Source organism: Pseudopedobacter beijingensis (assembly GCF_042678145.1).
GTDB lineage: Bacteria > Bacteroidota > Bacteroidia > Sphingobacteriales > Sphingobacteriaceae > Pseudopedobacter > Pseudopedobacter beijingensis.
Genome location: NZ_JBHUDG010000047.1, coordinates 1 through 57,671 on the forward strand (window position 1 = coordinate 1; position 57,671 = coordinate 57,671).

Consider the following 57,671-nt stretch of genomic DNA (forward strand, 5'->3'; position numbering starts at 1 on the left):
CTTCAAAATCTTGATGATCTGTGTTTCGCTAAACTTACTTTTTTTCATTACCCTAAATTATAAAACTACATTAATAATCGTAGCTGTTTTAAGGGAAGATTACAGTATAATCCACAACCCCTGGAAATGTAAACGGACGATAATTGGTTTCCGACCCGTTATCACTAATTTCAACAGTACTATTTCTAGCAACCGGCGATAATTCCAGATCGGTAAGAATTGCATTTAATGGAACTGTATTTGAAACAGTAATAGTAATACTCACATTGTTATTATAATTTGGAAAAACACGGCGTAACGGTGCTATGCCCTCCATAACTTCAGGGAAACTAATGGAGTATAAGTCAGCTTTTGTGTACTTATAATCAAGTACTCTTACAACCGAATAAACAGCTGTTTTTCCACTTTGCGCCTTTACCGTAAAATCTACCCTATCTTCGGTAAAATCCACATAATCTAAATTACCGGGACTTACTGTTGTCCATGGAGACAAGGCAATAGAAGGCTTAAGGTTTGTGAGGATAGCATCTGACGGGAGATGAACGGTGATTACCTTGTTTGTCTGATCTATTACCCCTTCATGTTTCGTAAATATATTGTTAAGATTATTGTGATAAGGCTCAAAACTAAATGCTGTGATAGCTCTTAAGTTCGATTTAGGATAGTCGTCGATATCTTTTGTACAGCTACCCGATAAAATCAGACCTGCAAAACAAAATGAAAGAAAGATGATTCTCATAATTTATTCAGATTTAAGATTTATAATTTGGTCAAAAATGGATTAAAACCTTTGAGTAAACTTGCTCATTTAAGCAAAAAAGCTGCTCTTTTATGTAAAAAAGAGCACATTGGACTTGTTTAAAGAACTTATCCTACCATTATTTTTTCTACAGCGACCTGATTATCCGCATATACTACCTTCACCAGGTAAAGGCCTTTCATCAAGTCTCCTAAAAAAAATGTAACATCACCCTGTCCCGGTTTTAATTTGACAGAACGAAGCTCTTTACCTTCTAAAGTTAGAAGCGATAAAGACTGGGCATCGTAAACATAAACATGTAGATAGTCTTTAACAGGATTAGGACTCATTGTTATTTTTTTAGTCGATTTCATACCAATCGACATTACATCGCTATAGGCAATTTCCCCGCTTTTACCTACCTGTTTCAAACGATAATAAAGTATCCCTATAATGGAAGAATTCAGGTTATCAATAAAATAATAGTTATGTTGCTCTGGGGTATTAAAAGCTTTAACCTCTCCAACAGCAATAAAATCTTTACCATTGGTACTACATTCTATTACATAACCAGAGGTGTTATTTTCGTTTACTGTTATCCAATTATGCTTTACATTTCCATTTTCTAAACGAACCTGATAGTTTAACAATTCTAAGGGTAGGGTCGTATTACTGACCAATATAATATCTTCGGACATACCCATTCTGTCAGCAGTATTTATACGAATATCTGTATCGCTACCATTTACCAATATGCTTACCCTACCTGATTCTGAAACGACGTGATAGTTTCCCTTTATTTTTAATCTTATCTCGGATTGTTTCCATGTAGGGTCAGAAGCCGATAGGTACACTGTATCCTGTGTTCTCTGCAACATGACTGATGCTGGATGATCACTTTTTACAATATCTATCTCGCCCGATTCCCAAAAATTCACACCTATTACATTTAATTTTCGCTCTAAAACTGCCTGTATTTTATCTGTATTACTTAAGATCTGAATATCCGGATTTACTGAATAGTCAGATGTTCCCTGTTTCGTTTCACCCGGAAGAAGTACGTAGGCATATTTGCCTGATGAAGGACTAACACCATGATTTATATACAACTGAGTAAAACCATTATTATCACGATATGCATTTACTGCTGTCTGTTCTGGAAAATAGTAACCAGATGTCCCCTCAAGATATATCCATGATGGATTGTCCAATGTTCCTGTCCAGCCTTTTGTTGCTGGCTTGGAAACATTATCTACAATTAGTGCCTGTAAACTCTGTCTGTTCTCTATAATTGTTTCTACATTTCTTGCTTCTGTAAGTTTTATCCCGGCTCCCAAGGCTACAATCTCATTATCAAACATGAACCATGATTTTTTTGCTTCCAGGGAACTAACCTCTCCAACCAAATGCATACCTGCTGTGCCATAAAGCTTACGAAGGCTCACCCCTCCAGCCCAGTCTTTTGCATTTGTAGGTATCCCGAAAAGACCATAATTATTTACTGTTGCTTGTCTCTCTATAACATCAACCGTTGTACCAGGTAAGCGCTTGGTATCTACATTAGAAAAATAATTGACGTATTGGCTACGGTCACTGTTATACAAATAAGTCATCCCGTCTCCCAAATACCAACCTTTGGTATTTTCATTATTTATTGATTCAAATTTACCTATACGGGATGAAGACATCGATATTCCAAAACGAAATCCTGGTCGATGATGAATAATACGGTCACCTGCTGTTAATACAAGGTTAAATGAAGAAGAGGTTGCATTATTCAGAGAAGCATCATTTAATAATTCATCCAACCGGGGTTTATCTATAACAGGATCAATTCCATTATAAATATCAGTATAGTAACTATTATGTGTAAACATACGTTTACATACTTCTCGAATTTCTTTCTTATCATTGGCATTATCTAAAATTGCTGTCGTTTCTGCAATATCTAAGGCTACACGGCGGGCGAGTTCAAATGGATTTTTGGTAACCCCTCTTCCCATAAACATCCTCATCATTTCACCATCATAAAATGCCGGAAAATAGGCTTTTTTGATCCAGGTTAACAAACTTGCTTTTATTTCTCCGGACAATCCGATTCCTGTTCCTTCTAAAACCGCTATCATTAAGGAAGATGTCCCAATTATTTCTGACCCGTAAGTTCCTATATATGGCAAAGCAATATGTTGGATAAAAGTTCCGTCTTCATATAATCCTTCTTTATCCAAAACAGAATAATTGTGATAATCTCCCTGATCTTTCCACAATTTCTCAAAGGCTATTTGGGCAGATTTTCTTTGAATTAGTGTTGTATTATCTACAAAAGCCCTTACCAGGTTATCCAAAGCAAGACGTATATCCTGCATATTGTTAGACAATACCCCACAATAAAACAGACTTTTACATATAGACGCCTGATTGGCATAAGTTAGATTACCACTAACTGTAAAATTACGTACATGAGCGGTAACAGCGACAGTATAATTTTGTTTTACTGCACTCGGCAGTTCGTCATACAATATCGAGATAATTCTGGCATAGTTATCGGGAATTCCTATACGCCATTCCCAAAAATTACCTATACGCTGAGTATTCTGGTTAAATGCATAACTATGCATAAAGTTTAATCCCATGATGATATCTGACAACAACTGCTGATTTTTATACAACGATGAAGATTTGTACGCATAAGCCTGAGCCATAATCAATAACCGCCAATAGGATCCGTTCACATGTTTAGGTGCTGTTGCTGCATTATCTTTCAATCCATTATAATTGCTCCACAAATAGCTGACAGGAGATTTCTCCATATTATTCCAATAAGTATTAGCATTAGTGGCTATACTGTTTATCTTCGCTTTTACTTTAACATCATTTACATCATAATCTGCTCCCAGCACAATTTTATCGTGGAAATTCTTTCTCATTAAATTGAACAATGCTTCCTCTTCTATTGTATTGATACTTTTCACGGACAATTCACCTCTGGCACTTGAATAAAGAACCGATGATAGCAGCAATACCAACGTAACTATTATCTGGATATATACAGTTCTTTTTTGAACATTTTTGAACACATTATTCATAAATTCTTTTTAAATTTTGTCTTTGCCTTTCTTGAAAAATCCCGGCTAACATTTAACAAGTTTTTGATAAAAAACACACAAAGATCAGGAAACTCCATTCCCTAAACTTATGTGTGTTTCTTTTATTATTTTGAAGCTAATAGGTTTATTCAATTACAATTTTCTCAGCAATAACCTTATTCTCTATATCAGTTACTTTTACAAGATAAAGTCCCTTCACCAGATTACCAAAATGAACAAGTTCACCATCTTGATCCGGATTCAACTTTGTTGAAAAAACTTCAACTCCGTTTACAGATATTATAGAAAGTGATTTCGCTCCAGGTACAAAAACACGTAGATAATCTTTAGCAGGATTAGGCGAAATAACTATTTTATTACCTAAGCCTACTTTAACTGGTACTACCTTACTATAATTACTTTTATCATCAATATCTACCTGTTTTAAACGGTAATATAGCGTTGATATTGAAAGTAAATCAGCAGATAATTGATCTGTAAAATAATAATCATGCTGCCCTGCTGTATTTTTAGAATCAACCCTGCCCACCGCTGTAAAATCTATACCATTGATACTGCGTTCTATCATAAAATGAGAAGTATTTACTTCGCTTGCTGTTGTCCAATGATTTTTTATCGAAGTATTTTCTAATCTGGCATCATAACCTATTAAAGTAAGCGGTAGAGGCAACTCTTGTCCGTACGCACTTATTGCAATTCTAGTTATAGATGGATATTCACCACTTTTATATTCTAATTTTAATCTTTGAGGCCCTTGTTTATCAAGTACAAAATCAACTACCTGTATGCCATTTCCTGCTGGAATAGCAAAATATTTTAAATCTCCCCACGTATTGGTACTTGTATTGTAAGAATACAATAAAACATTTCTTTCTGTAGCGCCTGAGCCTAACCATCCTTCAATTCTAATTTTACCTACACCATCTTTTAAGGTCGGAAAATAAATAGTAGCTGCTCTTGTATTATTTTTACCATCAATATCGGGATTGCTGTTATAAAGTACACTGATAGATTTACTTTCTCCCGGAGGAGTTCTTTTACTAAAGGTATAGCGAACCAAACCTAAACAATCATATTGTCTCAGGTTATTATCTACAATTGGATTAGGAAAATCATCTGTACTTACAGTGGCTTGCGTAAAATTAACGTTAACTGATGTAAATGGTAGTCCTGAATAAATGCCATCAGCAGCATAATCTGTTGTTTGGGCAAGCACATTTAATGAAGTAAATAAAACAAATGATAATAGTAATGTTTTCATTTTCATAATCAATAATTTAAGGTTATTACTTTGTGAATTGGTTTAAACAAAACTATATTCTTAGTTTTTAGATTTTATGCTCTAATTGGCAAATTGTTTGCTCACGACAGGAAAACCAAAACCGTTGAGAATGATTTTGTTTTTTGAACAGGGTAATTAATGAGAAGTACCATTTCTATTCTAAAAAAACAGAATATTCCTTTTAGCTCTTTATTCTATCTTGATATTATTTTGGAATAAAAACAGAGGTTAATCTAGAGTACATTCAAATGTTTTTTTTCCCTTGACACAAATTAGAGACTTAAAATTATCTCTATAAAATAACATTGTATATTATCTACAGATATATTAATCAGCTGTCTTTGTAGTTTTCTGATAAAAGTATATATGTCTCCCCTCAAATATATCTTCCTTGATCTAAAGGGTAATCAACATACAGTATTAAAAGGTATTAATCTACTTTTACAACAGGAGTGCAAATGTTTACTGTCGAATAAAACTTTCAAAAGCCAGTTTAGGGCTGTAGGTAATATCAATTTCCCCTGTTTAGACTGTTTAGATAACTAAATTAGTTGCTTAGTCCAGAGCTTTTGAAACTGATTCAAATTTTTCACATCCTATCCAAAACATGTCCAAAAACAGAAAAAGCCACTGATAATCAGTGGCTTTTAGTCGGGGTGGCAGGATTCGAACCTACGACCTCCACATCCCAAATGTGGCGCGATACCGGGCTACGCTACACCCCGATTAGGTATCACCTTTTTACTTTAAAGGACTAATCCCTTTTGAGTGGCACAAAGGTAAAATTTAGAAATACACTCTGCAACTATTTTTTAATATTTATTTCAAAAAACAGTTAACCAACTAGCTATCAGCATTATTTTTTTTAGTAGCAAAGGGCATTAAAAGTAAATAAGCACCTTTTTTATCCTTGAATAGGATATAAAGATGCTTATTCTTATCAGCTAAACAAGGGAAAAACTAGTCTTTTTTAGCCGCTGTCTTTTTTGCTGCCGGTTTCTTGGTCGTTTTAGCCTTTTTTTCAGTAGACTCTTCTTTAACAGACTCTTCTACTAATTCTACCTTTGTTTCTTCTGCTTGAGTTTCTGTAGCAGGTTCTTCTTCATCAAACAATGGTAGTTCTTTTATAATAGAAAACCAATTGACAATTTTTTTGATATCGGATGTATATACTCTTTCTTGGTCATGATCCGGAACCACATCCGCAAAAAAAGCTCTCAATACCTTGGCGTCTTCTTTAGAAGAAGGAATTGTTTTTGAATAAACCTTCATCGCTTCAAAAATATCCTTTAACCTTCTGTCTTCATCATCACAGTAAATGGTGATATCTTCCAAAGAAGCTAGTTTAGAAGTAGATAAGTTAACTACTAACTTAAGTTTTTGCGCATCAAGTCCTTCTAAAATAAAACCAGACTTATTTTGTCCTACTAATTTGAACAAACCTGGCTTTCCCGAAACGGCTACTAGTCCCGTAATATTCATAAATCTTAAATATTAATCTTCAATAATTTCAATAGTAATGATCTTATCTCCTTGTCTGATATCATCTACCACATCTACGTTTTCTATAACTTTACCAAAGCAGGTATGGTTACGGTCTAAATGTGCTGTATTGTTACGACTGTGACAAATGAAAAACTGAGACCCTCCTGTATTTCTACCTGCATGTGCCATAGACAACACTCCTCTATCATGATATTGATTTTCTCCTGTCAATTCACAATCGATATTGTAACCTGGACCACCTGTACCTGCTCTAAATGAAGTTGCCTCATTTTTCGAAAACGGACATCCTCCCTGAACAACGAAATCAGGAATTACTCTGTGGAATGTTATACCATCATAAAACCCTTCTTTAGCTAATTTAATAAAGTTAGCTACCGTGTTTGGCGCATCATTGTCATAGAAAGATACTGTCATATCTCCCTTTTCAGTCTTAATTATTGCTTTACTCATCTCTTTCAATTTTTAAGGATGCTAAAATAACAAAATTTTTCAGGCCATATTAGCGTTTTGATTCAATATCCTTATTTTTAGACTGATGAAAAAGTTATTTCTATTCGTAATACTGTGTTTTTTGGCTTCTAAAGGCTTTACAAGCTCTTTATTGATACCTATGGACGATCAGCAAAAGAATCATCTTAAAGCTTATGGTTTAGCTTATTGGACTTTAAAAAAGAATCTGGAAATTACCTGGCTACTTAATTATAGAGGAGGAAGTTTTTTATCTCCTTACCACCCGGAGATTGAGAAAGAACTAAAAATAAGGGGTATTAGCTATGATGTGATTGCTGATGCTAGAGCCTCTGCTATATTAACAGAAATTGCTAACCCGGAAGCTAATATGGAAATGGTTAAACTGGAAAAGGCTCCTAAAGTAGCCGTATATTCTCCTAAAAGCAAACTTCCCTGGGATGATGCTGTAACTCTTGTGCTAACTTATGCTGAAATACCTTATGATGTGGTTTACGATGAGGAGATTCTTGATGGAAAGCTTAGCAATTATGACTGGCTGCATTTACATCATGAAGATTTCACAGGGCAATACGGGAAATTCTGGGCTAATTTTGCCAGTGCTGCCTGGTACAAACAAGATGTACAACAGCAGGAAGAAAGGGCTAAAAAATTGGGCTTTAAAAAGGTTTCTCAGATGAAGCTGGCTGTAGCAAATACGATTAAGAATTTCTGTATTGGGGGCGGTTTTTTATTTGCGATGTGTTCCGGAACTGACACTTTTGATATTGCACTTTCGGCTGAAGGTGTTGATATATGTGAATATATGTTTGATGGAGACCCTGCAGATCCTCATGCTCAAAGTAAACTCGATTTTTCTAAAACATTTGCCTTTCAGAATTTTAAACTGGAAACTAATCCGGCGATATATGAATTTTCTAATATAGATGCCACAGATTTCAGAAAGGTAGAACGTACCAGAGACTTCTTTACCTTGTTTGATTTTTCTGCTAAATGGGATATCATTCCCACTATACTTACACAAAACCATGAAAAAGTAATTAAAGGTTTTATGGGACAAACTACTGCTTTTAGAAAAGAGGTTATCAAACCAGAGGTTACTGTAATGGGAGAATTAAAATCAGCTAATGAGGCTCGTTATATACATGGAGAGGTAGGAAAAGGTCAATGGACTTTCTATGGCGGACATGACCCAGAAGACTATCAGCATTTGGTTGGCGACCCACCTACTGATTTAAATTTATTTCCTAATTCTCCGGGCTACAGGCTCATATTGAATAATATTTTATTTCCTGCTGCCAAGAAGAAGAAACAGAAAACTTAACTTTTTATTTCTTCTCCGTATGCTTTATAATTGATAGTCTTTTTTATGAATGACTTTATGATGTATTTATTTCCAGTTCAAATCTCCACCGGAAATAATATAAAAGAAAAATATTATAGCTCCATAAAGAAGGAAAGCTAAAATGATACAACCAAAGATACCGGTAGCAATAATTACAAAAAACCTGGTTATTCCTGAATATTTGTTAGCTTTTTCTAAATTTTTATGCTTATTTTCTCGAATAGTTATTAAAGAAAACAGCAAAGCAAGAAGACTAAAAACATTCCAGGGAAAGCCAAATAGAACAAGAATTAAGGAGTGAATAAACCAGGTTTCTGCTGATTTCCGCCAATATCTTTCATACTGTCTGTTTCCTACTTCTACACTCATATTTCCACGTTTGATTGTGCTTTAAATATAATTGTTTTTGGTGTAGGATTTATAAAATAGAGGATAATAGACTGAAACAACTCTGTTTTAAAAATTTGTATACACAACTGAAATAAGTATAAAATATTACCCAAGTTAATGTTTAAAGAGATATTTTTTTTTGATTGCCCTGCAATAACATTTATATTTTTATACTTACAAGGCCGAAACAAATTAATTCAGGAAGTATTATTCGATAAAAACAGGGCTGTATCATAAATAAAAAATTTGTCATCATTTCGATACTTCGACCAGCTCGTTAAGCAATCTCATCTCTAAATACTCTCGAAAGAGATTCTTTACGAAAGCATTCGGTCCCGGAATGACCACTAACTCCTGATACAGCCCTATAGTTTTTCATTAAGCGGCTTAAGTAATTGCCGCCCGTTTTCTATCAATTCATTTGAAATATAATAGGAATCACATAAGAGACTCTCACTTTTCTTCCATTCATTACACCAGCTTTCCACAATGGTGATTTTTTGATTACTCTAATGGCTTCTTCATCACATCCGCCACCTATCCCTTTAATTACCTTTATATCGGTAACCGAACCATCTTTTTCTACTACAAAAGATACGGTTACTCTTCCCTGTATACCTTCTTCTTTTGCAACAGCCGGATAGTTTAGATTTTTCCTCAGGAATTTTGCCCAGGCATCCATACCTCCAGGAAATGCAGGCATCTCTTCTACTACAGCCATATTATACGTAGCATTATCACTCCCCTCTCCTTTACCTCCTGAATTTGCTGTAGTCGAATTTATAACTCCAGGAGTTAAATTGCCAGACTCTGGTTTTGTTCCTGCTATATTTTCAGGACCTATAATATGAGTTTGCAGAGTAGCTACATCAGGAGCATCAATCCCTTTGATATCTTCTACAGGACGCATTTCCTGATATTTAACCTGTGCAACATTCACTTGAGTTACTGTATTCTCTGATAAATCTTTGGCGGGATGATCCTGTGCAACTATTAAAGGTTTCTCCTTTTGATTGAAATCTTCCAGTTTTACCACTCGCTTATCATCATATTGTCGATCAGGCAAGGAAGTTGGAATCACGGAGACTTCTTTGTCTCGATTTAGATAATAAACAGTAGAGCCTATAAACAGACTAAATACCCCAAAAGAAATCAGCAGGGCTTTAAACAGATAACTATCCGCATCTCTTCTTATCACAAACGCTCCATAGGATTTATTTCTGTCCTGGAAAACTAGGTCGAGCCACTCTCCCCCGTTTAAATTGAATTTAGAGAATAACATATCGAAAAGAATTTGATTAACATTAATTTAAGAAGAATAAGTCTAAATAAAAAACATTTTCTCATTTTTTAACGACACAAAAAAAGAGGGCTCTAAATAGATTCCCTCTTCTCTAATTAAATAAGTGGTGGTATAAATTTAAAGATAACTGTAAGATTCATCTGCTAATGTACATGGCTATTACAAAACCAGCAGATTTATCCTTTTATTTTTATCTTTCTACTGTACTACGGATTCGTGTTTTTTAATTCTATTATTTCGAACTATCCCTTCCAAATAATAATAATCAGCATAATTAATTGGCACATCTATTTCACTATTTTTTGGCCAATGTCCGGTACTATGGTCCAGTATAAATCCTTTATTGGTTCCCTCAGCAGATTTATATTTAGTAGCCATAGCATGTGTCATTTCTCTGGCTTTTTTAAGATAATCTTCTTTTTTGCTATATGTACTTAGTTCATATAAAGCTGATGATATTACCGCAGCAGCAGACACATCTCTGGGTTCATTCGGAATCTTTGGTGCATCAAAATCCCAGTAAGGAATTAAATCTTTGGGCATATTCTTATTGTTGAATATAAATTTTGCTACATTTTCTGCTTGTGCCAGATAGGCTGGATTTTTGGTATAACGATAGCACATAGTATATCCATAGATAGCCCAACCTTGCCCTCTAGCCCATGCAGAATCATCTGAATATCCCTGATGGGTATTTCTTTTCTCTACCGCACCGGTTTTTGGATTGTAACCAATCACATGCCAGGTACTGTAATCTGGTCTAAAATGATTTTTCATTGTAGTATTGGCGTGAGTTACCGCAATATTGTAATAGGTAGAGTCGCCGGTAAGACGGGTTGCTTCAAACAACAATTCTAAATTCAACATGTTATCTATAATTACCGGAAAATCCCATTTATCACTGTTATGGTCCCATGAACGAATAGCGCCAACTTTAGGATTAAAACGTGTGATCAATGTTTTTGCTGATTGTATAATAACTTCTTTATAATCTTGTCTACCTGTTAAACGATAGCCATTACCAAAGCTACAATAGATTTTAAATCCCATATCATGGGTATTACCATTGTATTTTTCTTTTTCGATTTTAGCTGTAAACTTTTCTGCCTCTGCTTTTCTTTTTTCGTCTTTGGTTAGCTCATAAAGGTACCAAAGGTTACCGGGAAAGAAACCGCTTGTCCAATCTTTGGAAGGGACTAAAACCAATTGCCCATGCTCTACCGTCCTTGGAGATACTAAAACACCTTTCTTATTATCCACTTTAGGAATTTCCTGCAATAATAAGTCTGTCTGAAATTGTGCCTGCTTTACTATTTTTTGTGTTTGGATAGACGTGGAACAAGACGTTAATACCACACCAGTCAGCAACGTAAGCGTTATTTTATTATTTATAATCATCTTCTTATTTTTTCTACAACCAAATTAAAGGATATTTTATGGGCATATTACGCACTACTTCTTCTACTGTGAGTTGATGTTTTAGCTTTGCCCATGTGGCTAACCAATCTTTTTTATTATAAGCCTCTGCTCCAAATAATAAAAAAGGATGTGCTACAGGCCATTCATCCCAATACATTACATCCGGTTTTAAAGGCCATGTTGCTTTGTCTTTTATATAGGGATAAATAAAACTGATTCCATTTTCTATAGACAGCCCTTTGCTTGTTTTATAAGTCCACAAATTATCATTTTTACTCGACAAAATTTGAACTAAAGCTGTCATGGCGTCCATATTAAACAAGGAGTAACCATAAGGTTTGGTACGACGCATTTCTTGTGGAAAGCTTCCGTCTTCTGCCATTTGATTGGGTAACAACACTTCTTTATATCGTTTTGAAGAGAATGCGGTTAACTCTTTATTGCCTGTTAATTTTGAAAAAGAAGCTATTTGCATTACAAAACAGGTTCCATGGTTATTGGTGGCATTCATTTCTGCATTGCCATAAGGATGCGTCATTAACCAATCCAAATAGGATGCAAACCACTTTTTAATATCTGCAACTAATTGAGGATTTAATTGTGCCGACAGAATATATACACTTTGCGCCACTTCTATTAAATGAATAGTATCTATGATACCAATTCCTCTTCCTGTAAACCTTCCTTTTATAGCTTGTGCATATAGTAAATTAGGATTCATTTTAGTTTCCTTAGCTACGAACCAGGCTTTCAGATGTATCTCCATTTTGTTGAGATACTGTTTATCTCCTGTTATTTTGTATGCTGATGCCAAAACTCCAACTATTCTGCTAAACCTGATCATTGCCAGACGGTGAGCTACAAAATTATCCGGATTGGTCATTCCATCTTTCTGAATATATGGACCATCTGGATTCTCTGGGTCTGGCCACCAGTAATCTCCTTCGGAGTAAAAATCATGCTTTCCCCCTGCACTTCGTTTGCTATGTTCTGCAGTAACCGTAACAGGTTCTTGTTGCATAGCCCAGGCCGCTTCCTTTAAAACATCTGATTTTAATACTTTTACAGCTTCTTTATAGAACTTACCCTGTGCACCTACTTTTACAGAAAAAAGCAATATGGTAAAAACCAGTATATATGATATCTTGAAATAATTTTTCATCAGTTACAATTTATAATTCTATAAACACTGTAGATATTCCTTCTGATTTTGCAGAAACCACGCTTTTTCCTGTATTTTTTATTACTCGTATAATAGCTCTTCCATTATACATTTGCAGGTAGTTAGAACCGGTTGATGTTCCCTGATTATCAATCAATTTGCCATCTCCTACTAATTCAAAACTCACGTAGTTTGCTGCTTCCAGGCATTGTACTCCTTTATCATCAAACAACTTAACTTCTAGTGTTGCTATACCATTTTCATCGGCTATCTTATGAATTTCCATTTTTGCTGGTTTACCCCATTTTGCTGTTTGATATTGTTGCACAATCTCATCTGTTAATATTGTTTTTCCTTTTTTGGCAACCACTTTTATCGTATTATTACCTTCTTGATAAACAACATTCCATCTTAACCCTGCCGCAGGGAAATTCTGACTATCTCTTTTCTTTACGCCCATGCTCTTACCATTAAAAAACAGTTCTGCCTCGTCGCAATTAGAGTATACTTTAACTACCTTTTTTTCTCCCGCGTCGCCCCATCTAACTGGCCAGTTATGTCCAGATATACGCAACATTGGGGTTGTTATCCAATAGGATTGAAACACATAATAAGCTTCTTTTTTAGTAAAATCACGTTCTACAACTCCTTTTTGATTCATGTATGGAACAGGATTTTCTGGTCTTACCGGAGTCGAAAAATCTTTAAATGGCCAATAAGCAGCTCCTGTTAACCATGGCATATTTTCCTGCTCTTTCAGGTGCCAGTCTATTAGATTACAGATATAACTTTCGCTCCAATCGCCATCTTTAGAAAAACGGGCATCGCCGCCATAAAAAGTAGCATCACCAGCTCTTTCATCAGCTTCACCTCCTATTTTTAACCTGTTTATTATTTTCTCTGGTTCTTCGGCATTTCTTCTGGCATGGCTATCTCCACCCCATTCCACATGCAGAAAATGGTTTACTCTTTCCATTTCCTTTTTTGAAACGTCTTTATACTCCTGATAAATACCTCTGTACCATCCTGCCCAAATAGAAGGCGAATAAACATCTACAATATCTTTACAAAAATCGCATCTTCTGATGGCCGTTTTTCTGGTATTGTCTAATTGATGACTTAAATTATTCAGTTCTTTCATGAAAGTTCTGATAGCTTCTTTATCAAAGGTTGTAAAGTCTCCTGGCCAATCATTTTCGTTACCTAATCCCCAAATAATTACTGATGGATGGTTATAGTGCTGCTCTATCATGTTTTTCAGCATTCTTCTAGCCTGTTTTTTATAGACTTCGCCACCTAATCCGCCACGGCACCATGGAATTTCTTCCCACACCAATATACCTAATCTATCACATTCTTCCAGTACAATTCTAGATTGCTGATAATGGCCTAACCTGATGAAATTTACGCCCATATCTTTCATCATCTGTATTTCGGTTTTGATCATTTCTTCAGTCATTGCTGCCGCTACACCCGCATGATCTTCATGTCTGTGTGTACCTCTCAATAATAAACGTTTACCGTTTAACAGAAATGGTCCGTTTTTAACGAATTCAAAATGCCTGAAACCTACTTTTTCTATATGTTTATAGCTTTGTCCATTAGCTTTAACTTCCAGTTCTACAGTATATAATTGTGGTTTTTCTGGTGACCAAAGCTGTGGTTTATTTAATTTGGCAGTCCACAAAAGCTCATCAGTTTCTTTAAGTTCGGTTTGTTTTTTGGCATTAAAAACTACTTTCCCTTGCGAATCTTTTACCTGTACGTTTACATCGGCACTGGTTAACTTTCCCGGATTGTAAAAACGCCCTGTAATTTTTAGATTACCTTGTTTACCCTGGGCATCTACTTCGGCTAAGGCAAAAAGTTTGTCTACTGAAACTTCTGGTGTATAAACCAAATTAAGATAACGATATAACCCACCATATACATTAAAATCTGATAAATCAGATGGAATCATTTCCAAATCTCTTGAGTTATCGCACCTTATAGAAATAGGTATAGCACCTTTAAACTGAGTATTGAATACTTTTTCTTGTTTAAATTTATTTACAGCATCAGTAATATCAACGGTGAATTCATCGTAACCACCAACATGTTCTCCTACTTTGGTATTATATACATACACCGACGTTTTTTGCCCAGCGCCTTCAAAGTTCAGCAAGATTCTGCCTTTAGGATATGGATTGTCTAATTTAAGGTTTGTTCTGTACCAACCTGGGCCTTCGTAGTAGTTTACTTTTGGATCTACAGCATCCATTTCATTAAAACAATGTGGCAACACTACTTTTGACCATAAGGGTACGCTTTCTGAGGATCCTGGCTTTGATTCTCTAACAGCTTCCCAAACACCTCCCAAATCTCCTTTCAGGTATTCCCAATTTTGGGTTAGTCTTTTGGTTTGCTGGGCTGTTGCTATTTTTACAGTCAGTAAAAATGCAGCCAATAATACTAATCTGGCTCTTAACAAATAAATCTTAAAAGGGCTTTTCATGTAATGTAAATTAATTAGGATTATAACAAAGACAAACCTAATTTAATGCTTCTGTTTTAAAGGGTATTTTTTTAACAAAAATGGGTAAATATCTTAAAAATCACCCGGACAGATGTGCTTAAAACCCGTCTTTAGTCAATATAGTGAGTAAATAATGAGGATACCTTCTATAAATATATAACCATATTTTAGAACATATTAATCTGAGATTCAATTATTATTCCGTGGTTTACATAGTTCTAAATGAGGTTATTTAGCCGTTCCTCTTTGCAAAGAAGCTACCGAATTAGGTAATTTCTCTTCTATGATTTATTAATCTTAAATTACTCCTTTTATCCTCTATTTACTCTCCTTTCTGTATTGGACAAATACAAAAATCAGGAGTGTCATCATGAGTCCGCAAAGCAATAAAAAAACCAACCATCAACAACATAACAATAAAACTTAGCTTACTCAACATATTATAATTACTTTTAGGCTTCGATTGAACATAGATATGAAAAAAATCTTACTTTTTCTTTTAATGGCATTTTATGCTATTTCAACCTATTCACAAGCTACTATTTTTGTGCAAACTCCCATCACCTCAACGGCGATTTCTGATCTTAGAGCCCCTAATGGCACTACGGCGCATACCACTTTTAGGGCAGCGTTTATCATTCCGGCAAGTGAACTTAACGGCCTCATTAATTCAAGCACTATCCTCAAAAGAATGGGTTTTGTTTATACTTCTGGTGTGAACTCAGCAGCAGGTGGTAACCTTAAAATCTATTTACAAAACACTAGTGACGCAACTTATTCAAAATCGACGACTTGGACAGCTGCTATTACAGACATGGCACAAGTTTATGATGGCAATTATAGCCTCCCTGTAACAACAACTACAGCAACTACCGATATTCCGCTAAGTACTAGCTTTACCTATACAGGAGGTGGTTTATACGTTGCCTATGATTACCTTGGAACTCAGTTTGCGACGACTGCCGCGGTGTATAGATCTGATAATTCTATACCAGGATCTCTTTTCAATGGGCAAAGTAACACTACCAGCCCTCCCGCTATCTTTACCGCCAGCAGTGCTTTTAGACCTTCCCTTTTATTTGGCTTTGATAACCCCTATCAAAATGACCTTACAGTTAGCGCACTGGATATTTACGGTACCATCAGCAAGTTTACTCCCAATACAGTTACCGCTACCGTTCAAAATAAAGGTTCCCAAAATGCCAGTAATGTTCAGGTAAGCCTCAATATCACAGGAGCCAATAGTACCAGCCAAACTTTTACGATACCTAGTTTAAACGCTGGCGCAAGCACCCAGGTAGTTTTTAATACGGTTAACACCAATGTTGGTGCACAAACTGTGGGCGTAAGTGTGCCAAACGACCAAAACAACACCAATAATTCCCTACAGAGAACACAAACAGCAGGTTGTGGGGACCTGGCATTCTATAATACTACGGATGCGCCTTATGATGGCATTGGTTTCAATACTGGTTCAGTGCTACTAGCCGTAAAGTACCTATCGCCAGCTGTTAGTGTTAACGTTAGCGCCGTTGAAGTACATATTGCTCCTGCGACGACCAGTGTGGATAAGCAGGTAGGCGGCGTTCTTTTAGATGAAAATGGAGTGATATTAGCAGAATCTGAATTAAAGACCATTACCAATGCCATGCTCAACAGTAAAGTAGTTTTTAATTTTACAAGCCCGATTAATATTCCTGCTAATACCAATTATTATGTGGCGCTAAAACAAACCGCAGGCACACCTGGCTATTTTCCGGTGGGCACCTTTAGTCCTGCTAATATTCCAGCTGGCCGTGTATATTCTTTTGCTATCACCGGCGGCACACCAACAGAATATACCAATTTAGGAACTTTAATGATAGGCAGTAAATTAAGCCCCTCAGCAACAATTACTAGTTCCACTACAGGCGTAATCAACTCGGGCACCAGTGTAACTTTCACTGCCAGCCCTAATTTTAGCCAATATATCTTTAAAGTAAATGGAGGTACCGTTCAAACAGGTGCGGGTAATAGCTATACCTATACGCCTGTAAATAATGATGTGATAAGTGTAGAAGCTTCCTTAAATGGCTGCAACGCTCCTGCAGCTAACATTACCATGCAGGTCGATCATAGCCTACCCATCCGTTCATATAGTTTTACGGCTCAAAAAGAGCAACAAGCGGTGAAGATAAATTGGCAAACATTAACGGAAACGAACAATAAGGAGTTTATCGTGGGCCGTTCAACTGATGGCGTCAATTATACCGAAATTGCAAAAGTACCAGGTGCTGTTAATAGCCTTAGCCATAAATATTATCAGGTGTTAGATGCAACTCCTTATCCCGGCGTTAACTATTATAAATTGGAACAATTAGACCTCGACGGACAACGAAATGAAGTTGGTATAAAAATTTTATATTTTAAACTTGATGATCGATTTAGTCTTTATCCAAACCCTGTAAAAGACATCCTTAACATCAATTTAACTAACAATACTTTTAATCAATTACAACTGGTTAGTATCAATGGAAATGTATTATATGAAGCTTCCCTAAGTCCCCAAAACCAAATCCACCAAATTAACATGAAAAACTACTCATCAGGAATTTATATTATTTACCTGAAAGGAGATCAAGAAGTAATCCAACATAAGGTGATTAAAGATTAAATAGTAGTGGGTAAGAGAAAACTTACCCACTACTATTTATTTGGGATATACAATTACTTTATTATTTAAATCTAAAACAGCAAGTAGCTATACTTTCTATTAAAAGCATTAAACTAGTTAAATATATTATATTCCAACCTCATCAATATATTCTGAAGGAGTTTTTCCGAACTGTTTTTTAAATTCTTTAGAAAAATATTTAGGATCTGTAAAACCAACAATATAAGCTACCTCAGAAATTGTACCCGCTTTCTGATCCAGTAACTGAACGGCTCTTTTTAGACGAAAAGACTTGATAAAGTTATTCACCGTCAATCCAGTTACGGCTTTAATTTTTTTATAAAAAACAGGGGTACTCATTCCTATCTCATAGGCAAATTCATTGACACCAAAATCAGGATTATTGATATTTTCTTCCAATACTTTCAATACTTTCTCTATAAAGTGTCCATCCGGGTGTTCTATTACTGGAGTATTAGGTTCTAAACTTAATTTTTGGGTAAATTTTTCGCGCAGGCTATGTTGAAGATTTATCAGGTTAGCCAGACTATACAACAGTTTATCTATGGTAAATGGTTTTGCCATATACAAATCGGCCCCGGTTTTTAACCCTTCCAGCTCATCTGCTTCTCCTGACCTGGCAGTTAACAAAATCACTGGGATATGATTGGTCCTATCATCAGATTTAATTGTCCTGCAAAAATCAATACCATTCATTACAGGCATCATCACATCTGAAATAATAATATCAGGTATAATATCCAAAGCCAGTTCCAATCCCTGCGCTCCATTTTCTGCTGTCCTGACCTGATATTTGTTTTTCAGAGTACTTATTATAAAATCTCTTACTTCTCTATTATCTTCTACTACCAGAATATATGGCAAATGTTTCCCAACTGGTATTTCTGCTTTTGTATTTTCTGTACCTTGCGGTATTTCTATTTCCAAATTCGGTTGAGTTACAGCTATATATTCTTCCGTTTTAACAACCTGGAAATCTGCAAAATGTGTACTTCCCTTTTTAAGAGATAATTTAAACACTGTTAATGTAGTACTATCTTCTACTTCTAAATCTCCATCATGCAACCTGACAATACTTTTGGATAAAGCCAGACCTATTCCTGTCCCCGCATTGCGCTGTTCTGATTCTTCCTGATAAAAGTCTGCAAAAATCTTGGCTCTATTTTCTGGAGCAATTCCTTTTCCGCTATCCTTTATACGGATATATAGCTTTTCATTATCTTCTGCTATAGAAATTATAATTTTCCCTTCGTAAGGGACAAATTTAAAAGCATTAGATAACAGGTTATAAATCACCTTCTCCATCTGGCTTCTATCTATAAAAACTATGATTTCGGCTTTTGGAGATTCAAAGATATAATCCAATGCTTTTTCAGAAGCTTCGTAACTATATGCCTGATAAATTTGGTGTACAAACTCTACAATGTTTACCGGCTGAACTCTTAAATCCATTTTACCGGCTTCTACTTTACTGAAATCCAATAATTCATTAATCAATTTTGTCAAACGTTTAACATGTTTATGGATTCCCAAAAGCTGGTAGTTGAGATAATTATTCTCTTGATTTTCGGTTATTAATTTTTGTAAAGGTCCAGATATCAGCGTTAAAGGCGTTCTTATTTCATGCGATACATTTCTAAAAAAGGCTATTTTAAGTTGGTGGATTTCATGTTCTTTATGCAATAGCTGTCTTATGATAAAGTATCTTATGGAAACAAACGCGATAGCAAACAAAACTGCTATATAAATCAGATACGCCCACCAGCTTTTCCAAAAAGGGGGATATATCTTAATTTTCAGTACGTTCTCGTTACTCCATACACCATCATTGTTAGCTCCTTTAAATAATAGAGTATAATCACCATCCGAAAGGTTATTGAATGATATAGTTGGTTTTTCCAGATAATTCCATTGTTTATCTATTCCATCGAGTTTATAAGCATATTTATTTTTTGAGGAGGTAATATAATCCAGTACAGCGAAATCGACACTAAACACCTTTTCGTTGTAAGGGATTCCTATTTTTTTCACAAAACCTATAGACTCGTTTAAAATATTGGTTGCATCATTAACCAAAACCTCTCTATCTCCGGATAATTTCAGTTTGGTAAGCACCACTTTAGGTTTCTCCATGTTCTTCCGGATAAGTTGAGGCCAAAAACTTATCATTCCATTATAACCTCCAAAGAAGAGCTCTCCTTTACTATCTTTGAAAAACGAGTTATGATTAAATACGTTTCCGGGAAAACCGTCTTCTTTATTATATATTGCAAAGCCTCCTGGCGTTAACTTAGCTATCCCTTTAGCAGTACTTACCCAAATATTTTGCTGATCGTCTTCTAATATGCCTACAATATTATTGGTAGGCAACCCCTGATTTTCTGTATATAATCTGGCTACATTTTCTTGTTTTTTAAACAAGATAAGTCCCGTACCGGTTGCTATCCAATAACGTCCCTGGCTATCTTGTAGCATAGAATTTACACCTAAAAACCACGCCGGGTTTTCTTTTAATGTGATGTTAACGAAATGCGTTTGCTGTGGTTCTTTAAAAAACAGACCATCGTCCATAGCAACCCAAATTGTCCCTGTATTATCTTCATATAAATAATTGACAAATTTTGAGGTAATACTACGAATGGGAATAAATGTATTGTTTAATTTATCGAACTGAAAAAGCCCTCGGTTTCTGCTCCCCAGCCAAATCCTATTTTCTCTATCTGCCAGCAATGCGGTTAACCTATTGGTATTTAAGGCACTACTTTTGTTGTAATTTTTAAAGCTACCTGTTCTTGGATTATAGATATCCAATCCACCTTCAAAAGCAGCTATCCACAGTTCTCCATTTTTATCCAGTACCAAAGATTTGATTAAGTTGGAACTTAAAGAATTTGGTGCTCCTGGTTTATTTTTGAGTGCTTCAAATTTACCTGTTTGCCTGTTGTAATAATTAACACCATCTCCTTCTGTACCAATCCAAAGATTATGCTTGTCATCTTCTACAATGGCACTCACGACATTGCCGCTTAACGAGTTTTTATAGGAGAAATGCTGATAGGAACTAAAAGGAACTCTATATGCTGGAATTACATTGACTCCACCATAATACGTTCCCACCCACATGGTCCCTATTTTGTCTTCATATATATCATAAACCGAGTTTTGCCCCAAAGTAAAGGAATCTTCCGGTTCATTCACAAATCTATTTTCTACCTTGTTATCAATCGGGTTATAAACTGTGATACCGTTTAAAGTTCCTATCCATAATTTTCCTTTACGATCTATCTTTAACTTTCTGACATCGTCATTATTGAGGATATTACTATTAGAGGTATTGAAGCGTGTAAACTTTCCCGTTCTTTTATCCAGACGGTTTAATCCTTTATATCTTAAACCTATCCAGATATTTTTATGTTTATCTTCTGTAATAGAACTAACATCATTTCCTGCTAGACTGTTAATATTGTCCTTTTCATAAGCAAAATTTTTAAAGGTATAGCTTTTGCTGGCAGTTTGCAGCATTTTGCTTAAACCGGCATTGGTACCAACCCAATAAGCTTGATCTTCGTCCTGATAAATTGCTTTTATAAAAGCACTGGGTAGCCCTTGTGTTTTATCTGTTGCGGAATAAAAGCGTTGAAAGCTTTCATCAGCAGACATCTTATTGAGGCCTTTTTCTGTTCCTACCCAAATATTCCCCTGCTTATCCTGATAAAGACACCGAATAACATTATTGGATAAAGACTTGGGGTCTTTAGGGTTATTCAGAAATCTTTTAAAAGTATTATTTTGGGCAATATATTTATTGAGGCCATGCTGTGTTCCTACCCAAAGGGTACCTTCCTTATCTACCAGCAAAGCGTTTATATTTACATTACTGCTTAAAGAAGTGGTATCTTTAGGCTTGTTTTTATAAACTTCTATACGTCTTGCATCGTATCGGTTTAATCCATCTTTGGTACCAAACCACATAAACCCTGTACTATCTCTGGCTATGGAAAAAACAGCACTTTGAGAGAGCCCTTGCTCTACCGTAATATGTTGAAACTTATTATTGTTTTGTGCATTTAAAGGCAATATATATACTGTAATAAGCAACAATAATATAAATGGTCTCTGTAGTAAGAATGGTTTAAAACAAACAGGCATTCAACTTCCTTTTAAATAGGGTTAAGTTTTCTAGTTATTTTATTGGTGGCAATAATAGTGGTACTAGGTGTAAAGTTAGGCAATGTATCCATCATTACCTAAAAAGCTTACCCAGCTGTTAACTGGATATGGGATTTTCTAAGGATGTATAATTCCCCAACCTTGCTGTTGTAAAATAATGAGCTCTCCATTTGCACTTGGAGTATAGCTGATAAATGGCATCAGCTCTTTCTTTTGGACATTTCTCTCTTTCAAAGTATTTTCACACATCACCAATAAAACACCTTGTTTTTGTAAGGAAAGCAATTTGTCTTTATATAAATTACTATTGGTTTGCTTAAATACTTCTACACCACCGCTATGTACTACTAATTCTATAGAAACTTTTCCTTTTAAACGTGGATCATTTAATGCATTTCCAATATTTTTTAAGGTGCCTTCTATTTTTTTCTGTTCTCCTGAATTTAATTGATAAACTACATTGTAATGTTTTTCTGTAGCTTTTGCGCCTGCATAAATAGGAGTCTTATTTTCTTGTGCATGTAAATTTGGAGCAGTTAAAAAACTAAAGGTTATAAGAGCAATGGTATATTTAGTCATAATAATAAAGGTATAAAACTTGTATAGACTCACCGTAATACATCCAGAAAAAGGAGTTGTTTTTTATACAGTGAGCTACTGCACTAATATAAAAATTATTTTTTGTCCTTATTTCACCTATTTCAATTATCTACCGGGGCTTTCAGCTTTTTGATTACCCACCAGAAACCAACTGATGTTAATAAAGTAATTCCGCCTATAAGTATCCATAAGGTATTAAATCCATAATCATTAGCTACTCTTGTACCTAATAATGGAGACAAAACATGAGCAGCAGAAAAAGACAGCGCATTTAATCCCATGTAAGCTCCTTGTCTGTTTTCTGGAGCTCTGCGCATGGTAATAGTAGCCATAAAAGGCATGGCCAATATTTCTGATATACATAGCAGAAATATTGAAGTATATAATAACAAAAATTTACCCGGCAATACTAACATACTATAGGAAATACCGCAGATAAGGGTACCCAATATAATAATTGCAGATGCTGTAAGTTTTCTTTCTGCCAAATGCACCAGTAACATTTCCAGACTAAAAACGACCAAACCACTAAAGGCAAGAATAAGTCCTATATCCCATTCGCTTAAATGATGTACTTCCCGGTAAAAAAGCGGAAGTGTATTTAAGAGTTGAAAAAAACAAACACTATACAAACAGCACAGTATACTAAAGAGTAAAAAGCGGGAATCTTTCCATGGCGATATTCCTTTATTTTTATCTTTAATTTTCTGGTGTGAGGCTAGTTTTCTTGGTGCTTTGTCTTTAAAAAATAAATAAAACATAATTCCTGCCAAACCACAGGATATGGCATTACCGTAAAACAACCAATGATAAGAAAATGCTGCCAGAAAGCCCCCTAATGCCGGACCTATGGAGAACCCGAGGTTCATAGCCATACGATTTAGAGAAAAAGCCTTGGTTATGTTCTCTGGTTTCGTATAAGAAGCTATAGAAACTGAATTTGCGGGTCTAAAGGTTTCTGACACTAAACTTTGCACAAATACACCTACGGCTAAGGTAACTGGTGTGGTTAGCAAGGGTAACACACAATACACAGGTACACATAACAATAAACAGAAAAACTGTATATAAAATTGTCCTACTTTATCTGTTAACCAGCCCCCCAACCATGAACCACAAACCGCCCCTACTCCAAAACAGCTTAATACAACCCCTGTTTGATTTAAAGTAAAATGCAACGATTGAGTCATGTAAACTCCTAAAAAAGGAATTACCATAGCCCCGCTTCTGTTAATCAGCATAATAAATGCTAGCATCCACGCTGATTTGGACAAACCGCTATAAGAATTAATATAGAGTTGCAGGAACTTTTTCATAGAGACCTACGAAAGTAACAATTTTTGCCTGTTCCGTTTGTAATAAGTTTATTGGTTTTGCGCGAACTGATAGGTGATTTAATTTTTTAGTGACACAAAAAATCCCTTTCTGAGTGATCCAGAAAGGGAGTATAAAAAACGTTGTTATTTTAGAACAGCAAACTTCTGTGCTGTATAGCTTATTTTAATTTATTTACTTCTGCTTTTATTTTATCACGCGTTGCATCAGTAACGGGTGTTAAAGGTAAACGAACGTTATCTTTAATTAAACCTAACTCCTGCATAATGGCTTTAACTCCACAAGGATTACTGTCAACAAAGCACAATCTTATTATTTCTATAAAGCTATTGTGCACAGGACGGGCTGCAGCGTAATCACCTTTCAAGCTTAATCGCACCATTTCTGAGAATTGAGCAGGGAATGCATTACCTATTACCGATATTACACCAATAGCCCCTAAAGCCACCATAGGTAAAGTCACCGGATCATCTCCTGAGATTAACTCAAATCCTTCTGGTTTTCCGGCCATGATAGCATTAAACTGGTCAAAACTACCTGATGCTTCTTTGGTTGCTATAATATTTTTGAATTCACGAGCTAACCTCAATGTGGTTTCAGCAGTCATACTCATACCTGTCCTACCCGGTACATTGTACAGAATAATAGGTAACTTGGATGCCTGAGCTATTGCTTTGTAATGCTGATAAATACCTTCTTGTGTTGGTTTATTATAGTATGGAGATACAGATAATATAGCTTCGTATCCATTTACATCAAACTGAGCTACTTCTTCTACTATTTCAGCAGTATTATTCCCTCCAATACCTGCTACTAAAGGTACTCTTTGGTTTACTTTTTCGCTTACGAAATGGAATATCTGTTTTTTTTCGCTCTTAGATAATGTTGCAGATTCTGCAGTAGTTCCTAAAACTACTATATATTCTATTTTTCCGTTAATTAAATGTTCTATGGTAACAGACAGTGCTTCAAAATCTATACTGCCGTCACTGTGAAAAGGTGTAATCAGCGCTACACCGGTCCCCAAAAATCTGCTCATTTTATTTTATCTAAATAATATCTTATCTGGCGAGAAAAACCAGTTATACTTTCTTCGTTTGTTTCTATCATTAAATCGAAAAAGGGCATTCTTCTGTTATCGTAAGCTGCTACTTTAAATACCGATTTTGACATGGCTGCTGTATAAAGTAATGGAAAACATAACTCTGTACAAAGATGGATCAGGATATCAAATTCATTATTGATAAATTCCCTGATTTTTTCTGTGTTTGGAATATAATTCCACTTTATATCTTCTTTGGAAATAACGTGAATATTTTTATCCACTTTATCCCTCAACGAATCGTCTAAAAGAAAGCCCAGCAACCTTACTTTCTTATCTATTACTTCCAATGTATTTGCAAATTGCATAACTTCTGAAAGTTCTTTTTCGTTTTTTATGGGTACTAATATGCCAATATTTTCGGCATCGTTTAAAGAAACGGTCCTTTTTTTTCTTCTTACCTTCTTCAATTCCTGCTTTAGCCCTGCAAATCCGGAACGTAATCTCATGTAATTTAACATCTTACCTAACTTTCAGATTCTGTTTAGTCTAAAACAATACTTTTTTATTTTTATTGCCCTAACAATTCAAATAGCTGCTGTTCATTAATCATCGGGATATTCAATTTGGTTGCCTTCTCCAATTTAGAAGGTCCCATATTATCCCCAGCAACCAGATAATCTAATTTTGAAGATATACTGCTTAACATCTTCCCTCCATTATCTTCTATAATTGTTTTCAGCTCGTCCCGGCTATGCCCTTCGAATACTCCCGAAATCAAAAAAGTTTTACCCAATAATTTTTCGCTCTGTAAAATTACTTCCTTTTCTTCAATTTCAAACTGTAAACCTTCATCAATTAATCTTTTTATCTCCTCAACATGTTTTTGATCTGAAAAATAGCTTAATAAACTATTAGCTATACGCTCGCCTATTTCTTCCGCCTCTATCAATTGATCAAAATTTGCGTTCATCAGATTGTCTATATTTTTGAAATGATAAGCCAGTTTTTTAGCTACTGTTTCGCCAACATATCTGATTCCTAAACCAAAAAGAACTTTTTCAAATGGCATCTGTTTGGATTGTTGTATCCCCATCAACATATTATTGATAGATTTTTCTCCAAAACGCTCCATTTGTTTCAGCTCACTTTCGTGAACAGATAATTGATATAAATCGCTTATTTTATGGATAAAGCCTCTGCTATATAAAGTTTCTATAGTTTCGTCCCCTACACCATCTATATTCATTGCTTTACGACTTATAAAATGCTGTATCCTACCTATAATCTGTGGACGGCATGATTCATCGTTCGGACAATAATGTACAGCTTCTCCTTCTACACGTACCAATTCGGTACCACACTCCGGACAGTTATTAATATAATATATTTTTTTAGCTCCGGTTTGTCTTTTATCCAGATTCACCCTCATGACTTTAGGAATAATCTCGCCACCTTTCTCCACTACAACTGTATCTCCTTCGTATAGGTCTAATCTTTCTATCTCATTGGCATTATGTAAGGTTGCCCTTTTTACAGTAGTCCCTGCTAAAAACACAGGTTTTAGATTGGCTACCGGGGTTACCGCCCCTGTTCTGCCCACCTGATAGGTTACCTTTTCCAGAACGGTTTCTACTTCTTCTGCTTTAAATTTATAGCTGATTGCCCAGCGTGGAGATTTGGCTGTAAAACCAAGCTCTTGCTGTTGGGCATAACTATTTACTTTAATAACAATTCCATCAATATCGTAAGTAAGGCCAAAACGTTTCTGATCCCACACTTTTATAAACTCTAGTACCTGATTGATGTTGGTACAAAGCTTACTTTCTTCAGATATCTTAAAACCCCAACTTTTTACCGCCTGCAAGCTCTCCCAATGTGTTTTAAAAGGATTATGCTCTGCATAAAGGAAATATAAATAACAATCTAACGGTCTACGGGAAACCTCTGCTGAATTTTGCATTTTAATAGTTCCTGATGCAAAGTTCCTCGGGTTTGCAAACGGAGCCTCTTCATTATCGATACGCTCCTGATTCAATTTTTCAAAAGCTGCTTTATGCATAAATATTTCGCCACGTATTTCAAAAGAAGATAGCGGGTTATTCTTTTCTATTTTATGCGGAATGGTGCGTATGGTTTTTACGTTTGTAGTTACATCGTCACCTTTGGTACCATCACCTCTGGTTACCGCCCTTAGCAAATCACCATTTTCATAGGTCAGGCTCATAGAAAGCCCATCAAACTTTAACTCACATACATATTCAAAGTCGTCACCTATTATTTTTCTGACACGCTGATCAAAATCGATAAGATCCTGTTCATTATAAGTATTCCCCAAAGATAACATGGGCCACTTATGTTTAACAGTTTTAAATGTTTTGGTTATTTCTCCCCCTACTTTTTGGGTAGGTGAATCCTTACGAAGAAACTCAGGGTGTTGTTGTTCCAGCTTTTCGAGTTCTTTCAGTTTCTGGTCAAAATCAAAATCTGAAATTGTTGGCATGGCCAACTGATAATAGTTATAATTATGCTGATTTAACTCGGCAACTAACGAATCTATTTTATCCTTAATCTCGAAAAGCGACATGTGAGCGAAGATACTATTTTGGAGATAAATTTGAAACTCCTACGCCTCTTGCCCGATTATTTTTCTTACTATTTATTGATTTTTAGGGTGGTATAAGTTAGGGGTAAGCCTTGATAGACGTTTAGTAATCCAAATTTTTCTATATCTGCTTTTAACATCACCTTAGACGGGATCTTAATGTCAAATTTTTCTACAAAGGGCGAATAATTGAACTGCAAAGCATTCCGGTCAGAGAAAGATGCTATAATTTTGGCATCTGCTTTATCATTAAACAGCTCTGAATTTTCAAAACCTTTTTTAAACATGGATATTTCTTCTGATTTAGGTACTCCGGGTCTGTTTAAACAAACATATAATGATAAATCATCACAAAATTTAAGTACCTGCAATTGGTATTGAATAAATTCGTTTTTTATTTTCAGCTTATGCATCAAGTGTTTTTGTCTTTGAACCTCTCTTTGGTAAAAAGACCGCCCTGCTTCACTTAATGCATTCTTAAAAAAAGAAGAATAATGAAGGCTACACAATAATGCAGAATATGAATTCACCCGATCTACCTGTTCTATACCATGCTTATAAAAATAAACCTTAAGCTCTTCAGGATAATCTGTAAAATCGTATGGTCTTTTCAAATAATCGTTCCAGATAGGTGCTGCATCTGGTACCAACCAAGCCCTATCATGTTGAAATATGGCAAAACTCAAAGATTCATAATGCTCTGCGCTGATAAAGTCCTTTTTAAAATGTAAAAAGAACTCGCCTGAAATGGTTGCATGATCGTGTTGTGTAATAAGTGTAAACGCATCTTTTGATTCTCTAACAATCATATCCAACAAATATTCCCAAAATATTTAATTACTAACTCAATATATTTTTCAAAAAACGAATAACTCTTCGTTTAACAGTCAAAGTTCTTCGCCTTCAGAAGACAGATGATTAAAATAAACCACAAAAATCAACAATATTTTAAACAAATAGAAAAATAAAAGCATAGAATATTTACATATTTCTACTAATAACTGTATATCATTCACTTAGGTATTTACCGAAAGATATCTATTTTTTCTAAAACAACCCAATATTTATTAAAATGAACAGGTATTTGTTTCTATTTTACTACTCTTCAATAATTCTTAGAGTCCCAAATTACAGGTACTTTCTTCATAAAACATATAATGTTAATTTATATTTCCCTTCCTGTTTAATAAGTATAGGCTCTAAAAAAGATAATGCGTAAATTTGCTTATTCAACAATATGAGATTATGAAAGTCAAAATTTTTGGTATTCCTAACTGTAACTCTGTTAAAAAAGCAAGAACATGGTTAAAAGAGAATAATATTGAAGAAGATTTCCACGATTTTAAAAAACTAGGTACTGATAAGTCTCTTCTTGAAAAATGGTGTGCTGAATTTGGCTGGGAAAACGTATTGAATAAAAAAGGCACTACCTGGCGAAATCTTGATGAGGCTGAAAAGAATTTGGTTAAAGATCAGGATTCTGCTATTGCTTTAATGCAAAAACATACCAGCTCTATTAAAAGACCTGTTATAGAAAGTAAAAAAGGTAATACAATTGGCTTTGACGAAGCTTTATTTGAAACAACTTTTAAATAAGTTGCGTTAAATAATGTTAACGGCTTGATTTATTGATTTCATTATTAGATTTTTGAAATTATGAGTATCAGACTTCTTTTTGCACTACTATTATTTGTTCCGTTGTTTAGCAAAGCTCAAACAGCGTTAAATGGTACTGCCTTTGATGCCGATACCAGAAACAAGCTAAATCTTGTTTTTGTGAATAACCTAACCCAAAAAGAAGGTGAACATTCTAAACAAAAAGGAGATTTTTCTGTAAAGGCAGAAATTGGTGACCTTATTGTTTTCTCGTGTCCGGGTTATTTGAGCGATACTTTAATTGTAGAAGACCTTACTCCTAAAATGGTTTTGCTTAGACCTGCTATTATAGTACTAGATCAAGTTGTTGTTACTGCACAAGGTAAAGCCGAAGATTTAAAACAGGTATACTCCTCTGCTTACTCTTCTGCCGCTACCAACATTTTATCTAAAGATGGTGGAGTTAGCCTTTATAACGCTTTTAGTACACAAGCAAAACAAAAACGGGCTTTTCAAAAGTTTATGGACAGTGAGTTAAACGAAAAAGCCATAGACCAAAAATTCAACCGTCAACTGGTTACTGAACTGACTAAGATTAGAGGACAACTATTAGAGGATTTTATGTCTTATTACAGACCTACTTACTCTCAAGTATCTGCCATGAACGACTTCGAACTCAGAAATTATATTGTAACCTCTTACAATGAATACATTAAACTCCCGGCCGAAGCCCGTATTTATCCTTCATTACCAAGAACTTCTTTTGGTGGAATGAGGTAGGTAATCTACAAATGCTTATCCATTAGAGTTTGGATAATTCCGTCTACCATTCCTAAACGAGGAACATAAATATCTTCTATTTCTGCCCATTTCATAACCGATAGAAAAATATCACTCGCAGGAATAATAACATCTGCCCTGTCTTTATTTAGCCCCACTACATCAATACGTTGTTCAAGAGTAAAGGACTTTAAATAATCGGCTATATGCTCCAGATTTTCGTAAGTCATGGCTTCCCCTTCTTGGGTTTCAGACAATCGGTACAGTTTATTAATATTTCCACCCGTACCAATGGCACTTAGCTTCAGGTTCTTCGTATTTCTAAACACCCAACTTCTCATATCATCCCAGGTAGCTGCTTTATCCTGCTTATCTAAAATCCGTATGGTGCCTATATCAAAAGATTTAGATTGCCTTATTGCTCCATTTGAAAACAGAGAAAGTTCGGTGCTACCTCCTCCTACGTCTATATATAAATAACTTTTACTTTTATCCAGGTATTCTTCAAAATGACTGGCATATATAATAGAAGCTTCTTTTCCTCCTTCCACTATCTCTATGTTCATATCCAGCTTCTTGTTTACTTTATCTATTATCTCCTGTCCGTTTTTTGCTTCTCTCATGGCAGATGTAGCGCAAGCCATATACTCCTCTACTTTATAAACCTCCATTAGGTTTTTAAATGCCTGCATGGTCCTAAAAAAATCTTCAGCTTTAGGTTTTGATATTTTCTTTTTTCCAAAAGAATCATTTCCCAAACGCAGGGGTACGCGTATAAGAATTGTTTTTTTATATGATCTGATATGATGTTCGTTTTTCACTTCGGCAATTAACAATCTTATTGCATTTGAACCGATATCTATTGCTGCGTATTTCAATTACTGATTTTAGATTTCAAGTATTGATAGGTTTCAAATTGTGACCTTACTTTTTTTGACAACCTGTTTCTTCTATACTTATTATTATTGGAAGAATTAATCTCCCTTGCTTTCACATTATCCTCAAGTTGGATGTTAATAATATCTCTTATTTCCTTTTTGATATTTTTAGACAGGATAGGAAATCCTACTTCTATCCGATGATCCAGGTTTCTGGTCATCAAATCTGCCGACAGCAAATATATCTTTTCTTTACCTCCATTTCCAAATATCCATACCCTGGCATGTTCTAAATATTTATCTACAATAGAAATAACTTCTATGTTTTCACTCACACCTTGTATTTGTGGAATCAGACAGCACATTCCTCTGATAATCAACTTTATTTTTACACCAGCACAACTTGCTTCATACAATTTATGTATTGTTTTTTCATCCGCCAGTGAATTCATTTTCAGAATCATGTATGCTTCTTTCCCTTTTTTCATCTGCTTTATTTCTTCATCTATAAACTGGAACAATTTTGTTCTGGTTTCGTACGGAGATACAATCAGGTATTGATATCCGGAAGATAATTTATTGGCAACTACTGATTTAAAAAGTTTACTAAGTTCTCTTGTTATTTTTTTATTAGCCGTAAACAAACTATGGTCACAATAAATTTTTGAAGTAGCTTCATTAAAATTTCCCGTTGCCAGATTGGCATAAAACATTTTCTCGCCATTTTCTATTCTGGTAACCAAGCATATTTTACTATGGACTTTATAATCTAATAAGCCGTGACTTACAATAACCCCTTCCTCCTCTAATTTTTTAGCCCAATAAATATTAGCCTGCTCATCAAAACGAGCTTTCAATTCTACCAGACAAAAAACTTTTTTACCGTTTTTTGAAGCATTAATTAATGCATTAATAACTTTAGAGTTTTCTGCTAAACGATAAAGTGTAATCTGTATTTCGGTAACTTTCGGATCTATAGCTGCTTCACGCAAAAAATGTATAATGTAATCAAAAGATTGATAGGGCAAATTTATCAGAAAATCTTTTGTTTTGATGCGTTCTATAATACTGTTTTTATAAGTTAATCCCTTTACGGGTAAAGGTTCTATTTTCCGATATTCCAGTGTATCTCCACCAACATTTGGAAAATCTTTGAAATCTCTAAAATTCAAGTACCTGCTACCCGGAATAAGACTATCACTACTTAACCCCAGATTATTTATAATTACCTGAAGCATATCTTTAGACATTTCCTCATCATACAATAAACGCATAGGTTTTCCCTTTTGCCGTTTCTGTAAACTTTTAGTAAGTGCTTCTATAAATTTTTCGCTAACCACTTTATCCAAATCTATTTCCGCATCACGAGTTACCTGAATAGCATAACTTTCTATTTCATCAAAATCAAATGCAAAAAATATCTGATCCAGATTGTAACGTATAATATCATCTAGTAATATGATATATTTAAGATCATTCGTTTGAGGTAAAATCAAAAACCTTTTTAAGGTCTGAGGTATTTCTATTAGTGCATACTGATCTAAAGTATTTTCTTTTTTAAGTCTGATAAAGAAATAAAGCAACTGATCTTTTAACTCTGGAAATGGTTGTTTTTCTGAAAACATAAGGGGAACTATTGTTGAAAGTACTTTGTCCTGAAAGTATTCTTTCACAAAAGTCCCCCGTCCTACGTTAAGTTGTTTTTCGTTAATAATAAATATTTTGTTAACCGTCAACTCCTTGATGATTCCTTCGTAAAGTAGGTTGAATTTTTTTTCCTGCCTTACAACTATCGTCTTAATTTCGTCAAGAATCTTTTTGGGATTGTATCCCAACTCTGACTTTGTTTTACTAACAATATTTGTTAAACGGTTTAAAGTAGCCACCCTCACTCTATAAAACTCATCCAAATTGGACGAAAATATAGCTAAAAAACGTATTCGCTCTATTAAGGGCACACTTTTGTCTGCTGCTTCCTGCAACACTCTGGCATTAAAATATAACCAGCTAATTTCTCTATTTAATAACGGTATTCTGTTGCCTCCCATATTACTGGCTTATCAAGCCTTCTAGAAACAGCTAAATTACTAAACCATTATTTCGTTAATGTTTCCTTTTTATCATCTTTATTTACCTCAGGAGTAGAAACAGCATTGATTTTATCTACAGACTTACTGTCTGCCGCTGGTTTTGGTATAGCCTTAGAAGTATTAATTGTTTTTGGTTTTACCGCAGCCGGTTTTGCAGGTGCCACTCTTTTTACTGCTGGTGCTTTTGCTGGCACTTCTTTCTTCACTGCTGGAGCTGTTACTTTTTTATCAGTCGTTGCCTGTGATGTTTTTGGAGCTGTACTAGTCTTTGCCTGAGCAGGTTTGGGTGATGATGGTTTTACGGCTACCGGTTTAGCATTTACCGACTTTACAGATGTTGTTTTTGAAGGAGACGGTTTAGCAGGAGCTACTTTTTTGACAACAGAAGCTACCTTTTTCTCTAACTGATTTGCTTTATTAGCTACCGTAGATTTAGTATCAGCTACAGCTTTTTTAATAGTTGGCTCTTTTTTTTGTATAGCTTTTACTAACTCTGTCTTTTTTTCTTCTACTTTATCAACTGCTTTTACAACAGATTTTTTTACCGGCTTAACAACCTTTTTTTCTACCTGTGTAGCTGCCTTTTTTGTATCTGTTTCTACCTTTTTCACTATTTTGGCTGCTGCTTTTTTTAGTTCTTTTTCTTTTTTATTAGCAGTTTTCTTTAATTTCTTACCTTTTTTCTCTACAGTACCAGTGGCAGATTTTAAATCGTTAGTAAGTTTTTTAGCCAATAGCTTACTTGCTTTCCCTAACTCTTTCCCTATCTCTTCTGCGTCATGTCCCAAACTTTTCACAAAATCAAACATTTTTTCTCTAAGGCCTTTGGCTAACGTACCTTTCGCTTTTTTTTGGACTTTTTTGTCCACTTTTTTGCTTTTCTTTGCTTTCATAGTATTTTTTATCTTGGTTTATTTAAAGCTATCTTTAATATATCAAATAATCAAATTAAAAATTATGCCATCTTTTGACATTGTAAGTAAAATAGACGGTCAGACTCTTGACAACGCTATAAATAACGCTAAAAAGGAAATATTGAATAGATATGACTTTCATGATTCTAAAAGTTCCATTGAATTGGACAAAAAAACCAATTCATTGACTATTATAACAGAAAATGATATGCGTTTAAAAGCCATTATAGATTCCATTATTTCCAGAATGATGAAACAACATCTGGATCCTAACGCGCTAAGTTTAGAAAAACAGCAATATAGCATTTCTGGAAATATGCTCAGAAAAGATATTTTGGTAAAAGAAGGTATTGACAAAGAAGTAGCTAAAAAGATTGTAAAAAAGATTAAAGACTCCGCATTAAAGGTACAGGCCTCAATTATGGATGATCAGGTGCGAGTACAGGGTAAAAAAATTGACGATTTACAATCTGTTATACAGTTATGCAGAACAGAAGATTTTGGTCAGCCCTTACAGTTTATTAATATGAGAAATTAAGTTCCTGATACAAATCAGACTTACTGATCTAAGTTTATTCTAAAATATAGAAAAGTAAAAGTCAGATTTTTAGAGAAACAATTTAATTCTATTGGTAGAGATTTTATGAGAAAGGATATTTTAAACAAGTCTGCTAATTATTTATTAGCAGACTTGTTTTAGCTTTTCAGTTACTTAGAGTTCTTTGTGTCCTGAACTGCCAAACGTATAGACTGAGCCATAGTTTTGGCCTCTTGCATGCCTTTTCTTAATCGCGTACCTGCTGCGCTGTTTCCTTTTTTGTAGAATTTTTCTGCGTCTGCCTCTAAATCAGAGATCAAACCTTTCAACTTTTGAAAATGTTCCATTTTAAGACTCCTTTATTGATTTTGGTTAATAATTTAATTATATAGCTAATGTATCATGTTTTTCGATAAAAAAAAACTTATAAGCAGCTATTTAACAAGCATATACTTACTTTTTTTCCACATTTTTAAGATTTAAACAGTTCAAATCACTTTTCTTGTACTTATAAATCATTTAATTTTTGTCTCAAAATCATTGGATATAGGTTTTAAAAATACTAACTGAATTACTAAGGCGATTAAGACAATACCTGCTAACATCGCAAAATCTTTACCTAAATTACCTGCATCAGTCGATTTCCCTAAAAAGTCAGTTATAAATGCTCCAGCAAAAACACCAGTCATATTCATAATACCATAAGCCGTTGCTCTATATTTAGATGCAACGAACTGACAAAGAATAGGCATATTGTTAGCATCAGCCATTCCATATCCAAAACCAAAACAAAATGCAGCACTGACAATATGTATCAATGATCCTCCAAAACCTATTAATAGTAGCGAAGGAATAGTCAATCCTATACCAATAGCACTGGTATACACCCTGCCTTTAAGATTTATTTGCACCCATCTATCTGACAATATACCTCCAAAAATAACTCCCAGAAATGAAGATACCGCAATCGTAATAGTTGAAATAGGTCCCGCAGCAGACATGTCTATATTTAGATTTTCGGCAAAAAGTGTAGGCAACCAATTTTTAGTTGCCCATCCCGGTAAACTTGGTACTGTAAAATAAAACAGAATAATCCAGAAAGAAATATTGGTAAATAAAATACTTAATCCTTTAAAAATAGATTCTTTACCATTTACAGGTTCAGTATCGGTTTTTTCTGTCAATATTTTTTTATCCTGTAAAAAGAAAACCAACACAGCAGAATAAACAATTCCAACTAGCCCAAACACATGAAAAGCTTGTTGCCAAGAAAACTGATGTGCTACCGTGGCACCAAAACCTCCCAATGCCTGCCCCATATATAAACCTGTCATATGAATACCGATTGCTAAGGATCTAGTCTTAGAGGTATGAAAATCTGCAATCAAAGACAATCCCGCAGGAATATAAAGTGCTTCACTTACCCCCATTAACCCTCGTAATATGTACAATTGATTAAACGTAGTAGCATAGCCCATACTATAAGTAACTAGAGACCATACAAATAAACTTCCTACAATAATCCATTTTCTATTGAATTTATCAGAAATAATTCCAGAAACTGGACTCATAAACCCGTATATCCAAAGAAAAATAGCCATTAAGCGCCCAAAATTTGTCGCGTATTGTAATTCTAAAATATCAACCTGCATTGATGGACGCATGGTTGAAAGCATCTGGCGGTCAAGATAATTCAGCAAAGCAACTACCCATAAAAGGGCAACCAATATCCACGGATAATATCTGGAGTGTTTCATATACTTATTATATTAATTTAAATGCCCCAATAAAATATTAGGTGTCCGTATTCCTGCTTTGATTTCTCCGGTGGGGATAATTACATTATTTCCCCAAACCACAGCGGTTGTTGTTACCGGAACATTAAAGGAAATTACATTGAATGTAGTCCAGGTATTTTCCTGAGTACTGTATTCTAATACTGATTTACTAAAACCGGGATGATTAGTTTGTACAGCAATTTTTTCCTGATTTAACTTTTCCTTTTTCAGCAAATCTGTTTCATTATTTATTGACACAATTAAAGACTCTGCTTTATGAAAAGTTACTCCTTTATCTCCTCCAAATAAAAGTATTGATTTACCATTTACTGCAACACCTGTACCGGCAGAAAGCGGATAAGGAATATCTGCTTTTTGAGACCACAGATTCGTTTTCAGGTCGAACTGGAAAACAGAGGAATAAAAAGTGGTTAAATTTCTAGAGTTTCTTTTTCTACCACCCACTATATAGATACAATCATTTATTCCGTTCGACTGTGAAACCATTACCGAATGTGAAACTTTCAATGGCAATGTTGGCATACTTTGCCAGCCTTTAGAAAGATTATCGAGGTCTAACGCCATAAAGGTATCGGAAACCGTATTGGACAACTCGCCACCGGCAATATATACAATATTCCCAACGGATGTAATTGAAGCATTTGCTACTACAAAAGGTAATTCCGGCAGATTTTTAACCTCAACTTTCTTTATTTCCTCATTCCATTGTATCAATAAAACTTTATCGCTTAATCCCTGCTCATTTTCTCCTCCTGCGTAAACTATCCCGCGGGAAGTGCTGCAAGATGCACCATAGGCAATAGGAAATGGCAGTTTATATATTTCGCCATAACTTGTTATCTCTCCCTTTTCATTCTTGGTAAATACAAAAATATCATCGTAGTATTTTTTCTTTCCGCCAAACCAGGGCATTTTATCCGGGAAATTAGCCCCGCCACCAATTATTAACAAATCTTTATGAACGCCTGCTATTGGCCCTGCTAATCCCAACTGTTTCTCCCCATTAGAAAGAGAGGGTAAAATTGTGGCAATTTCCCATTCTATGGTGCATGGAGATTCTGTTTGAGCTACTACTGTATTAAAGTGCATCGTCATTATATATAGTAAAGTAAAAATGCTGTATTTAAAAGATTTCATAATTATATCATCTTAACAGGGATTGTCCACAAGAACTATTACCAAATCCATTACATTGGTATTTGTTGGGCCTGTATTAATATGTCCGCCTGTTTCTTTAAAGAAATGACAGGAATTATTCTGTGCCAGGAAGTCTTTAGGATTAACATTCTTTTGCGCTGCATTTTCAACGGTACTGTTGTCTATAATTGCTCCGGCGACATTTGTAGGGCCGTCTCCTCCATCAGTTCCACCAGCTAACAATGTTATTTGTTTATCCTTGTCTATATTTAACAAAGCTGCCAGTGCTAAGTGTTGTGAACGTCCACCAATTCCCTGTTTATTATTCACTTCTACTGTTGTTTCCCCTCCATAAATAAAGCAAACAGGATTATCTGCTTTTATACTATTAGCTTTCTGTGTTATTTTTTCTGCTACATCTACAGCCAGACCTTCCATTACTTCGCTCTGGATAATAACTTTATAACCCAAATCTTCCGCTTTCCCGGCTGCTGCATTTACTGCCATTTCGTTGTCTGCAATAATGTAATTGACTGTCTTTGTAAATACCGCTTCTTCTGTTTTCTGTTTCCCTACATCTATAGATCTCTTTAGATTTTCGCTTAATTCATCGTATATCTGATATTTTTTTAAAATATCTTTTGCAGAATCATGGGAATAAAGCTTCGGCACTGTTAAACCTGAGCCTATAGTTGATATATCGTTATTAGGAACATCGGAAATAATGAAAGATATAAGCCTTGAGGGATAAATAGCTTTTGCCAATCCACCGCCTTTTATCTTAGAGAGCTGCTTTCGCACACAGTTTATCTCATTTATGTTTGCTCCGCATTGTAAAAGATTTTCAAATAATTCTCTTATTTCGCCTAAGTTAGACCCATCAGGAAAATCTGTTAATATAGACGATGCTCCTCCTGATAACAAAAAGAAAACAAGATCTTTTTCTGTAGTCTTTTCTGCAAATTTCAGTATTTCATTAACTGCTGCAACACTATTTTCATCAGGAACCGGATGTGCTGCTTGAAGTATCTTTATTTTCTTTAAAGGCAAAACATGTCCGTACTTTACTGCGATAATTCCTGAAGTCAAAGCATCCCCCAAAATATCTTCTAAAACCTGTGCCATTGCTGCCGCAGCTTTTCCTGCCCCTATCAAATAGACATGCCCGATAGTATCTAAATCTATTTTCTCTCCTTTTACAAATAATGCGTTATCTCTTTTCTGAATCCATTGCGGCATTATTTCCTGTGGTTGTACAGCCTGTATACCGGCCCTGAAAATATCTTCTGCTTTTTCTCTCACCGTCACTGGCTTACTCCTTTCCTTATTTCCTCTCCTCTTCTAAAAATATGAGTAATGGACAAATCTTCTTTAGACAACGCAACCAAATCTGCAAAATACCCTGTTTTTATTTTCCCATATCTGTCATCAATACCAAGTAATTTGAGAGGTATTTCTGATGCCATTTTAAATACATCGTAAACAGGTATCCCCACTTTAATCACACTGTGCTTCATAGCATCGTACATACTGATATTTGACCCTGCCAGATTTCCTTCTGAGTTTACATACCTTCCCGGTTGATGTATAAATTGAATACCATCCATCTCTAAATCTTCTTTTCCGATAAACGTGGCATCAGAAACCAGAAATAACCTTCCTTTTTTTAATCGATAAGCCAATCTTACTGCTGTATCATCGCAGTGAAAACCATCTACAATGATTCCTGCATAAACATCACTGTCTAATGTTGCCCCAACCAAACCTGGCTCTCTACTACCAAAAGAGGACATCGCATTGAAAAGATGCGTAACACAATTAACTCCTTTGGCAAAAGAAGACTTTGAAAACTCTAACGTTGCATTAGAATGCCCGGCAGAGATAATAATACCCTTTTCTTTAATCAAAGTCAGTTGATAATCGGTAAACTGTTCTGGCGCTATGGTCATCATTTTTATAACTCCGTCTCCCGCATCAAGGATGGTTTTAAGCTCCTCATCTGTCGGTTTCCTGATATGTTTAGGATTATGTGCTCCTTTCTTTTCCATATTTAAGAAAGGCCCTTCTAAATGTAAGCCCAGAACTCCGGGTTTTCCCTTAGACATATAAACTTTCACAACATCAATTGCTTTCAGGATGTTTTGCAGAGAAGTAGTTACCAGTGTAGGCAATATATTTACGGTTCCAACATGCAAATGGTCGAGATACATTTGTTCTAAAACCTCCTCGGTAATCGTATCAGAGAAGTAAACTTTTATTCCTCCGTTTAGCTGTAAATCAACAAAAGCTGGCGCCAGGTATGCCCCTTTCAAATCAATACTTTTTTCATCTATTGATATTTCTGATGAAAGTTCTTTTATGATACCATCTTTCATATATAGAGAGTGATGTGTTATCAACTCATCTTGTTCATTAAAATAAATGAAATTCTTCAGGACAGTTCCCATTTGCTTAATAATTATTTAATGTAGTATCTTCTTCTTGGAAAGACTGGTAAAAACTATCCCTCCTTTGTTTCCTCTTTCGTAGGCTATGCCAATATTATTGTTATCAATTTCTACCAAATCTGAATAGGCGGATGGTCCTTTATCTACCAGATAAGCCGTTTCCCAGGTTTTTCCGTCATCCCAACTTGCTCTTATCGTCATTTTTTCTCTTTTGGCCTGACTATCAGGGTTGCTGAATAATATAACATGTTTCTTTTTGTGCTTTACATCAAGCATACTTCCCTGGCAAATTGGGTCGGGCAATTGTTTATCCAGGTATACGGTATCCCAGGATTCTCCACCTGTTTTACTGAACGCCAACAATCTGTACTTGTATTTCTTACTCTGCAACCTGACATTTTGCAGGATGCTCCCATCAGACAATTCTGCTGCTATACTTTCATTACCCGCAGGAAAATCTATATCTGTACCTAATTTCCATGTCTTGCCATGATCATCGCTATAAAACCCATGTGATCGGAAATTATCATAATTATCTTTTAGTTTATCTCCTACAGAATGGTTTGCGGCAATATATAAACGCCCTTTATATTTGCCTTTGCTTATTTGTATAGCATGACCGGGTGTGTTGGTTGTAGTTCTCCAATCTTCCTCAAAATTATATTGAGGATTGTATTGCGGTAATTTTGGACGGTGTACTTGCAGGGTAATATTTACAGGATTACTCCATATTTCCCCATTATCTACGCTGGTTTTATAAAGAACTTCACGTAAGCCATTACCAGCGACCAAATCATACTCTGTTGCAGTTCCTGTATTATAGAGTAAAAAAATTCTGCCTTTTGGATATTGTGGGTCATGGAAATCAACTACAGGTGCTGGGTCTCCTGCTTTAAATTCGCCATTATCTGCTATTATTTCCAAAGCTCCCCATGTTTTTCCTTTATTTCTGCTCCGCTTCATTACCAGATCTACATTGCCAAAATCGCCACAATCTTTCTTTCTTGCTTCTGCAAAAGCTAACAAATCGCCATTGGGAGCTTTAATTATTGCGGGAATCCTGAAACAATTGTATCCTTCTGTTTCGTTTTTAAAAATATAATTATACTCCTCCTGGGAAAAACATACTGTTGACCCTAAGCAAATCAACAAAATAAAAATGTACATCTTGTGTAATTTATAAAAAGGCATGTTGTTAAAAGTTTATATTGTATTAGTTCTAAAATTTATTTTATAATAATCATTATCTGTGGAAAACCTTTTACTCTTTACATCCACATATATCGGCGATATTAATCTTTCGGAATACAAAACCACCTGTATTCCCCTTTTCATATACTAAGCCTATTTCGTCAGCTCCTAATGAATACATTGCGGAATAAGATGCAGGGCCTGAATCAACCAAATATTTATGGGGCCAGGTTTGCCCATCATCCTTACTTGCGCTTATACTCATTTTTGTTCGACTGGATGAATTCGCAGGGTTGCTGAATAAGATGATATGTTCCCCTTTGTATTTAACATCTAAGAGATTCCCCTGACAAATTGGATCCGGCAATTGAGTTGCAAAACGTGGCGCATTCCAAGATTCACCTCCCGAATTACTCACTGCAATTAATTTGAATTTTGTATTAGCCGGTTGTCCTTTGGGATCTTTTAGAATCTGATATCGAACTGCCTGTATAATATCTCCATTGGATAATTCTGCTGCTGTACTTTCATTTCCTCCTTCAATCTCAATATCACCTCCAATCTTCCATGTTGTACCATTATCATCAGAATAATATCCATACGAGCGATAACTACTAAAGTCGTCATCATGAGCTTTTACTCCCAAACGATTACCTGCAAAATATAGCCTTCCTTTTTTAGGTCCATTTTTTATCTGTATTCCATGTCCTTGTGTATTTACTCCTGTCCAACTTGGCTCAAAATTATATCTGGCATCGTAATCTGGTGCATTAGGCCTATGAACAAAATGGGTGATGTTTGTTGGACTACTCCATGTGCTTCCATTATCAATGCTGGTTATATACCATACCTCCCGGATTCTTTTTGTTTTCCCTTGTTTATCCACATAGTTTGTAGATGTATTATAGAGTAAAAAGATTCTTCCGTTTGGATACTTTGGATCCATATAATCAATGACCGGTGCTGGATCACCTACTTTGTAAACACTATTATTAACCAATACTTTTACTTTAGTCCAGGTTTCGCCTCCATCACTACTTTTTTTCATGACCAGATCAATATCTCCAAAATCATCACAGTCATTCACCCTACCCTCGGCAAACACCAACAAATCTCCGTTGGGCGCTTTGATAAAACCAGGAATCCGGTAACAGAAATATCCCTCTTGTCCTTTTTCAAAAAACCTTGTATGATTTTCTTCTTTAGGAATTAGATTCTTAGATTCTTCAATCTTATTCTTTGCACAACCTAAAAGGCCAACAAATGTTATTGCTAGTGTCAATATTCCTTTTTTCATTATTAGAATTGTTTCTATATATTTTCTCTTAAAAATTTTCCAGCAATTGCCAACAATACCATTCCTGACGAGGCAAGTGAAACGGTCCCTTAAACATATTGCCTTTTAACGGAACAGATACCCGTCCGTCTCTGTGCAAATAGCCAAACCATTCTCCGTATTCTTTATCAGGAAAATGTTGATAGGCGTAATCATGTACTAAACGATGCCAATCGGCATATTTTTCATCGCCCGTTAAGGTATAAGCCAATAAAGTTGCTATTATTGTTTCATTATGAGGCCACCAGAATTTCATATCCTGCCAATATTCCTGTACGGGTTTATCATATACATCTCTGAAATATAATATACCTCCGTGTTCTTTATCCCATCCTCGTTCCCACATATAATCCAACATCCTGCATCCCAAATCTATTAAGTGAGGATCATTATTCCTGTACCTGGCTTCATGAAGAATAAACCATGCTGCTTCTATGGCATGTCCCGGATTGAGAAGACGACCATCAAAATGATCGCTAATAGAGCCGTCCGGCTTTACCTGCTCCATTACAGAGCGAATATCGTCTTTTACAAAATCCCGTTCTATTTCCTGTATCCAGCGGTCAATCCATTCGTTACAACGTATATCACCTGTATATTCCCGTAACTGCTGTGCTACAAATATGAATATCATAGGAATACTAAAGCCTTTTAAAGGACGCGTATCTGTAAATTTTGCCGGTAAAATTTCAGGATGCTGAATATAGTTCAAACATCTTCCAAAAACTTCACTTGCCAAATCTGCATATTTTTTTTCTCCACTGGCTTTTGAATAGGCTGCAAACGCAACTATCGCAAATACTTCCGAAGAAAAATACCTTCTTTTCCTTATTGGCCTCCCATCTCTTGTAGTATGAAAAAACATTCTTCCATCTGTATCGAAACAATATTTCTCTAAAAAATCTACTCCTGATTTTGCTCCTGCAAGCCATTCTTCTTTTTGTTCTACCGTATTATATAACGTTGACAAAAGCCAGGAGAACCTACCTTGTATCCAAACGGCTTTATCATCATCCACTAAACTTCCGTCCCTGTCCCTCATCAATAGATAGCCGCCATATTCTTGGTCTAAACTTTTTGGAAACCAAAATGGCAAAGTATCTTCTAATAAACGATCACGATAAAACTCCTTAAGCTGTTCCAGTTCCGCTTTCTTATAATCCATTTCTGTGTTATATTATCTCTCTTATACCAATTGTTCTTGTAGTTTATTTTTTGATGAAAGCCTGAAGAAATCCATATCATGCAGATCTTTAATAAATTCTTCATATTTACTTTCCTGCATATTTTCTATCGGGAACCTGAAAGTTCCGCAATCTATGCCAACGGCTTTCATAAAAGCTTTTCCTGTTGCCATACCCCCATATTTTTTGAGTATCTCTACAATGGCTATAGACTTATCCTGTAATAAACGGGCATTTATAAGATCTCCGGCATCAAAAGCTTTTATCAATCCATAATACAATGGCGCTGCATAATTAAATGTACTGCCTACAGCCCCTTTTGCTCCTATTGCCAAAGCAGAAAGGAAAACCTCATCTCTACCCCAAAGCAGATCGTATTTCTGGTTTTCAAAATTCAGGCAGAGCTTATAGTCCATCAAATCTTCATGGGTAAACTTAATCCCTGAAAAGTTATCTAGCTTTCCATCAATGGCTTTCAGAAAAGGGTGCATTTCAACAAAAGCTCCTGTTAATGCCGGGATATGGTAATAATACATATTGATATTTGGCACCGCCTTACCTATTTCTATACAGAAATCAGCCAAAGCCTCAGGGCTTTTCACTTTAAAATAATAAGGTGCTATCAATGCTATGGCGTCAAAATTTGATTTTTGCGCTATTTCTGCCAATTCTATACATTCTGTAATGGATGTACCACCTACCAATGCTATTCTTTTCAGTGTATGTACTTTTACTTCGCCCCATTTCTCTATTAAGGATTGTTTCTCCTTAAAGCTTAATGCTACTCCTTCTCCTGTAGATCCGCAGACGAAAGCCCCTGTAACTTTGTTTTGTTCCAAAAAGGTTGCATATTCCTGTATAATATCCAGATTCAGGCTTTTATCTGGGTGCATTGGAGTAAATGGTGCGGCTACTAATCCTTCTATTTTATTTATCATATGATTTTATATATTTTTTGTAAAATGAGCTATTTAATGGATGGGGCTAACGTTATGCTCCTAAACATTGTATAAGGTGAAGCAGTGGCTAATACTTTCTTATTTGTTTCTTTGGATAGCTGTTCATCAATCTTATCAGATACCTTAATTATTTGAGATTTTGTAGTCCCATCAAAACTTCCTACCGAAACCACATAGACATCGACACCTTTTTTTGATGTTATTTTAGCTGTAACACTTCTTAAATTAGACGTAATACCAGAAAAGTCCAAAGAGCCTTGCTCTTCCCATTTCTGGCCATCTTTAGAAGTGTACTTTCTCAAGAAACCATTTCCATCATTATCTACTGCATATAGTAAATCAGGAATATTATTTTGGTCAGTATCCAGCATCACAATCTGGTGAACCGTAGAACTTCCAGATAACTTATGCTCTTTGATACGATCCTTTGGAGTGATTGGTAAAGATGAACCTACTGAAAAAAATGAATTACCACCTCTGGTAAGATATATCTTGTTTAAAAAAGTATAAACGCTTAACATTTGTGAATTAACAGCTGCCACTCCTTTTGTCTGTGAACTTTCGCTAAAAGGAATATATCTCAGGCCCGCTGTTCCTTCCTCTCCTTTTGTACCTGTTGTAGCAATGTAAAAGCCCTTATTTTCGGCAATGGCACAGCGAGGTGAACCTCTATCGTCAATTAAAACAGTAGAAGTATTAACTTTTCCATCAACACCTATTCTTCCGATGGTTTTATTTGAATATCCGGTTGATTGCCCGATACGCTGCTCATATCCGATAATAGTTAAATATTTGCCATCTTGAGAAAGTGTCATAAGGCCTTCAATTGGAATTGCTGAGGATGTATATTGAAGACCTGTCAGCATATTATTCGATTGTGATGAGATATATGGGACATCAATAGTTCTTACTAATTTCCCTTCCTGTGTATATTCATCAATAAATACAGGCACTGTCTTATTTCTTGGCTTTCCGTCTCCATACCTGTAAACTGCTAAATTATCCGGGTAAAAATCCTGGGAGTAAACTGTTGTGACGTGTATTGTAAAAGCTATAAACAGAGAAAAGATGATACCCGGAAATTTGTTTGACTTCATATTCATAGTAATTGTTTTTGATTTATAAATTAAAATTCTGTAGCGGCTAACTTTCAGTTAAGATAGGGTTGTAAAATGCTTTTCCATAGTTCATACCCCCTGGCGCTAAGATGAAGTCCATCATAAGTATAAAGAGAGTTTAACCTATCTTTTTGATCAAGGAAATGTGGATGTAAATCTATCAGTTCAACTTTTTGTCTCTTTGCAACAGCTTTTATTCCTAAATTAACTGCTGCAATATGCTCGTCTTTGTTAAAATGACTTTTTGCAAATTTGGTATAAGTATTATTTACAGGTAAGACAGTCTGTAAATATATTTTTGTTTTTGGCGTTTCTGATTTAAGCTCTTTTACAATTCTTTCTATATTATTGATAATAACTCCATCCGGAATATTTTTGGCAATATCATTAACACCTATCAGGATGAATATTTTTGCTGGCCTCCCTTTGCTTATTTCAAAAAGACGCTCTAATAATCCATAAGTATAATCTCCAGAAATACCTCTATTTTTTGCATCTGAATTATTTAATAATTCATTCCAATCTATTCCGGCAGTAATACTGTTTCCTAAAAAAACAATATCACTTTCAGATGTACTGTATTTTTTGAAATATTCACGACGAATATCATAGCTCGCAGGTCTGGATAAACTATCCCATTTTAGATTTTGTCCATACGCCAAACAGGTGTTTAACAATATTATACCTAAAAAAATAAAAGTGTTTTTTTTATTTATCATAACTTAAAATCATTTTTTCAATATTTAATTACCATCCCTCATTTTGAACCAGCTTTCGATTCACATTCATTTCAGAAAGAGGAATTGGCCATAACACATCACGCGCTGTAGCATTAGTATATATAGTCTTTGGCGCTGTGTATATTTTACCTGTACCATTAGGCACATCTGCCAATGAGGCTTTCATTCTTTCATAAAAAATACCCCATCTGATTAAATCATCTTTTCGCAGATTTTCAAAACATAATTCCCGCGCGCGCTCTTCCTGAATAGCCTTAAGAAACAAAGTACTGCTAGCAAGATAACCGACACCTAAATCTGCATCCGTAATCTCTGTTAGCATGACCGTTGCAGTAGCTCCACTTCCATTTCCACCTGTAATAGCAATGGTAGGAGTACTTGTATAAAATTTCCCTTTATTTGTTACGGTTATAGATGCAATTCCTCCTCCTGAAATTGTAGCTATAGCTGTAGCACCACTTCCACCCCCTCCTGAAATCGTAACTATAGGGACTGTAGTGTATCCTGTTCCGGGAGAAACTATTGTGATTGATTTCACTCCTTCTCCATTTAAATATTTCCCATATGCCCTTCTCCTTACATTATTTACAGCTTGTACATGTGGTTCTGTGGACGACAAATTTCTTCCTAATGCATTTTCAGCTTCCGCATACATCAACAATACATCGGAATATCTTAATATTGGGTAATTTTGAGGAGTCCAAGTATTATTTTTAGGCTTTAAGAGTTCGTACTCTCTCCTAAATTTCGAACAGGACAGCCTATACACTACTCCTGTCCAACTTACTTTTGTAGCTGGGTTTCCGGTATAATAGAAAGGGGCAATTACCCAATTTTTTCTTAAATCTTCTGCAGCATACAAATTATGCAAATATGCTGTTGGCCGCACAGTTCCTGTAGCGTAACCTACGTCGGCATCAGCCGTTTGAGGAATACCATTATTCCTGCCCACTCTACCAGCCGCTCCCGAATAAATCCCATCTCCATTCCCCCAAAACTCTACTTCCCAAATGCTTTCCTTAAAGTCATATATATCCTGTGCATAATTAATAAATACCTGTTCATATGAAGGGTTCAATTCATGTTTTTCAGAAGAGATAACTTTATATGCCCAAGATGAAGCATCTTGATATTTTGTTATATCATTTATAGGATTTCCTGCCATATTTAAACAAACACGAGCGAGAATTCCCCATACGGCAGACCTTGTAACTCTCCCGGGATGCCCAGCCGCATCCATTATTAAATCTGCAGAAGTTGTCATATCTTTTACAACTTGTTCATATACTTCTTTAGCCGGGATTCGCGGCGTTTGTACTTCTTCTGCATTACCTGTAGTAACTGGCTTAAGAATTAAAGGCACATCTCCAAATCTTACTACTAACATAAAATAGTAGTATGATCTTAGAAATAAAGCCTGTCCTTCAATGTCTTTCCTTTTAATATCATCCATTACAGGTTTATGTATATTATCTAAAAGCACATTTGCTCTATTAATGCCTTCGTATAATACATTCCAATATCCTGTTATTTTAGCATCTGATGTTGAAACAGCATAATAGCCGACCGTATTCTCATCATAATAATTCCAGCCTTCATCTGCATCAAGCCCTAACCTACCCAACATAAAATCTCCATAAAGCTCATTTCTTCCCAATATTGAATAAATACCCGTTAATGCTGTATTCAATTGATTTTCGGTATCATAATAAGTTTGAGGGCTTAGAAAATCTTTAGGTGAAACATTTAAAATCTCATGACATGATGTAAAAAGAAACATAGTCAGAAAAACACTAACAATCTTTTTCATAAATTTTTTTAAGTGTTTAACAATAACAACCATTTTTATAAACTAATACTAATTCCAAAAACGATCTGCCTGCTCCTTGGATAGGCAGAATAATCAAAACCAGGAGTTCTTGCTGTATTACGGACAGATACTTCCGGATCCATTCCCGAATATTTTGTCCATGTATACAAATTCTGTCCCGTTGCATTCAACTCTATTTTCTTAATTTTTAAACGCTTGCAAACAGCCTCTGGAAGAGAATAAGATAATTGTAATGTTTTTAGTCTAAGAAACGAACCGTCCTCAATTGTCCTTGTAGAATATACGCCATTAGGTCCTTGCCCTCCTATCCTGAAATAAGTCTCGTTTTGATTTTCTTCTGTCCAACGATTAGCATACACGGCATATTGATTTAGTGCATTTCTATTGACCTGATTACCTTCAAACGCAATTCTGTTAGCATTAAAAATATCATTACCATAAGACCATTGAAAAAATACATTAAGACTAATTCTTTTATAAGTAAAGTTATTACTAAAGCCTCCTACGTGTATAGGAAGCGTTCTCCCAATGATTATCCTATCGTTATCATTTATTGTTAAATCTCCATTTTGATCTTTGTATCGTATATCTCCTGGTTGAATATTTTCTCTTGGATTTCCATTGGTGGTAACCGAAGGTTTTAAACTGTACTTCCCATCAGTTCCCACTTCAAAATCATCATATTGATAAACACCATCCCACTCATATCCATAAAATGCTGATGCAGGCCCCCCTATCTGTGTAATATAAAGTGAGGTAGTGTTATAATCGGCTGTCCATGTCACAGGCGTTAAAAACCTATCTTCACCCTCATTAAGAGCTAAAACCTTATTCCTGTTAAAACTTATATTAAAATCACTTGTCCACATAAAAGATTTTTTTTGTATGTTTTTAGTGGATAATGAAAACTCTAAACCTTCATTCTTTATTTTTCCTATATTTTTAAAAACACTGTTAAAACCTGTACTATTAGGAATATTTGCATTTAACAATAAATCACTCGTGACTTTTCTATATGCGTCTACTGAAATACTTATCTTATTTTTAAACACAGATACATCATAGCCAATATTGTATTGTGCTGTTTTTTCCCATCTCAAATCGGAGTTTCCAAGATTATCAAAACCTAAACCCTGATTAGGTATTCCATTATCAAATGAGTAATAAGAAGTTAGTGGAAAATTTAAAGAAGGAAATCTTTCAAAATCACCTATCCTATTGTTACCTGTAACCCCATAACTTAATCTTACTTTGGACTCATTAATGAAAGCTATATTTTTCAGAAACTTTTCCTTATGCATCTGCCATGCAAAAGCTCCGGAAGGAAAATATCCCCATCTATTTTCTCTAGAAAATTTAGATGATCCGTCTGCCCTGATAGACGCTGTAAAAAAGTATCTGGACTTCCAACGATAAGTTGCCCTTCCCAAGTAGGATATAAGCACATTTGAAGAAATAAGAGAATACACAGAAGTAGGGCTTCCTAAATCCATTCCGCTTAATCCTAATTCTTCATAAGGAACTCTTTCTACATTATATCCATAAGTTTTCGAATCATCTTTCTGTAGAGTATAACCCGCTAACACATCAAACTGATTTGATTTATTAATTTCCTTCTTATAAGTAAGCGTATTCTCATTTAAAAAACTTCCAAGTTTTATATATCTAAACAAACCATTAGGTCCTTTGGGGTTATTTCCTGATAAATGCCCCTGCAAAGTATTAGAGTTATAAAATGCCTCATTTTCAATTAAATTAGTTCTTATTCCTCCTTTAATTTTTAATTCCAAGTTTCTAGAAATTGAATATACCAAATCTGTATTCACAATCAGTCCTGATTTATTTTGCTGACGAACAGCATTCTGTGCTGCCACATAAGGATTAATTCTATTATCATTTGCCTCCGGATCAAACAGATCTATATTCAGGTCAAATTCAGATGACATTACAGGCCTATACCCCCAAATCTGATACATTAAATAAGTTGAATATGAGTTCGAACCAGATTGCTGTTGCGAGATCATTTGACCATAGTTCTTTTCATTACTATAATTTACATTCAGATTTGCCTTCACTTTCTTACTTATAGTCTGATTCAGACCTATTCTTCCCTGATATTGGCTATATCCTGAATTTAGAATTACCCCTGTCTGATCAAACACAGAACCTGAAACCACATATTTTGTCTGAGGATTACCTCCGGAGAGTAACACATTATGAGTCTGCATGAAACCATTCTTAAATAAAAGATCCTGCCAATCAATTGGCGCTACTGAACGATAATCTTCCAAAGTCATATTAGGCTTTGTAAAATATATGGGTTCATTATTTCCGGGATCCTTCTCTACCTGATACCTAACAAATTCATACGGGCTCATTAACTCCAAAACCTTAGGAACCTGAGACAAACCGAATGAATTTCTATAAGATACTTGCGGCAAACCAACCTTACCTTTTTTAGTTTCTATAATAACGACTCCGTTAGCTCCTCTTGAACCATATATCGCTGTGGCTGAAGCATCTTTTAGAATAGATATTGATTCAATATCCGCCGGATTAATCTCTCCTGAAAACTCCTCCATTGGAAACCCATCTACAACATAAAGGGGAGAGTTACTTTGTTCCAGTGAATTACCTCCACGAATTACAATATTCATTGCAGAACCTGGCTGGTCTTCGTTAGACAAAACCTGAACCCCAGCAACCCTACCTGCCAAAGCTCTATCAAAAGTTGCCACAGGAGCTTTTGCCATATCCGCCACATTTACTTCTCCTACTGATCCGGTGACATCTTTCCTATCTACTGTTCCATAACCAATTACTGTGACCTGACTCAACTCCCTTATATTTTCTTGCAGCTTTATTGTCCCATTAAATGTTTTAACATGAGTTTTTGAAACCTGGAATCCCATATAACTAGTTATTAGATAATCATCTTCCGTAGCATTTACTAAAAAATTACCATCTTTATCTGAGACTGTTGAAACTTTGTTCCTTTCTAAGGTTATGACTACCCCAGCCAAAGGCTCATTTGTCTGCGAGTTAACAATCTTTCCGGAAATTTTTCGTAGCTGTTGCCCATGTAATTTAGAAACCCCAAAAAACATGACCAGCAATAAGATTCTTCTCATAAATCGTTTATTAGTTTATAGTGGTTTAATTTTTTCAGTTACTAATCGTACTATTTTTACTCTAAATAGAATTTAACCCTTTTTATATTTTGGTTTTCACCTACCAATATGCCTATATATATTCCTGCAGGAAGACTATGTGGCAAGCTAAAACTGTAACCCGGCTCATAAGATTTCACCTTATGGGTAATCAATTCCTTACCTTCAACACTCAATACCTTAAAATATCCTTCTCCCATTAAATCACTTTCAACGGTAACCAGTATTTCCGATTTTGATCCAATAATTTTGATGTTTTGATCATCAAAATCCATAAAAATAGAAACAACATCTGTTTCCTTACTTTCTCCGTTATAGTCTACCTGGTTTAGCTTATAATAGTTGATTCCATTTTCTGGTCTCAGATCTGAGAAGTGATAAACATTTTCTTTCTTAGAATTACCATTTCCCTTAACCGAACCTATTTTATGGAAGTGATTAGTCCCTTCTGCTCTAAGTACTTCAAAATGAGAGTTATTTTTCTCTGACACCGTTACCCAACTTAAATCTACATGGCTTCCTTTAGAGCTAGCTTTAAAAGAAAGAAGCTCAACCGGCAAAATAGTACTGCCCGGAGTAAAGGCCACACCTCTAAACATTGTCCCATCAGGAGCTATTTTTAATACTTCAGGCGCATTATCATCAGCATTTAGTTCTGCTGTGAGTGGATTATTATCCACTACTTTAAATAAACTTGATTTGATTTCTGTATTCCCAAAGACACCTGTAGTAGTCATATACAAGGTTACTACTCCAGAAATCATTTTTCCGGTAATACTTTTTATGCCGTTTGTTACTCCGTCATCTGTAGTTGTTCCTTTCGCTACCCATGTTGCTCCCGCATCTTCGGAAATATATTTTCTTACAATACCTGTTGAGCTATCATCAGCAGCATACAACAAATCCGGTTTAGTATCATTATTGGTATCAAAAAGAACAATCTGACTTATTGCTGTACTACCCGGTAACGCATGTACAGAAGCTGAGTTACTTCCGCTTACCGGCATTGCCTCAATCTTATAAAAACTATTATTTCCCCTAGTAGAATATAAATCTCCTCCAAATTCTAAAACACTCCTATATTGGCTATTATCCGAAGAAATTCTTACCGCATTTGCTATAGTAGTTCCAGAAGCCACATACTTCAATCCTGCTGAGTTATCAACCCCTGTTGTTCCAGTAGTTGCAAACCAAACACCTGCGCCTGCCCCTCCTATAACTGCTGCTCTCGGCGATCCTCGATCGCCCGTAAGGCATGTAGAAGTATTAACTACCCCATCAGCACCTATTATACCTATTACCCTACCTACCTGCCCGGTAGCTTGTCCTACCCCTGTGTTATACCCTACTACACTTAGATAATTTCTATCTCCTGATAATGTGATAAGCCCCTCAATAGGAATTGCACTTGCTGTAAATGGCAGGCCTGTAAGTGCATAATTACCAGAGGCATTTGAGACAGGAAATGAAATAGACTGAATAAATGCTCCATCTTGTGTATATTCGTCAATAAATACAGGAGCTGTATTATTAGTTATTGCTCCATTTCCATATCGATATATGGCCAAATTATCAGCTGCAAGTTGGGAATAAGCTTGATTTACCAAACATAATCCCATGATTAATGTAAACACTGTGAAGTAATAATTTTTCATTAGTTACAAAATTTAGGTTATACAAATGATTTGTTTATTTATGCAAGAGCACCACTATTATCTCCAGATATTTTTATATCATTAAGTGATGTCCATATATTTTATATTTTTAGCACACGCCTCATCAAGAACAAACTGACAATTACTATGAAGTTTAAGAAATGATGCAGGCAAGTCAGGAGTTATTGGCTCATAAAGAAGCCTATTCATAATTCTTCCCTTATTTTCTCCAAAAGCTAACAGGATAATTTTTTTAGCCTGTAAAATAGATTGTATCCCCATAGTTATGCCTTGGTTAGGGACTGCACTAACCCCACCAAAATCAGCCGCTGCATTTTTACGGGTTACCTCATCTAAATCTACCAAACGGGTAAGTGAGTTAAAGTCCGAACCTGGTTCATTAAAGGCAATATGACCATTCTCTCCTATGCCCAGTATTTGCAGATCAATCCCTCCCACTTGGTTTATTTTATTCTCGTAGTCTTTACAAAAATCATGGAGAGGCGTATCCAAAGTTCCAATATGAGGAATATGAATATTGTTATCAGGTATATCTATATAGTTGAATAACTGCTTGTACATACTGTAATAAAAGCTATTGGGATTCTCTTTTTGAATGGGATAATACTCATCCAGATTAAAACATATTGTTTTAGCAAAAGACTTCCCTTTCTGATATGCTTCTATAAGATATTTATAAATAATCTCAGGCGTAGCCCCCGTTGCCAAACCTAAAACAGGAAGACCGCCCGCTAGCCCAATTTCTTCAATCACATTACACATCTCATCAGCAACCACTCTGGATGCTTCATACTTATCTGAATAGATTATAAATTGCTCATCATAATTATCCTGTATTTTCATAATAAATTAGATTATTTATGCGACAAAATATTCTTAAGTATATAATCACTCGATGAGTTTTGATCAAGAGAATTTGAGATTAAAGCAATCATTTTAAAATTACTTCTCAGGTCTTTAGTAAAGTCTTTTTTCATCACAATTTAAGTTTACAATAAAAGTATTATGTATGACATTATAAAGGTAAAACAAAATTCATATTACTTCCAAATAAATTCATGTTTTTATTTAACAATGTCTAAACAGCATTAAAGCATATATTACATATATCGTATACTTTTATTATTTTTGCATTAAATAATACATAAGAAATGACACTAACTACCTTAAAAGAAAACATACACATAGACACCAGTTCATTAGTGGACAAGGTTGAAGCCAACCTCGTAAAACTGCTTCAGGAAAGAAAACTAAAAGTTGGAGACCCTATTCCCAAAGAGTTAGAATTATCCGAAACCCTGGGCGTAAGTAGAACCGTAATAAGAGAAGCCTTAGTAAGATTAAGGGTAATTGGACTTATAGAAACCAAAAAGAAAAAAGGGACCATCATTACAAGCCCCGATGTATTTGGTATTCTGAGTAAAAGTATGAACCCTCATATTTTAGATCAGGATACTTTACGGGAAATGTTTGAACTAAGACTGACTTTAGAAATTGGTATGGCAGATTTCATTTTTCAACGTATAACTCCTGAAGATATAACTGAATTAAGAAAAATCGTAGAACATGAACCCCAAAATACTAATGGTGAATTATTTAACACGGAACAAGAAATAGCATTTCACGGTAAACTATATGAGATAACAAGAAATGAAAACATGAAAAAATTCCAAAAAATGTTGCTTCCTATTTTCGACTATGTACATAATAGTGGTTTATTAAAAAAACCAATTCATGTAAAGAAATTTGTTTCCCATAAAGGTATTGTTGATGTGATTGAAAACGGCTCTCCTGAATTGTTGAGAAATGCCATGCGCAATCACTTAGAAAGTCACTTTGAGCGAATTTTTAATAAATAAAGCTTAGCTAAAGATCTTATACCAAAACGGGGATCATATTAAAAAAAACAAAAAGGGATTTGTGCATCACAAATCCCTTTTTGTTTTTAACCACATGTACTTTCTAATAATCTATTTCCAACAAACTATGTGTAGAAATATTTACGCCACCTTTAAGCTCTAAATAATCTGGTGTAACATTCCAAATGGTAGTTTCTACACGCTTAGGACCTGCTGTAGTATTAAACACAATATTTGCTTTGGATTTAAACTCATTTCCCAACCTTAAAGCATTTTGTAGTTTTTCCTTTAATTCAGTAGCATGGTCTTCTGGGGCATCCACTATTTTATAATTGGAAATCTCTTCTTTCTGTATTAACTCGGCTATCATAAAAAACACTTTAAAATTAATCCTTCAACTATTTTTATCTTATAACCAATCTAACAAATATTATTTTAAAACGATATAAATATTGTATCTTTTTTTGGTCAGAATATTATTTCTGAATGCGATCAGGCGTTTCTATCATGCCTTTAAACCCATCTTTCTTTAATGAACGTCTGGTTTGCAAACGATTAGGTTTTTCTAAAATCAAGGAACGGGAAGACAATGAAGAAGATGCTTCTGTAATTTGCTGAATGGCTACTGAAGTATTAATTTCAGTAGGATCGCCCAATTCTTTGTTATAAGGATAATCATCAGAATTAACATCAACATTCATTCCTGTAAAATAGCCTCCTTCTCCCAACGAATTCTTAGACTCAAACATCGCATAATAAATATCGTATTTATCTATCCTTATAGGGAAAAAGCCTACCGGCTTACCATACGTTTTTTCACCTACTAAACTAACCGTTGTATATGGTTTTAAACTATTAATGGTGAGTTCGCTTGCCGAGGCGGTAGATTCACTCACTATAAATACAACTCTTTCCAATTGGGGGATATAATTAGTGCCCCCCTTATTAATCGTAGAAGTCATATTATCATAACTGCCAAAATAGCTTTTGTTTCTGCCTCCATCCTCATAAAACTGATTTTTCAACAAATCTGCTTTTCCGGTACGCATAGTTTCATTGTAGTATTCGGTAAACATTAGCTTGCCATTATGCTGGCTAGGAACAATATAATTTATAAGTTTCTCTGCCGTTGCCACATAACCTCCACCATTGTATCTTAAATCAACAATTAGATTGTTTACCCCTTGATTTTGAAATTTTTCGAATGCGGCCTGTAACGCTGGTCCAGAATCATCCGGATGCGAAAAACGAGCATAAGCTAAATAACCTATTTTTTGGGTTCCTCTTACATACACAGTATCTTTCAATACAGGAGAACTTTTATATCTCATTTTACTCAACACCAAATCTTTAGGCACAGTTTCTCCCGGAGCCAGAACATTCAGATTAACCGTAGCTCCATCCATGGCATTGAGAAACAGGTCTATTTCTGCATTAAAGTTACTCCCATAAGCTCTACCATTCACCTTTTTAACAATACTACCTCGTTTTATCTTCTTATCATACGCAGATGAGCCCGGCGAAACATATTTAACGTATATCTGGTAATTATACTCACTTCCAACATAAGCAAACCCCAGACCTACATCATTACCATAGCCATCTAACTCCACGTACATGGTCTCTCCCGCCTTTCTGGCGATAATACCATCATCATTGCTATCATCTATATAAGAATATTTAGGTTCATCGTACAAACCTCCATCAGAATCATACCAGTTCTCATAATTGGTATACCTTGTTATCTTCAATAACTCATCATTAAAATTATCCAGCTGATTGCTATTTCTGGTAAATGAACGCGGATTAAAAACACTATAACTTGGCAAATAGTTATTCCAGTAATACACTTGTTTAGCATATAAGAATATAGAATCTTTGGTTAGCTCTGCCCTATCTGTAGTAGGTTTAGGCTTATCCTGATCTATTTTTTCCTTTTTACAGGACACCGCACTCAAGAAAGTTAGTACGATTGCCAAATTGGTAAAACCTAATCTTATAGACATATATATCCTAAATTAATTCATTTATATTTTTTAATCAATGGGAATAAACCCCATCCCTATCAGATTAACATCCTCCTCATGTTTCGCCAGTCCCACAAAATTAACCTGTTGTGCTTCCATCTGATTATCTTCAAGTACTTTAGCTATACAAGCGTTTAGTTTTCCATTAAACTCTTCTACATAATATACCTTAAGATAGTTTTCTAAACCATTCCACTCCAGGTGTTTAATCTTATTAAATTGTTTTTGCGGATTTCCTTTGGTAACTATATAAATTTGTTTTCTGTTAACAACCAATTCCTGTAAAAAAGCTAAAACTTCTTTATACAGCAACAACTTCAAAGGCAGCTTCGCATTCACATAAAGCGAATTAAAATTCTCTTCATATTTCTCATCTATACCAAAAGTTCTACTGGTTTCTTTAAAAATATCTTTACTTCCATGAGCTTCATAACGTTTACTCATGAATTCTATTACATCATTAGCTGGTGGATATTGCTCCAGATACTCCAAAAAATTAGCAAACAGATAAAACACCTGCAAATCGTAATCTTTTTGAGGATACAATACGTCATCTAATTCAAAAATCACAGCCTGTATATTGTTATTTAAGTCTTCAAATTTCAGCATATCTGTTGTGTTTTTATCCTTACTATCTGGCTTCCACATAAAGTTATTTCAAAAAAGCCGTATATTTTCAATTCTTTGAATTTATTAAGCAATAAACTCACTATCGGTTTTTCATGGTCTATGGGTACCT

45 protein-coding genes and 1 tRNA gene (1 of these 46 running past the window's edge) are annotated in these 57,671 nt (G+C 35.1%); 6 read left to right on the forward strand and 40 right to left on the reverse strand.

What is annotated here, in order from left to right; genetic code table 11:
• Window positions 1-88: 88 nt before the first annotated feature.
• From ACFSAH_RS16070 to ACFSAH_RS16095, 6 genes are all read right to left on the reverse strand, one after another.
• The gene (locus ACFSAH_RS16070; RefSeq protein ID WP_379663760.1) at window positions 89-739 is read right to left on the reverse strand and encodes a hypothetical protein; all 651 of its coding nucleotides are present in this window, start codon (window positions 737-739) and stop codon (window positions 89-91) included.
• Between the two features lie 128 nt (window positions 740-867).
• Window positions 868-3,825: a polysaccharide lyase family 8 super-sandwich domain-containing protein gene (locus ACFSAH_RS16075; RefSeq protein WP_379663761.1), complete on the reverse strand. Its 2,958-nt coding sequence runs from the start codon at window positions 3,823-3,825 to the stop codon at window positions 868-870.
• Between the two features lie 145 nt (window positions 3,826-3,970).
• On the reverse strand, window positions 3,971-5,107 hold the full coding sequence (locus tag ACFSAH_RS16080) for a T9SS type A sorting domain-containing protein (protein ID WP_379663762.1): 1,137 nt from the start codon (window positions 5,105-5,107) through the stop codon (window positions 3,971-3,973).
• 672 nt (window positions 5,108-5,779) lie between these two features.
• Window positions 5,780-5,853: transfer RNA gene (locus ACFSAH_RS16085), tRNA-Pro, on the reverse strand.
• A 235-nt stretch (window positions 5,854-6,088) separates the two neighbouring features.
• Window positions 6,089-6,610 (reverse strand): DUF5606 family protein, encoded by a 522-nt coding sequence (locus ACFSAH_RS16090; RefSeq protein ID WP_379663763.1) that lies wholly within the window; start codon window positions 6,608-6,610, stop codon window positions 6,089-6,091.
• A 12-nt stretch (window positions 6,611-6,622) separates the two neighbouring features.
• Window positions 6,623-7,084 carry a peptidylprolyl isomerase gene (locus tag ACFSAH_RS16095; protein WP_379663764.1) on the reverse strand — a complete coding sequence of 154 codons (462 nt, stop codon included), beginning with the start codon at window positions 7,082-7,084 and terminating at the stop codon, window positions 6,623-6,625.
• A gap of 160 nt (window positions 7,085-7,244) precedes the next feature.
• Here ACFSAH_RS16095 and ACFSAH_RS16100 point away from each other — a divergent pair, with 160 nt between their 5' ends.
• Window positions 7,245-8,426, forward strand: a complete 1,182-nt coding sequence (locus ACFSAH_RS16100) for an asparagine synthetase B (RefSeq protein ID WP_379663837.1) — start codon at window positions 7,245-7,247, stop codon at window positions 8,424-8,426.
• A 66-nt stretch (window positions 8,427-8,492) separates the two neighbouring features.
• On the opposite strand, the gene ACFSAH_RS16105 is transcribed toward ACFSAH_RS16100, so the two are convergent.
• The 5 genes from ACFSAH_RS16105 to ACFSAH_RS16125 all read right to left on the reverse strand — a co-directional run bounded on the left by ACFSAH_RS16105 (window position 8,493) and on the right by ACFSAH_RS16125 (window position 15,215).
• Window positions 8,493-8,816, reverse strand: a complete 324-nt coding sequence (locus tag ACFSAH_RS16105; protein ID WP_379663765.1) for a hypothetical protein — start codon at window positions 8,814-8,816, stop codon at window positions 8,493-8,495.
• A gap of 433 nt (window positions 8,817-9,249) precedes the next feature.
• A complete protein-coding gene (locus ACFSAH_RS16110) occupies window positions 9,250-10,119 on the reverse strand; it encodes an energy transducer TonB (RefSeq protein ID WP_379663766.1) in 870 nt (289 codons plus the stop codon).
• A gap of 219 nt (window positions 10,120-10,338) precedes the next feature.
• Window positions 10,339-11,538, reverse strand: coding sequence for a glycoside hydrolase family 88 protein (locus ACFSAH_RS16115; protein WP_379663767.1), 1,200 nt, complete (start codon window positions 11,536-11,538; stop codon window positions 10,339-10,341).
• Between the two features lie 13 nt (window positions 11,539-11,551).
• Complete coding sequence (locus ACFSAH_RS16120) at window positions 11,552-12,721, reverse strand: alginate lyase family protein (protein WP_379663768.1); 1,170 nt, start codon at window positions 12,719-12,721, stop codon at window positions 11,552-11,554.
• Between the two features lie 10 nt (window positions 12,722-12,731).
• Window positions 12,732-15,215 (reverse strand): glycoside hydrolase family 2 TIM barrel-domain containing protein, encoded by a 2,484-nt coding sequence (locus ACFSAH_RS16125; protein ID WP_379663769.1) that lies wholly within the window; start codon window positions 15,213-15,215, stop codon window positions 12,732-12,734.
• 496 nt (window positions 15,216-15,711) lie between these two features.
• Here ACFSAH_RS16125 and ACFSAH_RS16130 point away from each other — a divergent pair, with 496 nt between their 5' ends.
• Window positions 15,712-17,889, forward strand: a complete 2,178-nt coding sequence (locus tag ACFSAH_RS16130; protein ID WP_379663770.1) for a T9SS type A sorting domain-containing protein — start codon at window positions 15,712-15,714, stop codon at window positions 17,887-17,889.
• A 126-nt stretch (window positions 17,890-18,015) separates the two neighbouring features.
• Here the strand turns inward: ACFSAH_RS16130 and ACFSAH_RS16135 are convergent, their stop codons facing one another.
• The 7 genes from ACFSAH_RS16135 to ACFSAH_RS16165 form a co-directional block, all read right to left on the reverse strand.
• The gene (locus ACFSAH_RS16135; protein ID WP_379663771.1) at window positions 18,016-22,059 is read right to left on the reverse strand and encodes a hybrid sensor histidine kinase/response regulator transcription factor; all 4,044 of its coding nucleotides are present in this window, start codon (window positions 22,057-22,059) and stop codon (window positions 18,016-18,018) included.
• Window positions 22,060-22,197: 138 nt separating this feature from the next.
• On the reverse strand, window positions 22,198-22,659 hold the full coding sequence (locus tag ACFSAH_RS16140; RefSeq protein WP_379663772.1) for a DsrE family protein: 462 nt from the start codon (window positions 22,657-22,659) through the stop codon (window positions 22,198-22,200).
• Window positions 22,660-22,781: 122 nt separating this feature from the next.
• Window positions 22,782-23,936, reverse strand: a complete 1,155-nt coding sequence (locus ACFSAH_RS16145) for an MFS transporter (protein WP_379663773.1) — start codon at window positions 23,934-23,936, stop codon at window positions 22,782-22,784.
• Window positions 23,937-24,175: 239 nt separating this feature from the next.
• Window positions 24,176-25,054 carry a 4-hydroxy-tetrahydrodipicolinate synthase gene (dapA, locus tag ACFSAH_RS16150; protein WP_379663774.1) on the reverse strand — a complete coding sequence of 293 codons (879 nt, stop codon included), beginning with the start codon at window positions 25,052-25,054 and terminating at the stop codon, window positions 24,176-24,178.
• Window positions 25,051-25,578, reverse strand: coding sequence for a DUF6913 domain-containing protein (locus tag ACFSAH_RS16155; protein ID WP_379663775.1), 528 nt, complete (start codon window positions 25,576-25,578; stop codon window positions 25,051-25,053). Before ACFSAH_RS16155 ends, dapA begins: the two co-directional genes overlap by 4 nt.
• A gap of 50 nt (window positions 25,579-25,628) precedes the next feature.
• The gene (ligA, locus tag ACFSAH_RS16160; RefSeq protein ID WP_379663776.1) at window positions 25,629-27,644 is read right to left on the reverse strand and encodes an NAD-dependent DNA ligase LigA; all 2,016 of its coding nucleotides are present in this window, start codon (window positions 27,642-27,644) and stop codon (window positions 25,629-25,631) included.
• Between the two features lie 68 nt (window positions 27,645-27,712).
• The gene (locus ACFSAH_RS16165) at window positions 27,713-28,471 is read right to left on the reverse strand and encodes a DUF3891 family protein (protein WP_379663777.1); all 759 of its coding nucleotides are present in this window, start codon (window positions 28,469-28,471) and stop codon (window positions 27,713-27,715) included.
• A gap of 436 nt (window positions 28,472-28,907) precedes the next feature.
• On the opposite strand from ACFSAH_RS16165, the gene ACFSAH_RS16170 reads away from it, so the two are divergent.
• Window positions 28,908-29,258 (forward strand): arsenate reductase, encoded by a 351-nt coding sequence (locus tag ACFSAH_RS16170; protein WP_379663778.1) that lies wholly within the window; start codon window positions 28,908-28,910, stop codon window positions 29,256-29,258.
• 60 nt (window positions 29,259-29,318) lie between these two features.
• The gene (locus tag ACFSAH_RS16175) at window positions 29,319-30,038 is read left to right on the forward strand and encodes a hypothetical protein (protein ID WP_379663779.1); all 720 of its coding nucleotides are present in this window, start codon (window positions 29,319-29,321) and stop codon (window positions 30,036-30,038) included.
• Between the two features lie 5 nt (window positions 30,039-30,043).
• Here ACFSAH_RS16175 and ACFSAH_RS16180 read toward each other — a convergent pair whose 3' ends face one another.
• The 3 genes from ACFSAH_RS16180 to ACFSAH_RS16190 are packed head-to-tail and all read right to left on the reverse strand — an operon-like array spanning window position 30,044 to window position 33,899.
• Window positions 30,044-30,916: a Ppx/GppA phosphatase family protein gene (locus ACFSAH_RS16180; protein ID WP_379663780.1), complete on the reverse strand. Its 873-nt coding sequence runs from the start codon at window positions 30,914-30,916 to the stop codon at window positions 30,044-30,046.
• A complete protein-coding gene (gene ppk1 / locus ACFSAH_RS16185; RefSeq protein WP_379663781.1) occupies window positions 30,913-32,964 on the reverse strand; it encodes a polyphosphate kinase 1 in 2,052 nt (683 codons plus the stop codon). The genes ACFSAH_RS16180 and ppk1 overlap by 4 nt, the downstream gene beginning before the upstream one ends.
• 47 nt (window positions 32,965-33,011) lie before the next feature.
• Window positions 33,012-33,899, reverse strand: coding sequence for a hypothetical protein (locus tag ACFSAH_RS16190; protein WP_379663782.1), 888 nt, complete (start codon window positions 33,897-33,899; stop codon window positions 33,012-33,014).
• Between the two features lie 64 nt (window positions 33,900-33,963).
• Here ACFSAH_RS16190 and ACFSAH_RS16195 point away from each other — a divergent pair, with 64 nt between their 5' ends.
• On the forward strand, window positions 33,964-34,458 hold the full coding sequence (locus ACFSAH_RS16195; RefSeq protein WP_379663783.1) for a YajQ family cyclic di-GMP-binding protein: 495 nt from the start codon (window positions 33,964-33,966) through the stop codon (window positions 34,456-34,458).
• Window positions 34,459-34,628: 170 nt separating this feature from the next.
• Here ACFSAH_RS16195 and ACFSAH_RS16200 read toward each other — a convergent pair whose 3' ends face one another.
• The 15 genes from ACFSAH_RS16200 to ACFSAH_RS16270 form a co-directional block, all read right to left on the reverse strand.
• Window positions 34,629-34,805 carry a histone H1 gene (locus ACFSAH_RS16200; RefSeq protein ID WP_379663784.1) on the reverse strand — a complete coding sequence of 59 codons (177 nt, stop codon included), beginning with the start codon at window positions 34,803-34,805 and terminating at the stop codon, window positions 34,629-34,631.
• A gap of 168 nt (window positions 34,806-34,973) precedes the next feature.
• On the reverse strand, window positions 34,974-36,215 hold the full coding sequence (locus ACFSAH_RS16205; protein WP_379663785.1) for an MFS transporter: 1,242 nt from the start codon (window positions 36,213-36,215) through the stop codon (window positions 34,974-34,976).
• A gap of 12 nt (window positions 36,216-36,227) precedes the next feature.
• Window positions 36,228-37,394, reverse strand: coding sequence for a Kelch repeat-containing protein (locus ACFSAH_RS16210; protein ID WP_379663786.1), 1,167 nt, complete (start codon window positions 37,392-37,394; stop codon window positions 36,228-36,230).
• 12 nt (window positions 37,395-37,406) lie between these two features.
• Window positions 37,407-38,696 carry a glycerate kinase type-2 family protein gene (locus ACFSAH_RS16215; RefSeq protein WP_379663787.1) on the reverse strand — a complete coding sequence of 430 codons (1,290 nt, stop codon included), beginning with the start codon at window positions 38,694-38,696 and terminating at the stop codon, window positions 37,407-37,409.
• Between the two features lie 2 nt (window positions 38,697-38,698).
• Window positions 38,699-39,841: an N-acetylglucosamine-6-phosphate deacetylase gene (gene nagA / locus ACFSAH_RS16220; RefSeq protein WP_379663788.1), complete on the reverse strand. Its 1,143-nt coding sequence runs from the start codon at window positions 39,839-39,841 to the stop codon at window positions 38,699-38,701.
• 15 nt (window positions 39,842-39,856) lie between these two features.
• The gene (locus ACFSAH_RS16225) at window positions 39,857-41,008 is read right to left on the reverse strand and encodes a sialidase family protein (RefSeq protein ID WP_379663789.1); all 1,152 of its coding nucleotides are present in this window, start codon (window positions 41,006-41,008) and stop codon (window positions 39,857-39,859) included.
• 94 nt (window positions 41,009-41,102) lie between these two features.
• A complete protein-coding gene (locus ACFSAH_RS16230) occupies window positions 41,103-42,329 on the reverse strand; it encodes a sialidase family protein (protein ID WP_379663790.1) in 1,227 nt (408 codons plus the stop codon).
• Between the two features lie 28 nt (window positions 42,330-42,357).
• Entirely contained in the window at window positions 42,358-43,533 is a 1,176-nt protein-coding gene (locus tag ACFSAH_RS16235; protein WP_379663791.1) for an AGE family epimerase/isomerase, read from the reverse strand.
• Between the two features lie 21 nt (window positions 43,534-43,554).
• The gene (locus ACFSAH_RS16240) at window positions 43,555-44,490 is read right to left on the reverse strand and encodes a dihydrodipicolinate synthase family protein (RefSeq protein ID WP_379663792.1); all 936 of its coding nucleotides are present in this window, start codon (window positions 44,488-44,490) and stop codon (window positions 43,555-43,557) included.
• Window positions 44,491-44,519: 29 nt separating this feature from the next.
• Window positions 44,520-45,608 carry a hypothetical protein gene (locus ACFSAH_RS16245; RefSeq protein ID WP_379663793.1) on the reverse strand — a complete coding sequence of 363 codons (1,089 nt, stop codon included), beginning with the start codon at window positions 45,606-45,608 and terminating at the stop codon, window positions 44,520-44,522.
• Window positions 45,609-45,661: 53 nt separating this feature from the next.
• Complete coding sequence (locus ACFSAH_RS16250) at window positions 45,662-46,348, reverse strand: GDSL-type esterase/lipase family protein (RefSeq protein ID WP_379663794.1); 687 nt, start codon at window positions 46,346-46,348, stop codon at window positions 45,662-45,664.
• Between the two features lie 28 nt (window positions 46,349-46,376).
• A complete protein-coding gene (locus ACFSAH_RS16255; RefSeq protein WP_379663795.1) occupies window positions 46,377-48,179 on the reverse strand; it encodes a RagB/SusD family nutrient uptake outer membrane protein in 1,803 nt (600 codons plus the stop codon).
• Between the two features lie 35 nt (window positions 48,180-48,214).
• Entirely contained in the window at window positions 48,215-51,331 is a 3,117-nt protein-coding gene (locus ACFSAH_RS16260; protein WP_379663796.1) for a SusC/RagA family TonB-linked outer membrane protein, read from the reverse strand.
• 56 nt (window positions 51,332-51,387) lie between these two features.
• Window positions 51,388-53,025, reverse strand: coding sequence for a hypothetical protein (locus ACFSAH_RS16265; RefSeq protein ID WP_379663797.1), 1,638 nt, complete (start codon window positions 53,023-53,025; stop codon window positions 51,388-51,390).
• A gap of 81 nt (window positions 53,026-53,106) precedes the next feature.
• On the reverse strand, window positions 53,107-53,889 hold the full coding sequence (locus ACFSAH_RS16270; RefSeq protein WP_379663798.1) for a glucosamine-6-phosphate deaminase: 783 nt from the start codon (window positions 53,887-53,889) through the stop codon (window positions 53,107-53,109).
• Window positions 53,890-54,197: 308 nt separating this feature from the next.
• On the opposite strand from ACFSAH_RS16270, the gene ACFSAH_RS16275 reads away from it, so the two are divergent.
• On the forward strand, window positions 54,198-54,905 hold the full coding sequence (locus tag ACFSAH_RS16275; protein WP_379663799.1) for a FadR/GntR family transcriptional regulator: 708 nt from the start codon (window positions 54,198-54,200) through the stop codon (window positions 54,903-54,905).
• 103 nt (window positions 54,906-55,008) lie between these two features.
• Here ACFSAH_RS16275 and ACFSAH_RS16280 read toward each other — a convergent pair whose 3' ends face one another.
• The 4 genes from ACFSAH_RS16280 to ACFSAH_RS16295 form a co-directional block, all read right to left on the reverse strand.
• On the reverse strand, window positions 55,009-55,275 hold the full coding sequence (locus ACFSAH_RS16280) for a hypothetical protein (protein WP_379663800.1): 267 nt from the start codon (window positions 55,273-55,275) through the stop codon (window positions 55,009-55,011).
• 106 nt (window positions 55,276-55,381) lie between these two features.
• Window positions 55,382-56,911 (reverse strand): S41 family peptidase, encoded by a 1,530-nt coding sequence (locus tag ACFSAH_RS16285; protein ID WP_379663801.1) that lies wholly within the window; start codon window positions 56,909-56,911, stop codon window positions 55,382-55,384.
• Between the two features lie 30 nt (window positions 56,912-56,941).
• Entirely contained in the window at window positions 56,942-57,541 is a 600-nt protein-coding gene (locus tag ACFSAH_RS16290; protein ID WP_379663802.1) for an HAD hydrolase-like protein, read from the reverse strand.
• Window positions 57,535-57,671 carry the final stretch of a hypothetical protein gene (locus ACFSAH_RS16295; protein ID WP_379663803.1) on the reverse strand. 601 nt of this gene lie beyond the right edge of the window, so 137 of the gene's 738 nt are visible here — the last part of the coding sequence; its start codon lies beyond the right edge, outside the window; it ends in the stop codon at window positions 57,535-57,537. The genes ACFSAH_RS16290 and ACFSAH_RS16295 overlap by 7 nt, the downstream gene beginning before the upstream one ends.

Coding starts and splice junctions, on each gene's coding strand:
- ACFSAH_RS16280 (WP_379663800.1), bottom strand. CDS start 55,275: ATGATAGCCGAGTTAATACAGAAAGAAGAGATTTCCAATTATAAAATA.
- ACFSAH_RS16145 (WP_379663773.1), bottom strand. CDS start 23,936: ATGCTAGCATTTATTATGCTGATTAACAGAAGCGGGGCTATGGTAATT.
- ACFSAH_RS16265 (WP_379663797.1), bottom strand. CDS start 53,025: ATGAAAAATTATTACTTCACAGTGTTTACATTAATCATGGGATTATGT.
- dapA (WP_379663774.1), bottom strand. CDS start 25,054: ATGAGCAGATTTTTGGGGACCGGTGTAGCGCTGATTACACCTTTTCAC.
- ACFSAH_RS16080 (WP_379663762.1), bottom strand. CDS start 5,107: ATGAAAACATTACTATTATCATTTGTTTTATTTACTTCATTAAATGTG.
- nagA (WP_379663788.1), bottom strand. CDS start 39,841: ATGGGAACTGTCCTGAAGAATTTCATTTATTTTAATGAACAAGATGAG.
- ACFSAH_RS16125 (WP_379663769.1), bottom strand. CDS start 15,215: ATGAAAAGCCCTTTTAAGATTTATTTGTTAAGAGCCAGATTAGTATTA.
- ACFSAH_RS16230 (WP_379663790.1), bottom strand. CDS start 42,329: ATGAAAAAAGGAATATTGACACTAGCAATAACATTTGTTGGCCTTTTA.
- ACFSAH_RS16170 (WP_379663778.1), top strand. CDS start 28,908: ATGAAAGTCAAAATTTTTGGTATTCCTAACTGTAACTCTGTTAAAAAA.
- ACFSAH_RS16175 (WP_379663779.1), top strand. CDS start 29,319: ATGAGTATCAGACTTCTTTTTGCACTACTATTATTTGTTCCGTTGTTT.
- ACFSAH_RS16285 (WP_379663801.1), bottom strand. CDS start 56,911: ATGTCTATAAGATTAGGTTTTACCAATTTGGCAATCGTACTAACTTTC.
- ACFSAH_RS16225 (WP_379663789.1), bottom strand. CDS start 41,008: ATGTACATTTTTATTTTGTTGATTTGCTTAGGGTCAACAGTATGTTTT.
- ligA (WP_379663776.1), bottom strand. CDS start 27,644: ATGTCGCTTTTCGAGATTAAGGATAAAATAGATTCGTTAGTTGCCGAG.
- ACFSAH_RS16290 (WP_379663802.1), bottom strand. CDS start 57,541: ATGCTGAAATTTGAAGACTTAAATAACAATATACAGGCTGTGATTTTT.
- ACFSAH_RS16245 (WP_379663793.1), bottom strand. CDS start 45,608: ATGAAGTCAAACAAATTTCCGGGTATCATCTTTTCTCTGTTTATAGCT.
- ACFSAH_RS16235 (WP_379663791.1), bottom strand. CDS start 43,533: ATGGATTATAAGAAAGCGGAACTGGAACAGCTTAAGGAGTTTTATCGT.
- ACFSAH_RS16250 (WP_379663794.1), bottom strand. CDS start 46,348: ATGATAAATAAAAAAAACACTTTTATTTTTTTAGGTATAATATTGTTA.
- ACFSAH_RS16110 (WP_379663766.1), bottom strand. CDS start 10,119: ATGTTATTCTCTAAATTCAATTTAAACGGGGGAGAGTGGCTCGACCTA.
- ACFSAH_RS16275 (WP_379663799.1), top strand. CDS start 54,198: ATGACACTAACTACCTTAAAAGAAAACATACACATAGACACCAGTTCA.
- ACFSAH_RS16105 (WP_379663765.1), bottom strand. CDS start 8,816: ATGAGTGTAGAAGTAGGAAACAGACAGTATGAAAGATATTGGCGGAAA.
- ACFSAH_RS16140 (WP_379663772.1), bottom strand. CDS start 22,659: ATGACTAAATATACCATTGCTCTTATAACCTTTAGTTTTTTAACTGCT.
- ppk1 (WP_379663781.1), bottom strand. CDS start 32,964: ATGGGAGGCAACAGAATACCGTTATTAAATAGAGAAATTAGCTGGTTA.
- ACFSAH_RS16130 (WP_379663770.1), top strand. CDS start 15,712: ATGAAAAAAATCTTACTTTTTCTTTTAATGGCATTTTATGCTATTTCA.
- ACFSAH_RS16210 (WP_379663786.1), bottom strand. CDS start 37,394: ATGAAATCTTTTAAATACAGCATTTTTACTTTACTATATATAATGACG.
- ACFSAH_RS16205 (WP_379663785.1), bottom strand. CDS start 36,215: ATGAAACACTCCAGATATTATCCGTGGATATTGGTTGCCCTTTTATGG.
- ACFSAH_RS16100 (WP_379663837.1), top strand. CDS start 7,245: ATGGACGATCAGCAAAAGAATCATCTTAAAGCTTATGGTTTAGCTTAT.
- ACFSAH_RS16200 (WP_379663784.1), bottom strand. CDS start 34,805: ATGGAACATTTTCAAAAGTTGAAAGGTTTGATCTCTGATTTAGAGGCA.
- ACFSAH_RS16120 (WP_379663768.1), bottom strand. CDS start 12,721: ATGAAAAATTATTTCAAGATATCATATATACTGGTTTTTACCATATTG.
- ACFSAH_RS16115 (WP_379663767.1), bottom strand. CDS start 11,538: ATGATTATAAATAATAAAATAACGCTTACGTTGCTGACTGGTGTGGTA.
- ACFSAH_RS16090 (WP_379663763.1), bottom strand. CDS start 6,610: ATGAATATTACGGGACTAGTAGCCGTTTCGGGAAAGCCAGGTTTGTTC.
- ACFSAH_RS16075 (WP_379663761.1), bottom strand. CDS start 3,825: ATGAATAATGTGTTCAAAAATGTTCAAAAAAGAACTGTATATATCCAG.
- ACFSAH_RS16255 (WP_379663795.1), bottom strand. CDS start 48,179: ATGAAAAAGATTGTTAGTGTTTTTCTGACTATGTTTCTTTTTACATCA.
- ACFSAH_RS16095 (WP_379663764.1), bottom strand. CDS start 7,084: ATGAGTAAAGCAATAATTAAGACTGAAAAGGGAGATATGACAGTATCT.
- ACFSAH_RS16155 (WP_379663775.1), bottom strand. CDS start 25,578: ATGTTAAATTACATGAGATTACGTTCCGGATTTGCAGGGCTAAAGCAG.
- ACFSAH_RS16165 (WP_379663777.1), bottom strand. CDS start 28,471: ATGATTGTTAGAGAATCAAAAGATGCGTTTACACTTATTACACAACAC.
- ACFSAH_RS16135 (WP_379663771.1), bottom strand. CDS start 22,059: ATGCCTGTTTGTTTTAAACCATTCTTACTACAGAGACCATTTATATTA.
- ACFSAH_RS16270 (WP_379663798.1), bottom strand. CDS start 53,889: ATGAAAATACAGGATAATTATGATGAGCAATTTATAATCTATTCAGAT.
- ACFSAH_RS16240 (WP_379663792.1), bottom strand. CDS start 44,490: ATGATAAATAAAATAGAAGGATTAGTAGCCGCACCATTTACTCCAATG.
- ACFSAH_RS16070 (WP_379663760.1), bottom strand. CDS start 739: ATGAGAATCATCTTTCTTTCATTTTGTTTTGCAGGTCTGATTTTATCG.
- ACFSAH_RS16195 (WP_379663783.1), top strand. CDS start 33,964: ATGCCATCTTTTGACATTGTAAGTAAAATAGACGGTCAGACTCTTGAC.
- ACFSAH_RS16190 (WP_379663782.1), bottom strand. CDS start 33,899: ATGAAAGCAAAGAAAAGCAAAAAAGTGGACAAAAAAGTCCAAAAAAAA.
- ACFSAH_RS16260 (WP_379663796.1), bottom strand. CDS start 51,331: ATGAGAAGAATCTTATTGCTGGTCATGTTTTTTGGGGTTTCTAAATTA.